Annotated in this window: 53 protein-coding genes, 1 tRNA gene and 1 pseudogene (1 of these 55 running past the window's edge); 26 read left to right on the top strand and 29 right to left on the bottom strand. The window is 68.2% G+C overall.

What is annotated here, in order from left to right:
* Together A5780_RS07550 and metG are read right to left on the bottom strand one after the other, a co-directional pair.
* A protein-coding gene (locus A5780_RS07550; RefSeq protein ID WP_064908098.1) for a TetR/AcrR family transcriptional regulator crosses the window boundary here: on the bottom strand, nt 1-180 show its start. 468 nt of this gene lie to the left of the window's left edge; 180 of the gene's 648 nt are visible here — the first part of the coding sequence; it begins with the start codon at nt 178-180; its stop codon lies off the left edge, out of view.
* Between the two features lie 16 nt (nt 181-196).
* A complete protein-coding gene (gene metG / locus A5780_RS07545; RefSeq protein WP_030515200.1) occupies nt 197-1,759 on the bottom strand; it encodes a methionine--tRNA ligase in 1,563 nt (520 codons plus the stop codon).
* A 113-nt stretch (nt 1,760-1,872) separates the two neighbouring features.
* Between metG and A5780_RS07540 the strand changes: the two genes are divergently transcribed.
* Together A5780_RS07540 and A5780_RS07535 are read left to right on the top strand one after the other, a co-directional pair.
* Nucleotides 1,873-2,709: a TatD family hydrolase gene (locus tag A5780_RS07540; RefSeq protein WP_063009304.1), complete on the top strand. Its 837-nt coding sequence runs from the start codon at nt 1,873-1,875 to the stop codon at nt 2,707-2,709.
* 196 nt (nt 2,710-2,905) lie between these two features.
* Entirely contained in the window at nt 2,906-4,033 is a 1,128-nt protein-coding gene (locus A5780_RS07535; protein WP_063009457.1) for a resuscitation-promoting factor, read from the top strand.
* On the opposite strand, the gene A5780_RS07530 is transcribed toward A5780_RS07535, so the two are convergent.
* Nucleotides 4,034-4,744, bottom strand: a complete 711-nt coding sequence (locus A5780_RS07530; protein WP_231982884.1) for an SDR family NAD(P)-dependent oxidoreductase — start codon at nt 4,742-4,744, stop codon at nt 4,034-4,036.
* On the opposite strand from A5780_RS07530, the gene A5780_RS42465 reads away from it, so the two are divergent.
* From A5780_RS42465 to A5780_RS07515, 4 genes are all read left to right on the top strand, one after another.
* Nucleotides 4,707-4,841, top strand: a complete 135-nt coding sequence (locus A5780_RS42465; RefSeq protein WP_255407239.1) for a hypothetical protein — start codon at nt 4,707-4,709, stop codon at nt 4,839-4,841. The genes A5780_RS07530 and A5780_RS42465 overlap by 38 nt on opposite strands.
* A 173-nt stretch (nt 4,842-5,014) precedes the next feature.
* Entirely contained in the window at nt 5,015-6,172 is a 1,158-nt protein-coding gene (locus A5780_RS07525; protein ID WP_156769405.1) for an alpha/beta fold hydrolase, read from the top strand.
* A gap of 22 nt (nt 6,173-6,194) precedes the next feature.
* Nucleotides 6,195-7,076, top strand: coding sequence for a 16S rRNA (adenine(1518)-N(6)/adenine(1519)-N(6))-dimethyltransferase RsmA (gene rsmA, locus A5780_RS07520; RefSeq protein WP_063009309.1), 882 nt, complete (start codon nt 6,195-6,197; stop codon nt 7,074-7,076).
* A gap of 183 nt (nt 7,077-7,259) precedes the next feature.
* Nucleotides 7,260-7,607, top strand: coding sequence for a hypothetical protein (locus tag A5780_RS07515; protein ID WP_146102304.1), 348 nt, complete (start codon nt 7,260-7,262; stop codon nt 7,605-7,607).
* On the opposite strand, the gene A5780_RS07510 is transcribed toward A5780_RS07515, so the two are convergent.
* The 5 genes from A5780_RS07510 to A5780_RS07490 all read right to left on the bottom strand — a co-directional run bounded on the left by A5780_RS07510 (nt 7,574) and on the right by A5780_RS07490 (nt 12,243).
* A complete protein-coding gene (locus A5780_RS07510) occupies nt 7,574-8,275 on the bottom strand; it encodes a VOC family protein (RefSeq protein ID WP_064908096.1) in 702 nt (233 codons plus the stop codon). The genes A5780_RS07515 and A5780_RS07510 overlap by 34 nt on opposite strands.
* A 99-nt stretch (nt 8,276-8,374) precedes the next feature.
* Nucleotides 8,375-8,770, bottom strand: coding sequence for a hypothetical protein (locus tag A5780_RS07505; protein ID WP_064908095.1), 396 nt, complete (start codon nt 8,768-8,770; stop codon nt 8,375-8,377).
* A gap of 150 nt (nt 8,771-8,920) precedes the next feature.
* Complete coding sequence (locus A5780_RS07500) at nt 8,921-11,158, bottom strand: cation-translocating P-type ATPase (RefSeq protein WP_064908094.1); 2,238 nt, start codon at nt 11,156-11,158, stop codon at nt 8,921-8,923.
* Entirely contained in the window at nt 11,155-12,036 is an 882-nt protein-coding gene (locus tag A5780_RS07495) for a hypothetical protein (protein WP_064908093.1), read from the bottom strand. The genes A5780_RS07500 and A5780_RS07495 overlap by 4 nt, the downstream gene beginning before the upstream one ends.
* Nucleotides 12,037-12,243 carry a heavy-metal-associated domain-containing protein gene (locus A5780_RS07490; protein ID WP_030515214.1) on the bottom strand — a complete coding sequence of 69 codons (207 nt, stop codon included), beginning with the start codon at nt 12,241-12,243 and terminating at the stop codon, nt 12,037-12,039.
* Between the two features lie 285 nt (nt 12,244-12,528).
* Here A5780_RS07490 and A5780_RS07485 point away from each other — a divergent pair, with 285 nt between their 5' ends.
* Nucleotides 12,529-13,455 (top strand): 4-(cytidine 5'-diphospho)-2-C-methyl-D-erythritol kinase, encoded by a 927-nt coding sequence (locus tag A5780_RS07485; protein ID WP_064908092.1) that lies wholly within the window; start codon nt 12,529-12,531, stop codon nt 13,453-13,455.
* Nucleotides 13,456-13,524: 69 nt separating this feature from the next.
* Here the strand turns inward: A5780_RS07485 and A5780_RS07480 are convergent, their stop codons facing one another.
* On the bottom strand, nt 13,525-14,469 hold the full coding sequence (locus A5780_RS07480; protein ID WP_231982882.1) for an LLM class flavin-dependent oxidoreductase: 945 nt from the start codon (nt 14,467-14,469) through the stop codon (nt 13,525-13,527).
* A 484-nt stretch (nt 14,470-14,953) separates the two neighbouring features.
* Between A5780_RS07480 and A5780_RS07475 the strand changes: the two genes are divergently transcribed.
* Nucleotides 14,954-16,756 carry an ABC-F family ATP-binding cassette domain-containing protein gene (locus tag A5780_RS07475; protein ID WP_064908091.1) on the top strand — a complete coding sequence of 601 codons (1,803 nt, stop codon included), beginning with the start codon at nt 14,954-14,956 and terminating at the stop codon, nt 16,754-16,756.
* 38 nt (nt 16,757-16,794) lie between these two features.
* Here A5780_RS07475 and A5780_RS07470 read toward each other — a convergent pair whose 3' ends face one another.
* From A5780_RS07470 to A5780_RS07460, 3 genes are all read right to left on the bottom strand, one after another.
* Nucleotides 16,795-17,127: a hypothetical protein gene (locus A5780_RS07470; RefSeq protein ID WP_063009323.1), complete on the bottom strand. Its 333-nt coding sequence runs from the start codon at nt 17,125-17,127 to the stop codon at nt 16,795-16,797.
* Nucleotides 17,128-17,195: 68 nt separating this feature from the next.
* Nucleotides 17,196-18,134 carry an Abi-alpha family protein gene (locus tag A5780_RS07465; RefSeq protein WP_227463029.1) on the bottom strand — a complete coding sequence of 313 codons (939 nt, stop codon included), beginning with the start codon at nt 18,132-18,134 and terminating at the stop codon, nt 17,196-17,198.
* A complete protein-coding gene (locus tag A5780_RS07460; RefSeq protein ID WP_082856617.1) occupies nt 18,131-19,453 on the bottom strand; it encodes a hypothetical protein in 1,323 nt (440 codons plus the stop codon). Before A5780_RS07460 ends, A5780_RS07465 begins: the two co-directional genes overlap by 4 nt.
* A 494-nt stretch (nt 19,454-19,947) precedes the next feature.
* Between A5780_RS07460 and A5780_RS41750 the strand changes: the two genes are divergently transcribed.
* Nucleotides 19,948-20,820: a DUF4393 domain-containing protein gene (locus A5780_RS41750; protein ID WP_030515219.1), complete on the top strand. Its 873-nt coding sequence runs from the start codon at nt 19,948-19,950 to the stop codon at nt 20,818-20,820.
* An 89-nt stretch (nt 20,821-20,909) separates the two neighbouring features.
* Nucleotides 20,910-21,470: a nuclear transport factor 2 family protein gene (locus A5780_RS07450; RefSeq protein ID WP_036524295.1), complete on the top strand. Its 561-nt coding sequence runs from the start codon at nt 20,910-20,912 to the stop codon at nt 21,468-21,470.
* 209 nt (nt 21,471-21,679) lie between these two features.
* Here A5780_RS07450 and A5780_RS07445 read toward each other — a convergent pair whose 3' ends face one another.
* A complete protein-coding gene (locus tag A5780_RS07445; RefSeq protein ID WP_064908090.1) occupies nt 21,680-23,299 on the bottom strand; it encodes a peptide chain release factor 3 in 1,620 nt (539 codons plus the stop codon).
* Between A5780_RS07445 and A5780_RS43010 the strand changes: the two genes are divergently transcribed.
* From A5780_RS43010 to A5780_RS07430, 4 genes are all read left to right on the top strand, one after another.
* The gene (locus A5780_RS43010; RefSeq protein WP_369817466.1) at nt 23,187-23,654 is read left to right on the top strand and encodes a 1-acyl-sn-glycerol-3-phosphate acyltransferase; all 468 of its coding nucleotides are present in this window, start codon (nt 23,187-23,189) and stop codon (nt 23,652-23,654) included. The two genes, A5780_RS07445 and A5780_RS43010, sit on opposite strands and share 113 nt — an antisense overlap.
* A 278-nt stretch (nt 23,655-23,932) precedes the next feature.
* On the top strand, nt 23,933-24,541 hold the full coding sequence (locus A5780_RS07440) for a 50S ribosomal protein L25/general stress protein Ctc (RefSeq protein WP_063009327.1): 609 nt from the start codon (nt 23,933-23,935) through the stop codon (nt 24,539-24,541).
* Between the two features lie 35 nt (nt 24,542-24,576).
* Complete coding sequence (pth, locus tag A5780_RS07435; protein WP_063009329.1) at nt 24,577-25,155, top strand: aminoacyl-tRNA hydrolase; 579 nt, start codon at nt 24,577-24,579, stop codon at nt 25,153-25,155.
* A 25-nt stretch (nt 25,156-25,180) separates the two neighbouring features.
* Nucleotides 25,181-26,287 (top strand): ADP-ribosylglycohydrolase family protein, encoded by a 1,107-nt coding sequence (locus tag A5780_RS07430; RefSeq protein ID WP_064908089.1) that lies wholly within the window; start codon nt 25,181-25,183, stop codon nt 26,285-26,287.
* A 3-nt stretch (nt 26,288-26,290) separates the two neighbouring features.
* Here A5780_RS07430 and A5780_RS07425 read toward each other — a convergent pair whose 3' ends face one another.
* The 3 genes from A5780_RS07425 to A5780_RS07415 form a co-directional block, all read right to left on the bottom strand.
* Nucleotides 26,291-27,937, bottom strand: coding sequence for a fatty acyl-AMP ligase (locus A5780_RS07425; protein WP_063009333.1), 1,647 nt, complete (start codon nt 27,935-27,937; stop codon nt 26,291-26,293).
* A gap of 148 nt (nt 27,938-28,085) precedes the next feature.
* Nucleotides 28,086-29,273 carry an aminotransferase class V-fold PLP-dependent enzyme gene (locus A5780_RS07420; RefSeq protein WP_064908088.1) on the bottom strand — a complete coding sequence of 396 codons (1,188 nt, stop codon included), beginning with the start codon at nt 29,271-29,273 and terminating at the stop codon, nt 28,086-28,088.
* 18 nt (nt 29,274-29,291) lie between these two features.
* Nucleotides 29,292-29,843, bottom strand: coding sequence for a TetR/AcrR family transcriptional regulator (locus tag A5780_RS07415; protein ID WP_030515229.1), 552 nt, complete (start codon nt 29,841-29,843; stop codon nt 29,292-29,294).
* Nucleotides 29,844-29,985: 142 nt separating this feature from the next.
* Between A5780_RS07415 and A5780_RS07410 the strand changes: the two genes are divergently transcribed.
* The 5 genes from A5780_RS07410 to egtD all read left to right on the top strand — a co-directional run bounded on the left by A5780_RS07410 (nt 29,986) and on the right by egtD (nt 35,670).
* Nucleotides 29,986-30,960: a zinc-binding dehydrogenase gene (locus A5780_RS07410; RefSeq protein WP_063009337.1), complete on the top strand. Its 975-nt coding sequence runs from the start codon at nt 29,986-29,988 to the stop codon at nt 30,958-30,960.
* 202 nt (nt 30,961-31,162) lie between these two features.
* Nucleotides 31,163-32,449 carry an ergothioneine biosynthesis glutamate--cysteine ligase EgtA gene (gene egtA, locus A5780_RS07405; RefSeq protein WP_063009339.1) on the top strand — a complete coding sequence of 429 codons (1,287 nt, stop codon included), beginning with the start codon at nt 31,163-31,165 and terminating at the stop codon, nt 32,447-32,449.
* Nucleotides 32,450-32,519: 70 nt separating this feature from the next.
* Nucleotides 32,520-33,857, top strand: a complete 1,338-nt coding sequence (gene egtB / locus A5780_RS07400; RefSeq protein WP_063009341.1) for an ergothioneine biosynthesis protein EgtB — start codon at nt 32,520-32,522, stop codon at nt 33,855-33,857.
* Entirely contained in the window at nt 33,857-34,702 is an 846-nt protein-coding gene (gene egtC / locus A5780_RS07395) for an ergothioneine biosynthesis protein EgtC (RefSeq protein ID WP_063009343.1), read from the top strand. Before egtB ends, egtC begins: the two co-directional genes overlap by 1 nt.
* Nucleotides 34,699-35,670 carry an L-histidine N(alpha)-methyltransferase gene (gene egtD, locus A5780_RS07390; RefSeq protein ID WP_064901795.1) on the top strand — a complete coding sequence of 324 codons (972 nt, stop codon included), beginning with the start codon at nt 34,699-34,701 and terminating at the stop codon, nt 35,668-35,670. Before egtC ends, egtD begins: the two co-directional genes overlap by 4 nt.
* A gap of 27 nt (nt 35,671-35,697) precedes the next feature.
* Here the strand turns inward: egtD and A5780_RS07385 are convergent, their stop codons facing one another.
* From A5780_RS07385 to A5780_RS07365, 5 genes are all read right to left on the bottom strand, one after another.
* A complete protein-coding gene (locus A5780_RS07385) occupies nt 35,698-36,333 on the bottom strand; it encodes a DUF2461 domain-containing protein (RefSeq protein ID WP_064901794.1) in 636 nt (211 codons plus the stop codon).
* A 61-nt stretch (nt 36,334-36,394) separates the two neighbouring features.
* On the bottom strand, nt 36,395-36,709 hold the full coding sequence (locus A5780_RS07380; protein ID WP_051043132.1) for a hypothetical protein: 315 nt from the start codon (nt 36,707-36,709) through the stop codon (nt 36,395-36,397).
* A 288-nt stretch (nt 36,710-36,997) separates the two neighbouring features.
* Nucleotides 36,998-37,978 (bottom strand): ribose-phosphate diphosphokinase, encoded by a 981-nt coding sequence (locus A5780_RS07375; protein WP_030515237.1) that lies wholly within the window; start codon nt 37,976-37,978, stop codon nt 36,998-37,000.
* Complete coding sequence (gene glmU, locus A5780_RS07370; protein ID WP_063009349.1) at nt 37,975-39,465, bottom strand: bifunctional UDP-N-acetylglucosamine diphosphorylase/glucosamine-1-phosphate N-acetyltransferase GlmU; 1,491 nt, start codon at nt 39,463-39,465, stop codon at nt 37,975-37,977. The genes A5780_RS07375 and glmU overlap by 4 nt, the downstream gene beginning before the upstream one ends.
* 201 nt (nt 39,466-39,666) lie before the next feature.
* Nucleotides 39,667-39,737: transfer RNA gene (locus tag A5780_RS07365), tRNA-Gln, on the bottom strand.
* Between the two features lie 351 nt (nt 39,738-40,088).
* Here A5780_RS07365 and A5780_RS07360 point away from each other — a divergent pair.
* The 4 genes from A5780_RS07360 to A5780_RS07345 all read left to right on the top strand — a co-directional run bounded on the left by A5780_RS07360 (nt 40,089) and on the right by A5780_RS07345 (nt 46,191).
* A complete protein-coding gene (locus A5780_RS07360) occupies nt 40,089-40,703 on the top strand; it encodes a TetR/AcrR family transcriptional regulator (protein WP_063009351.1) in 615 nt (204 codons plus the stop codon).
* A gap of 216 nt (nt 40,704-40,919) precedes the next feature.
* Nucleotides 40,920-41,567, top strand: coding sequence for a TetR/AcrR family transcriptional regulator (locus A5780_RS07355; protein ID WP_040721767.1), 648 nt, complete (start codon nt 40,920-40,922; stop codon nt 41,565-41,567).
* Nucleotides 41,568-41,812: 245 nt separating this feature from the next.
* On the top strand, nt 41,813-45,427 hold the full coding sequence (gene mfd / locus A5780_RS07350) for a transcription-repair coupling factor (RefSeq protein WP_063009353.1): 3,615 nt from the start codon (nt 41,813-41,815) through the stop codon (nt 45,425-45,427).
* A 95-nt stretch (nt 45,428-45,522) separates the two neighbouring features.
* Nucleotides 45,523-46,191, top strand: a complete 669-nt coding sequence (locus A5780_RS07345) for a MazG family protein (protein ID WP_081879464.1) — start codon at nt 45,523-45,525, stop codon at nt 46,189-46,191.
* Between the two features lie 34 nt (nt 46,192-46,225).
* Here the strand turns inward: A5780_RS07345 and A5780_RS07340 are convergent, their stop codons facing one another.
* From A5780_RS07340 to A5780_RS07310, 7 genes are all read right to left on the bottom strand, one after another.
* The gene (locus A5780_RS07340; RefSeq protein ID WP_030515242.1) at nt 46,226-46,525 is read right to left on the bottom strand and encodes an MTH1187 family thiamine-binding protein; all 300 of its coding nucleotides are present in this window, start codon (nt 46,523-46,525) and stop codon (nt 46,226-46,228) included.
* 4 nt (nt 46,526-46,529) lie between these two features.
* Entirely contained in the window at nt 46,530-47,006 is a 477-nt protein-coding gene (locus tag A5780_RS07335; protein WP_030515243.1) for a pyridoxamine 5'-phosphate oxidase family protein, read from the bottom strand.
* Nucleotides 47,007-47,139: 133 nt separating this feature from the next.
* A complete protein-coding gene (locus tag A5780_RS07330) occupies nt 47,140-48,534 on the bottom strand; it encodes an MATE family efflux transporter (protein ID WP_064908087.1) in 1,395 nt (464 codons plus the stop codon).
* A gap of 28 nt (nt 48,535-48,562) precedes the next feature.
* On the bottom strand, nt 48,563-49,609 hold the full coding sequence (locus tag A5780_RS07325) for a PLP-dependent cysteine synthase family protein (protein WP_064908086.1): 1,047 nt from the start codon (nt 49,607-49,609) through the stop codon (nt 48,563-48,565).
* Nucleotides 49,610-49,644: 35 nt separating this feature from the next.
* Complete coding sequence (locus tag A5780_RS07320; protein ID WP_197521686.1) at nt 49,645-51,021, bottom strand: Y4yA family PLP-dependent enzyme; 1,377 nt, start codon at nt 51,019-51,021, stop codon at nt 49,645-49,647.
* Nucleotides 51,022-51,208: 187 nt separating this feature from the next.
* Nucleotides 51,209-52,198, bottom strand: a complete 990-nt coding sequence (locus tag A5780_RS07315; RefSeq protein WP_231982881.1) for an ornithine cyclodeaminase family protein — start codon at nt 52,196-52,198, stop codon at nt 51,209-51,211.
* Nucleotides 52,199-52,223: 25 nt separating this feature from the next.
* Entirely contained in the window at nt 52,224-53,321 is a 1,098-nt protein-coding gene (locus A5780_RS07310; RefSeq protein WP_064908085.1) for a TauD/TfdA family dioxygenase, read from the bottom strand.
* 156 nt (nt 53,322-53,477) lie between these two features.
* On the opposite strand from A5780_RS07310, the gene A5780_RS07305 reads away from it, so the two are divergent.
* The 3 genes from A5780_RS07305 to A5780_RS07295 all read left to right on the top strand — a co-directional run bounded on the left by A5780_RS07305 (nt 53,478) and on the right by A5780_RS07295 (nt 56,431).
* Nucleotides 53,478-54,284: a lytic transglycosylase domain-containing protein gene (locus A5780_RS07305; RefSeq protein WP_082976328.1), complete on the top strand. Its 807-nt coding sequence runs from the start codon at nt 53,478-53,480 to the stop codon at nt 54,282-54,284.
* A gap of 164 nt (nt 54,285-54,448) precedes the next feature.
* Nucleotides 54,449-55,738 (top strand): phosphopyruvate hydratase, encoded by a 1,290-nt coding sequence (gene eno, locus A5780_RS07300; RefSeq protein WP_063009361.1) that lies wholly within the window; start codon nt 54,449-54,451, stop codon nt 55,736-55,738.
* Nucleotides 55,739-55,864: 126 nt separating this feature from the next.
* Nucleotides 55,865-56,431, top strand: a complete 567-nt coding sequence (locus A5780_RS07295; RefSeq protein WP_082976327.1) for a septum formation initiator family protein — start codon at nt 55,865-55,867, stop codon at nt 56,429-56,431.
* Here A5780_RS07295 and A5780_RS41745 read toward each other — a convergent pair.
* Nucleotides 56,368-56,562 (bottom strand): annotated as a pseudogene (locus A5780_RS41745) (DUF501 domain-containing protein); the annotation flags it as partial. The gene A5780_RS07295 and the pseudogene A5780_RS41745 overlap by 64 nt on opposite strands.
* Between the last annotated feature and the right edge of the window lie 98 nt (nt 56,563-56,660).

The raw sequence follows: 56,660 nt of genomic DNA, 5'->3' as shown, positions 1-56,660 counted from the left end.
GAAGTGTTCGTAGAAGGTGCTTCGCGATACGTGGGCACGGGCGACGATATCGGTGAGTGTCGTCGCGGAAAAGCCACGGGCGCCGACACATTCGACCATCGCGCCGATGAGACGGCCCCGAGGGGTGCCGAGCGCCTGTGCGCGAACGCTGCGGTGGCGCTCGGCGAATTCCGCATCCATAACCGGCTCCGGTCGCCTACTTGGGTTCGATGTACTTCGGGAACACCGGCTCCGGCGCGGGTAGGGCCAGTCCGGCCTCGATCGGTGTGGCGATGTCGGCGAAGGTGCGCGCGGTCTGGCCGAGTTGGTCCAGAATCCGCCCGGCCGAACCCGGAATCACCGGCTGCACCAGGATCGACACGATCCGCAGCACCTCGAGGGTTACGTACAGCACGGTCGCCTCGCGGGCCACGTCCTCGGGCGTGCCCGATTTGGCCAGCGCCCACGGCTGCTGTGCGGAGAAGTACTTGTTCGTCTCGCCGAGGGTCAGCCAGATCGCCTCGAGCGCCAGATGTAGTTGCTGGCCGTCGAATTCGGTGCGGCAGCGCTCCAGCAAGCCGTTCGCGCGATCGAGCAGCTCCCGGTCGGCCTCGGTGAATTCGCCGGGAGTCGGGACGGTCGAATCGAAGTCGCGCGCCACCATCTTCAGGCTGCGCTGCACCAGATTGCCGTATTCGTTGGCCAGGTCGGTGTTGATCCGCCCGACGATGGCGTCGTGGCTGTAGGAACCGTCCTGGCCGTAGGAGATTTCGCGCAGCAGGAAGAACCGCACGGCGTCGAGGCCGTACTGGTCGACCAGCGCCAGCGGGTCCACCACATTGCCGACCGATTTCGACATCTTCTCGCCCTTGTTGAACAAGAAGCCGTGCACGAAAACGCGTTTCGGCAATTCGATACCCGCCGACATCAGGAAGGCCGGCCAGTAGACGGTGTGGAACCGGGTGATGTCCTTGCCGATGATGTGCACATTCGCCGGCCAGAACCGTTGGAAGGCGGCCGAATCGGTATTCGGGAATCCGACACCGGTCAGATAGTTGGTGAGCGCGTCCACCCACACGTACATCACGTGCGCCGGATCACCGGGCACCGGCACACCCCAGTCGAAGGTGGTGCGCGAAATCGACAGATCCTTCAGGCCGGCCTTCACGTAGCTGACGATTTCGTTGCGCCGGGTGGCGGGCAGAATGAAATCCGGTGTGTTCTCGTACAGTTCGAGCAGCCGGTCCTGATATTTCGACAACCGGAAGAAGTAGTTCGACTCCTCGGTCCATTCCACCGGGGTCCGGGTTTCGGTCGCCAGTCGCGTCCCGTCCTCGGTGACGGTGGTCTCCTCCTCGGTGTAGAAGGCCTCGTCGCGCACCGAGTACCAGCCCGAATAGGTGTCGAGGTAGATATCGCCGTTGGCCTGCATACGCTCCCAGATCGCGATGCTGGCGGCGAGATGATCCTCGTCGGTGGTGCGGATGAATCGGTCGTAGGAAATGTCGAGCGCCTTGTCCATGCGTTCGAACACATCCGAATTGCGCGCGGCGTATTCCTCCACGGAGACGCCGGCGGCGCGCGCGGCCTGCTGCACCTTCTGGCCGTGCTCGTCGGTGCCGGTCATGAAGAACACGTCGTAGCCGTCGAGTCGCTTGAACCGGGCCAGCGTATCGGTGGAGATGTACTCGTAGGCATGGCCGATATGCGGCGCGCCGTTGGGGTAGGCGATCGCCGTGGTGATGTAGAAGGCCGGTGACGTGCGTTCGGGTGCGCTCATGGTGTGTCCACTCTAATCCGCCGCCGATAATCCCTCGCGTCGATATCCCGTCGTCCACTCCTCGCTCCCGCCGGGTTCACCTGCCGTCGGTGCGGTGTGTCTAATCTGGTCCGATGCCCGGTAAACGACCCGCACCCGAGCCGCCCGAACCGCTGTCGCCGTTGATCGACGCGCACACCCATCTCGATGCCTGCGGCGCCGAGGACGCGGAATCGGTTGCCGCCATGGTGGATCGGGCCGCCGCGGTCGGTGTCGGCCGGGTGGTGACCATCGCCGACGACCTGGATGCCGCCCGCTTCGCCGTCGACGCCGCGCACTGGGATCCGCGTGTGTACGCCGCGGTCGCACTGCATCCGACCCGGGCGAACGCCCTGGACGATGCCGCCCGCGCCGAACTGGAGAAGCTGGCCGCCGACCCCCGCGTGGTCGCCGTCGGCGAGACCGGGCTCGACTACTACTGGCCCGGCAAACTCGACGGCTGTGCCGATATCGAGGATCAGGTGGAGGGCTTCCGCTGGCATATCGACCTCGCGAAACGGCTGGGGAAGCCGTTGATGATCCACAACCGCGAGGCAGATCACGACGTGCTGGCGGTCCTGCTGGACGAGGGTGCGCCGGACACGGTGATCTTCCACTGCTTCTCCTCCGACGCCAATATGGCGCTGGCCTGTGTGGCCGAGGGGTATCTGCTCAGCTTCTCCGGGACGGTGAGCTTCAGGAACGCGCACGAATTGCGCGAGGCCGCGAAGCTGGTGCCGGACGAGCAGATCCTGGTGGAGACCGATGCGCCGTTCCTGACGCCGCACCCGTTCCGGGGCGCGCCGAACGAGCCGTACTGCCTGCCCTACACCGTGCGCGCCCTGGCCGAACTGCGCGAACAGGATCCCGCGGCACTGGCCGAGATCACGACCGCCAATGCAGAGCGGGTCTACCGGTTGCAGCGGGGCTGAGGCCGCACGCGTGCGGTGCGTCACATAACTCGCGACCGGAATGCGAGGTGTGCTCCAGTTCACTTACGATTGCGCGGTCGTGATATTTCCGGATCGTCGATATCGAATCGTGATGTGGAAATCCCCTGTTCCACGGCATGTAGTTGCCAGGGACTGACCCCCTCGTTATCGTATTGTGACCATGCCGGAGTTTCGGATATCCGCTCTCCAGCGGATCAACACGTCGCGCTCGCCGCTGCTCTACGCGGCGATCGCCGCGATGCTGATCACCCTGATCATCGGGGCGAGTCTGGCGATCGTCAGCCGCAAGACCGTCATCCTGGTCGTCGACGGTCAGCGCACGACCGTCACCACGATGGCCGCGAGTGTGAAGGGTGTGCTCAAGGCCGGCGGCTACAAGCTGGCCGGTAAGGACTCGGTGTCGCCGTCCGGGGATGCCGACGTCGTCAACGGTGCGACCATCACGCTCAATCGCGCCCGGCAGCTCTCGCTGACCTTCGACGGCAAGACCAAACAGGTGTGGACCACCGCGTACACCGTCGCCGACGCACTGTCTCAACTGCAGCTGCCCGGCGACGTTTTCGTCTCGCCCTCGCGTCCCACCCCGCTGCCGTTGCAGGGCGCCGTGCTGGCCGTCACCAGCCCGCGCACGGTGCAGCTGTCCGACAACGGTGAACCGATGAGCTACGTGCGGCTGGCGGCACCGACGGTCGGGGAGCTGCTGCAGGTACAGGGCGTGCCGCTGACCGGCGAGGACACCGTGGAGCCGGTGGCCGTCACCCCGCTGCACGACGGTATGAAGATCACCGTCACCCGCAAGCACACCGAGAAGGTCACCGAACGCGAACCTCTCGACCCGACCGAGAACGTCATCGAGGACACCGACCTCAACATGAGCCGGACCGTCGTCGAGAATCCCGGCAAGGCCGGGGTGCAGGACGTCACCTACGCCGTCTCGATCGTCAACGGCAAGGAAACCTCGCGTGAGGCCGTCGGGCATACCGTCGTCGTCCCCGCCCAGCCCAAGACCGTCCGCAAGGGCGCCAAGCCCGGTACCGAAGTTCCGCCCGTGCGCGACGGCGCGGTCTGGGACGCGCTGGCCAAGTGTGAATCCGGTGGCAACTGGGCGATCAATACCGGCAACGGGTATTTCGGCGGTATCCAGTTCGACCAGAGCACCTGGTCCCGGCAGGGCGGACTGAAGTACGCCGAGCGGCCGGATCTCGCCACCCGGGAAGAGCAGATCGCCATCGCCGAGGTGACGCGGGCCCGGCAGGGCTGGGGTGCCTGGCCCGCGTGCACGAGTCGCTTGGGAATCAGCTAGTCACATCAGGGCGCCGCCGTCGACGCGGATCTCCGAGCCGGTGATGTAGCGGCCGTCCTCGGAGGCGACCATGGCGACCACGCCGGCGACGTCGGCGGGTTCGCCCAGGGCGCCGCCGTTGAGCCAGCCGGTCAGGCGGGAGAAGAGGTTCCAGTCGGCGTCTTCGGGGGTTTGCAGATTGTTGGTGATTCCGCTGGTGATTCCGCCCGGGACGATGTTCACCGCGCGCAGGCCCTTCTGTGAATACTCCAGCGCGACCGCATGGGTCATCGCGTTCACCCCGCCCTTGGAGGCGGCATAGGCGGCCATATACGGATTCGCGCCGAGTGCCGCGGTGGAGGAGAAGTTCACGATCACCGGATGTTCGGACTGCAGCAGCGTCGGGATGGCCGCCTGCATCATCAGGAAGGTGCCGGTGAGGTTGATGCCGATCACCTGATTCCAGCTCTCGAACGCCATCTCGTGGGTGTGCGCGGTACGCATGATTCCGGCCGCGTTGACCAGCACGTCCAATCCGCCGAGATGGTCGACGGCCGCGGCGACGGCCGGGCGCACCGATTCCGGATCGGCCACGTCGACGGTGACCGTATGGAGCCGCTCGCGATCCGCGCCCACCTCCGCCACGGTCTCCTTCAGTCCGGGCTCGGGCATCGGGCGGGGCATCGTGGTGCGCATGCTCGCCGAGGGAGCGCATGTGGTGGGCGCCGACATCTCCGAGCCCGCCCCGGTCACCACCACCCGTCGTCCCTCGTGCCTGCGCATCATTGCGGCCGTCCTCTCGTGCTGCTTCGGGTGCGGTGAGACCTGATGTGCCACCGCCTGTTCCGCGAGTACACCGAAACTAGAACGTGTATCAATTGACGTCAACGCTCCGCGACGCCCCGGCCTGGGGATTTCCGGACCGTGCGGTGTGTGCACCGTAAAATCAGCAGATCCCAGATGATGTGAGGTGCCATGCGGTTGTCGAAATGTTCGGCTCGAATGCGGTGGCCGCTCGTGGTCGCGGCCCTGTTCACCGCGTTGGCGCTCGGCTCGGTCGTCGCGGTGCCGGACGCCATTGCCGAGCCGGCCGGAACGACGGTGTCGGTCACCGCGCAGCCGGACGGCTGGCACGGTATGACCGGGGCGGCGCTACTCGACTATCGGACGACGACCTCGCGCGGTGAGCCCGTCCCCGCCAGCGGTGCGGTGTTCCTTCCGCCGGGCGAACCGCCCGCGGGTGGCTGGCCGGTGGTGGCCTACGACCACGGCACGAGCGGGCTCGGCATGGGATGCAGCGGCATCTCGAATCCGGGTACCGCGCCCTACCCGTCCGGCCGCGCCAAGGAAGACCGCATCCTGCAGTACTTCCAGTCCAAGGGATTCGCGGTGGTCGCGCCGGACTATCTCGGGCTGGGTGCGTTCGACACCGGTCCGCATCCGTATCTGGAACGGCAGTCCGAGGCGACCGCGACCATCGACCTGCTGCGGGCAGCGCGTGCGACCTATCCGCAGCTGTCGCGCACCTGGATCGCTGTCGGTGCGTCGCAGGGTGGTCAGGCCGCTCTGGGTACGGGTCATCTCCAGCAGAGCTATGCGCCCGACCTGGACTTCCGCGGGACCATCGCGGTCGACCCCGAATCGGATCTGGAGCACGTTCTGCCCATCGCCGGGCCGTGGGTGCCGAATATTCCGGAGATCGGCGACGGCAGCACCGCCTTCATCGCCGGAGTGCTCGTCGGAATGCGGGAAACCCGGCCCGATATCGACGTCGACAGCTATCTGAGCCCGCGTGGGCGCCAACTGCTCGACAGCATCGGCAGCCTGTGCCTGGACGGGATGATCGCGCAGGTCAACGGCGCATCGCTGGGCGATCTGCTGTCGCGGCCGCTGGGCGACCCGCGGTTCACGGCCGTGCTCACCGACTATCTGGCCGTGCCCACGAGCGGCTACGACGCTCCGATCCTGTTGCTGCTCAACGCCACCGACCGCACCGTGCCCTCGCCGCTGCACGCCGCGCTGGCCGCCCAGCTTGCCGCGAACGGCGTGGACTCGCAATCGGTGGTCGGCACCGGGCAGCACTGCGACCTGAATCCGCAGATGTGGGCGGCGATCGACGCGTTCGTCGCGCGGGTGCAGTCCACGCCGTACCGGCCCTAGCCGCACTGATACCTTGTCGGGCGTGTCCGAACCTGTGAGCGAAGCCCGTGGCCTGGCCGAACTGCTCGGTCCCGCCGAAGTGCGGGTGCTGGCGGAACGGTTCGGCGTGCGCCCGACCAAACAGCTCGGACAGAACTTCGTGCACGACGCCAACACCGTGCGGCGAATCGTCGCCACGGCCGGCGTCGGACGCGACGACGTGGTGCTCGAGGTCGGCCCCGGACTCGGCTCGCTGACCCTGGCACTGCTCGACGTCGTGGATCGGGTCGTCGCGGTGGAACTGGATCCGGTTCTCGCACAGCATCTTCCGGAAACCGTGTCCGACCGCGCCACCGGGCTCGCCGACCGGCTGACCGTGGTGCCCGGCGATGCGCTGCGCGTGTCGGCCACCGATATCCCCGGTGAGCCGACGGCGCTGGTCGCGAACCTGCCCTACAACGTAGCGGTACCCGTGCTCCTGCACCTGCTCGCCGAATTGCCCAGCATCCGAACGGCTTTGGTGATGGTTCAGGCCGAGGTGGCCGACCGGCTCTCCGCCGAACCCGGCTCCCGCATCTACGGCGTCCCGAGCGTGAAAGCCGGATTCTTCGGCGCCGTCCGCCGCGCGGGAGCCGTCGGCCGCCAGGTGTTCTGGCCGGTTCCGCAGGTGGAGTCGGGACTGGTCCGCATCGAGCGCTACACCGACCCACCGTGGTCGCTCGACACCGCCCACCGCGAGCGCGTGTTCGCCGTAATCGACGCAGCTTTCGCGCAGCGCCGCAAGACATTACGCGCCGCCCTGGCGGGGTGGGCGGGATCACCCGCCGAGGCGGAACGGCGATTGGTCGCGGCGGGAATCGCGCCTACCGCGCGGGGGGAAACCCTCGACACAGCAGCCTTCGTACGCCTCGCCGAGCAGGGGTGACCAGATCAGGTCACGTCCTGGGATATCGAAGGCCTTCAGACCGTCGCCGCCAACGCTGCCGCTATTGCTGATTCGATCAAGACGGCATCGGACACCGGTCAGCAGCAGGGCGATTGGACGTCGTTCCCGGTCAAATATCACATGATCAAAGTCAACTATCCCGGAGACTGAAGGCGAATCGGTATGCGTCGGAAATTGGTGTTTGCTGTCTGCGTGGCCGCCGTCGTCGTCCTCGGTGCGGTGGACTTCTATTACTCCACGGTCCGATACGAGGCGTGGACATGGATGTTCACGCCTCCGCCTCGTATCGACGGCACCGACTACGGTCGCGTTGCCGCGCCGGCCGACAGCGCCGAGCTCGACAAACTGCAGAACAGGTACGGAAAGCCGCACGACAGCGGACGCCGGTGGCCGCTTCCGTTCCGGATCGAGGAATCGTCGCGGCGTTGTGATTCCGAACCGTGGGTGTTGTACGTGCACGGATTCGACGGCAAGGTCTATCCGTACGTATTGAATTCAGGGTGTGTCTGAACGCACTGGACGACGGCTTCGTCGGTCAGAGCGATCTTTTCGCTGTGGCCGGCGGATTCGATGCGGACCGATACCGGTCCGGTGGCGGGGACGTCTTCCTCGGTGGGGAACCAGATTCGGCCCGACCGTGCCAGGATGAGCAGCCCGTCGTGGCTGCCGATCGGGGCGAATTCGGATAGTTGTGGCGGGAAGGGTGGGAGTTCGAAGGCCTCGGCGAGGTGGCGTACGGCCCGGCGCACGTCGGGCACGCCGATGCCGACCTCGCTGATCGACAACAGGTGCGGGGTTTCGCCCGGGCTGCCCGGGGTCGCTCGATCGGCCTGGCGCGCAATCAGTTCCAGCAGACTTCCGTCCGGCCCCCGGAGATACAGCGATCGAGAATCCCATCCTTCCGGGCCGTCGATGATGTCGGAACCGCCGACCGTGAGCAATTCGGTCCGCTGCCGCAACCAACGGCGGGCCAGGTCGAAGTCGTGTGGCGAGATGCCGAACGCGAGATGGTGCACGCCGTCGAAGGCGGCGCCCGCGGTCACCCTCAATCTGCTGGAGCCGATCTCGACGACAACACCGTCAGGCTGCGCGATCACCGGAAGCTCGAGCACGTCGCGGTAGAACTCCGCCGTGGCGTCGAGATGTGTTGTGGTGAGCTCGACTTCGAGGATCTTCATCGCGGCGCCCTTCGGTGGGAAACGGTCGCCTCCGACGCTAAAACCTGAACCGCGGTTAACGTCAAGATCAGGCAGCGGACCCGGGCAAAGGTGTGATGATCACATGCGACTCGGATCGTGTGGGCGGGAGTCCGCGGTCGGCAAGTCTTGTGACCGGGGTGCCGGCGCGGCGGTGGCGGCGGGGTTGTCGCTCGGCGGGGTCAACGGGATCGGCAGCGGTATCGGGGGAGTGGCGGGGCGGTGGCGGGTGATCAGGACCGAGTAGGCGCAGAGGGACGCCATCACGGTGAATCCGCCGCTGACCAGTATGTTCTTATTCATCGAATTGCCGCTGACGAAGGGCGTGCCGATGGCGAGGAGTATCGAGCCCACCGCGCACAGTGCCAGGCTCGCCCGGAAGACCTGCTGTCTGTGGTCGTCGAGGGCGCGTGCGAGAAACATCGCGGCGATGCTGACGAACCAGATCACCAAACCGATCCCGAACAGGATGCTCATGTGGTCCCTGCCTTGTCCTCGTGCGCGGCCGGTCGCTGGGAAACAGGCCGACGCGACAGCGCATTCTTCTCTTCGGACGGAAAGTATGGCGGACCGGGGCGGGAACGCCGAATGTCCCGTCCGATCGGACGGGACATTCGGCGGATTCGTTCAGCGGAAGCGCCGCAGGCGCAGGCTGTTGCTCACCACGAACACACTCGACAGGGCCATGGCCGCACCCGCGAGCATCGGGTTGAGCAGTCCGGCCGCCGCCAGCGGAATCGCCGCCACGTTGTAGCCGAACGCCCAGAACAGGTTGCCCTTGATGGTGCGCAGGGTGGCCCGGGAGAGCCGGATCGCCGTGCCGACCGTCCGCAGATCGCCGCGGACGAGCGTGATGTCGCCGGCCTCGATCGCCACGTCGGTGCCGGTGCCCATCGCCAGGCCCAGGTCGGCCTGGGCGAGAGCGGCCGCGTCGTTGACGCCGTCGCCGACCATCGCGACGACCTTGCCCTGATCCTGCAGGCGCTTCACCACGTCGAGTTTGTCGGCGGGCAGCACCTCGGCGATCACCTCGTCGATGCCGACCTGATCGGCCACCGTGCGCGCGGTCGCGGCATTGTCACCGGTCAAGAGCACCGGCGTCAGTCCCAGCGACCGCATGTCCGCGATGGCCTCGGCGCTCGAGCCCTTGATCGCATCGGCGATGACCAGCACACCGCGCGCCTGCCCGTCCCAGGCCACAACGATCGCCGTACGCCCGGCGGTCTCGGCTTCGGACTTGGCCTGCGCCAACGACTCCGGCAGCGGGATCGACCAATCCGCGAGCAGTTCGGTGCGGCCGATCACGACCGCGCGCTCCCCGACCAGACCCTGCACGCCCTTACCGCCGTGGCTCACGAACTGCTGCACCGGCTCCTCGGCCAGACCCTGTTCGGCGGCGCCCCGCACCACCGCCCGGGCCACCGGGTGTTCGGATCTGTGTTCCACCGCCGCGGCGACGGCCAGCAGCTCGTCGCGATCCTGGCCCTCGGCCGGGATGACCTCGGCCAGCGACATGGTGCCGGTCGTGACCGTTCCGGTCTTGTCCAGCACGACGGTGTCGATGCGCCGGGTCGATTCCAGCACCTGCGGACCCTTGATCAGGACGCCGAGCTGGGCGCCCCGGCCGGTGCCGACCAGCAGTGCGGTAGGTGTGGCCAGGCCGAGCGCGCACGGGCAGGCGATGATCAGCACCGCGACCGCCGCGCCGAAGGCCACCGCCACCGCGGCGCCGCTGCCGAGCCAGAAGCCCAGTGTGGCAACCGAAATCGCGATCACGATCGGGACGAACACGCCGGCGACCCGGTCGGCCAGCCGCTGCACGGGCGCCTTGCCGTTCTGCGCCTCTTCCACCAGTGCGGCCATCTGCGCCAGCTGGGTGTCGGCGCCGATCCGGGTGGCCCGCACGGTCAGCACCCCGCCGGCGTTGACGGTCGCGCCGATCACCGGATCGCCCGGGCCCACCTCGACCGGCACCGATTCACCGGTCAGCATGCTCATGTCGATAGCCGAATTACCGTCGGTGACCACACCGTCGGTGGCGACCTTCTCACCCGGACGCACCAGGAACACATCGTCGACGCGCAACTCCGACACCGGAATTCGGTGTTCGACGCCGTCGCGCAGTACCGCCACATCCTTGGCGCCGAGTTCCAGCAGCGCCCGCAGTGCCGAACCGGCCCGCTCCTTGGCACGGGTCTCGAAATACCGCCCGGCCAGGATGAAGACGATCACACCGGCCGCGACCTCGAAGTAGATGTTCGACGCCGACGCGGAGCGCTCGACCGCGAAGCTGAAGCCGTGCTTCATACCCGGCATTCCGGCATCGCCGAAGAACAGCGCGTACACCGACCACGAGTAGGCCGCCAGGGTGCCCAGCGAGATCAGGGTGTCCATGGTGGCGGTGGCGTGCCGGGCGTTGATCCACGCGGCGCGATGGAAGGCGGCGCCGCCCCAGAACACGACCGGCGTGGCCAGCGTCAGCGAAAGCCATTGCCAGTTCCGGAATTGCAGCGCCGGAATCATCGCCAGGGCGATGACCGGAAGCGCCAGCGCGAGGCTCACCAGCAGCCGATGCCGCAGTTGCCGTAGCGGCGAATCGGTGGAAACCTCTTCGGCCGCAGCGGTGTGCGCGGGACGCGTGTCGTGGACGGTGGCGGTGTAGCCGGTGTCGACGACACGTTCGATGAGTTGATCCGGCGTCACCGTTTCGGGGAAGCTGACCTTCGCCTTCTCGGTGGCGTAGTTGACCGTGGCGGTGACGCCCTCGATCCGGTTCAGTTTCTTCTCGATGCGTGCGGCGCAGGAGGCGCAGGTCATGCCACCGATATCCAGCTCGACGGAGCGCTCTGTCGTGGGCGCGCTCATTGGTGACCTCCTCCGTGCTCTCCGTTGTTGTGCTCGTTGTCGTGGTGCCCGCTCTGCTGCCCGGTTACCGCCTCGGCGGTGAATTCCGCCGTGTGAACCGCGCCGCCGTGGGCGAAGTCCAGGTAGAGCCGGAAGGCGCCGGTACTGGGCGCTTGGGCATGGAAGGCGACCCGCGGCCCGGCGGGTGTCGAGCCGACCTCTCCTTCGGGATGAACATGAAGGTAGGACAGATCGTTCCCGCGCAGTGCGACCAGATGCCCGTAGGCACCCAGATAGGGTTGCAGATCGGTGACCGGCCGCCCGTCGCGGGTGACGGTGAATCCCACCTCGCCGCCGGAGGTCGAGAGATCGCCGTCCATGCGAACCTGGTAGCCGTCGACGGTGGTGGTGCGCGAGACCGGCGGCAGGGGCCGATCGGCGGTCGCGCCGGTCACGGTGACGGTGCGGCTGAGCACCAGTTCATCCGGCGCCGCCGTGGGCCGGGAATCGGCGAAGATGCGATAGGTGCCCGGCTGGGCCCACGTCCAATCGATCGACCAGGTGCCGGTGTCGTCGCGGACCGGGTGCACGTGCCGGTATTCGGTGGTATCGGAGCGGACGGCGATCAGATGCAGGTCCCGCTCGTGCAGATCGGTGTACTGGGTGACCGGTGCGCCGTCGGGGCCGGTGATCCGGAATCGGAGGGTGCCGGGGGTCCGAGGTTCGGTAGGTGCGCTCACCTCGGAGAGGGTGTATCCCTCCTGGGTGGCCTGAAGTCCGGTGCCGTGGCCGGGGGCCGGCTCGGCCGGATCGCCCACCAGGGCGCCGATGCCGAGCGCGGCCCCGAACAACACGACCAGTCCGCCGCCGAATGCCGCGAACTTCAGTCTGTCGTTCATTCAGCTCGCCACCTGATATCCCGCCTCGTCGACGGCGGCGACGACCTCGGCGTCCGTCAGCGGTGCGGCGGATTCGACCTGGACGCGGCCGGAGGCGAGGTCTACGTCGACGCTGGTGACGCCGTCGATCTTGCCGATCTCCTTCTGCACCGACGCCACGCAGTGGCCGCAGGTCATCCCGGTGACGGTGTAGGTGCTGGTAGCCATGATCGCTTCCTTCGCTCGCTCTTATACGGTGAGGGGGTATCCCCTGACATCAATGAACATACCCCCCATGGGTACCCGGCGCAAGGGGGACGACGGGGAATTTCGCCCGCGGTGGCGCGCATCTCCGGCGACACCCGTCCGCGCAGGTAATCGGCCTGGCGTCGGCCGGCAATTCGGCGTCGGCTGCCTGGCGCGGCGGCCGGTGTCCGGCGAGTCCCCAGCTGCGGGAGCCCCGCGTCGCGCGGCAAACCGACCGTTTGCCGCGCGGACGGATAACCTAGCCCCGTGCTGTCTGTAGTACCCAGTTCCGTGGTCGTCCGCGCCCCCTCCAAGGTGAACCTTCATCTGGGGGTCGATGACCTGCGTAGCGACGGATACCACGAACTGACCACGGTCTTCCAGGCGTTGTCGCTGGCCGACGATGTGCGGATCGCTCCGGCCGGATCGCTGGCCGTGACCGTGCACGGGGAGGGCGCCGCCCAGGTGCCCACCGATCGCACGAACCTGGTGTGGCAGGCCGCCGTCCGGCTCGGGCATCTGGCCGGCCGCGCTCCGCTGGTGGAGATCGAGATCGAGAAGGGTATCCCGGTGGCCGGGGGGATGGCCGGCGGCAGCGCGGATGCCGCCGCGACGCTGGTGGGGCTCAACGAATTGTGGGGGCTGGAGATGTCGCGCGACCAGTTGGCCGAGGTCGCGGCCGAACTCGGCAGCGATGTGCCCTTCGCGCTGCACGGCGGCACCGCACTGGGCCGCGGCCGTGGTGAGAAACTGCTTCCGGTGTTGTCGCGCAACACTTTTCACTGGGTGCTGGCATTGGCGAAGGAGGGGCTGTCGACGCCGAAGGTGTTCGGCGAACTGGACCGGTTGCGCGAGAACGGCGATCCGCCGCGCCTCGGCGACCCGCAGGAATTGCTGCAGGCGTTGGCCTCCGGCGACCCCGCCCAGCTCGCGCCCCTGCTCGGCAACGATCTGCAGGCCGCCGCCCTGTCGCTGAATCCGGCCCTGCGCCGCACCCTGCGTGCCGGCGTCGAGGCGGGCGCCCTCGCCGGAATCGTCTCCGGTTCGGGGCCCACCTGTGCCTTCCTGTGCGGTAGTGAGGACGATGCGGTGGAGGTCTCGGCCGAACTCTCCGGCGCCGGGGTGTGCCGCAGCGTCCGCACCGCGACCGGTCCGGTGCCCGGTGCGCGTGTGCTGGCCGACGGGCGTCACTGACCGGACGTGACGAGCCGGCGCCGATCGTCGCGTGCGGGTCGGCGCCGGCCGGTAGCTACGTACGACCGTTCAGCTGAGAGTGTCGGCGAGGCGGTCGACCTGTTCCGGGTCTCGCCCGTAGCAGTAGAAGATCACTTCGTCGGCGCCCAGATCGGCGAATTGCTTTGTGACCGTGCGGATCTGCTCCGGGGTGGTGAGCATGCCCTCGACCATGTTCGCGCCGTAGTCGCTGAAGGCGTAGTACGCCGACATGGCGGCGCGGGCGTCGTCGATGACGTGCCGCGGACCCAGGGCCACGTTGACCTGCGCGACGATGCGCGGTGAACCCGGGCGATCGTAGTCGCGCCAGAACCGCCGCACGGTGTCGAACAGGCCCGGCGCCCACGAGGGTGCGGCCGCGGCGAGGAATCCGCCGCCCCAGCGTGCGACGCGTTCCAGCGCGGCGGGCTGGAATCCGCCGAACAGCAGTTCCGGACCGCCGGAGGTGTGCGGCAGCGGGCCGATCGCGGCGCAATTCTCGCTGTAGGGTTCACCGGACCAGAGTCTGCGCATCGTCGCGATCTGCTCGTCCAATCGCTTTCCGCGCGTGCGCAATTGCGTCCCGGACGCTTCATGGTCGTCGGCGCGGCCGCCGACACCGAGCCCCAGGGTGAATCGGCCGCCCGAGAGCCGGTCGAGGGTGGCGACCTGTTTCGCGAGCAGCGCGGTCTCCCGCAGTGGCGCGAGGAGCACTTCGGTCTGCAATCGGATCCGCTGCGTCGCACCGGCCAGATGCGCAAGTGTCACAAGGGGTTCCGGATTGTCGTAGACCAGTCGATCGAGCAGTCCGAGGGTGGAGAACGGGCCCGATTCGGCCCGCTCGGCCCATGCGACGAGTGACTGTGGGGCGGCGATCGGCAGCCCGATGCCGACCTTCACGCCGTGGGCTGTGCGCAGTGCGTCCGGCTGCCCGGAACTGTCGCCTGCACGGTCGCCGGGTGACGAGGTGGCAATGGCGGATGACGAGTCGGTCATGAGAATCCTCCGAATGTGGGGTCGGCAAGTCAGCGCCGCCCACTCCGCGCCCTCACGAGGCGGGGCTCCCGCACTACGGCCATACTTCTGGAGAGCCCATTTGGATTGCCCGCAGAGTACCTATGCCTCAACCTTTTTCGCAACCGCGATCCATGTGGAGCCACGCGGTACCGCTGCGGTTCGGTCCGCCGCAGAGGAGGGAAACGGCCGCAGTGGGACGGTTACGGTAAGCGCGGAGCCGAGAACCGTGTGCATGTGTGGCCGCGCCGCCATCCGCGTGCGTTTGGTGTGATCCGCGAGAGGCGGACTCGCGCCCGGCTCACCCGCGCCGGAAGTGCGCACCCTCGTGCCGTAACCTTCAGGGTGAAGCCGACGGGCGTGGTCCCGCCGCTGCGGGAGCGCAGCCGGCGCGCTCGACGCGGCCGGATCCGCCGAGCTCGTGGCACACCCGGAGGCCCCGCCATACTCGGAGAGGACTGACCCCTTGGCGAATCTGATCAATCTGGAGCAGGTCCACAAAAGCTTCGGAATCACCCCGCTGCTGGACAACGTGTCCCTCGGCGTGCAGGAGGGTGAGCGGATCGGGGTCGTCGGTCTCAACGGCGGGGGGAAGACCACACTGCTCGAGGTGCTGACCGGGCTCGAGCAGCCCGACAGCGGGCGGGTGAGCCGGATCAACGGCCTGCGCATGGCGGCGGTGACTCAGCGCGGTGTGCTGCCGGAAGGGGCCACCGTCGGCGAGGTGGTGCTGGCCGGGCTCGCCGAGGACGCGCGCACGGACGGCGTCGCCGAACACGAGTGGGCCGCCAATCCGCGCATCCGCAGCGTGCTCGACGGTATCGGCATCGCGGATCTGGGCATGGACACCTCGGTCGCGAATCTGTCCGGTGGCGAGCGCCGCCGTGTGGCGCTGGCCGCCGCGCTGGTGCGCGAACTTGATCTGCTGGTCCTCGACGAGCCCACCAACCACCTCGACGTCGAGGGTGTGCAGTGGCTGGCCGAACATCTGCTGGCGCGCCGCAGCGCACTCGTGGTGGTCACCCACGATCGCTGGTTCCTCGACACCGTCGCCACCCGCACCTGGGAAGTGGTGGGCGGCAAGGTCGAAAGCTATGAGGGCGGCTACAACGACTGGATCTTCGCCCGCGCCGAGCGGGCCCGCCAGGCCGATGCCACCGAGGCGCGCCGCCGCAATCTGGCCCGCAAGGAATTGGCCTGGCTGCGTCGCGGACCGCAGGCCCGTACCTCGAAGCCACGCTACCGAGTCGAGGCCGCCGAGGCCCTGATCGCCGATGTGCCGCCGCCGCGCGACACCGTGCAGCTGGCCTCCTTCGCACGGAAACGCCTGGGCCGCGTGGTGATCGAACTCGAGGACGCCACCCTCACCACCCCCGACGGCCGCGAATTGGTGCGCGATCTGACCTGGCGGTTGGCGCCGGGAGAGCGGGTCGGCCTGGTCGGGGTGAACGGATCGGGCAAGACCACCCTGTTGCGCGCTCTCGCCGGTGACGCGGAACCGGCGGCCGGTAAGCGGATTCAGGGCCAGACCGTCCGGATCGGCTGGCTGCGGCAGGAACTCGACGATCTGCCCACCGACATGCGGGTGCTGGAAGCGGTGTCCGATGTCGCCGAGCGAACCTGGCTGGGAGACAAGGAGATCAGCGCCGGGCAGCTCGCCGAACGGCTCGGATTCACACCGGCCAAACAGCGCACTCCGGTCGGTGACCTGTCCGGCGGTGAGCGCCGCCGCCTGCAACTGACCCGCATCCTGATGAGTGAGCCGAACGTCCTGCTGCTCGACGAGCCCACCAACGACCTCGACATCGACACCCTGCAGCAACTCGAGGACCTGCTCGACGGCTGGCCCGGCACCCTGGTCGTGATCAGCCACGACCGGTATCTGATCGAGCGCATCAGCGACTCCACCTGGGCGCTGTTCGGCGACGGCAAGCTCACCAACCTGCCCGGCGGGATCGAGGAGTACCTGCGTCGCCGCGCGGCCCTCGCCGACACCGCGCGCCGCCCCACCGGAACCTCCACGCCGACCGAAACTTCCGCTCCCGCAACCGATTCCGCCGCCTACCGCGCCGCGCGCAAGGAGTTCGGCCGGCTGGAGCGGACCCTGGAGAAACTCGGCGAGCGGGAGGAACGCCTGCACACCGCACTGGCCGAAGCCGCCACCGATCCGGAGAAGCTGGTGAGCCTCGGCGCGGAACTGAAGCAGGTGCAGGCCGAGAAGGAATCAACCGAGATGCGCTGGTTGGAACTCGCCGAAGAGGTGGGGTAGGCAGTTACGACCGTCGGCGGCGGCCGGGGCCTCCGGCCTCACCACAGGTGCAGGAAGTCCCGAACGTCGTCGTATCCGTCGAGAGCCCGGCCGTCGACATCCGAAGGGTCCGCTTCGGCCCGGGCCGCAAGGGATTTCACCAGCGCCACGGCGTCGACACCGAGGTGGCCGAATCGTCGCGCGGTGTGCCCCAGGCACAGTACGGCCAGCCCGAGCAGTGGACTTCCCGAGACTGCGCGCGTCCCGACCTGCATACACCAGTGTTCGACGAAATCTCGGTCCTCGTCGTTCAACGCGCTTCCGACCAGGACGTCCGCGGCCTCCCCTTCGGCGGTGCGATCGCGCAGGGCCCGCTCCAATGTCTCGACCACGACCGCATGCGGTAGCGCGGGCGGGTTGTGGAATGTCCGATGAGTGTGCGCGGTGGTTCTATCGCGTTTCAGAGCGCGTGGCCCAGTGGCGGCACCGGCAGGCACGCACAGGTGAAATCCGTGCCGAACGAGGTGAGCGCGATGCTGCGGTAGGCGACCTTGGTGCCGAATCCGCGCTTGAGCAACCGCCGCACCTCGGGCTGTGATTCGAGCAACTGATAGCGGGCCGGGTTGTCCAGCTGATCGCCCTCGACGGTGATGAGGCCGAGGCGGCGCAGATTGGTCAGATAGGTGATCGCCCGGTCGGGGAAGCGCAGCGCCGCGGTCTCGCCGATCAGCGACATGCCGACCTCGATGCGCTGGGTGCCCGAACTCAACGGCCGCCCGGTGCGGATGTCGAGCGCCGGCTGCGGCCCGTCGAGGTAGAGGAAGCGCAGGATCCGGGCCTCGTCGGGAGCCAGTTCGGCGAGGATGCGCGCGAAGGCCGGATGGTCGCTGTCCTCGCAGTGCACATCGGCCGAGCGGCGCAGCAGTTCGGCGCCGCGATCGCGCAGGCTCGGCGCCGAGCCGGTGGGGGCGCCCGCGGGTGCGGCATCGATACCGAGCGCCCGCCGCACCGAGTCGCGAACCTGCTCGCCGGCCTCGGAGAGCACATGCCGCGGCGGCTGCCCGGACATGCTGCCGCGCACCACCGTGGCCGTCACCCCCACTGCGGTGCCCAGGCCCCAGGCCGCGGCCTCGGTCACCGCGGAGAGCGCCACCCGCACCACACCGGTCGTGGTGCGCACGGGACCCGCCCAGCCCGGGCGGGCATCCTCGGACAGCATCAATTCGGCCGACCGGCGCGCGACGAGGTCGGTGGAGCGTGCGTCCGGGTCGGGGAAGACCGTCTCGATTTCGGTCGCACCGGTACCGGCCGCCGCGTCGGCGCCGGATTCGGCCACCACCTCGGCGTATTCGATCGAAAACTCGGCGCCGTCACCGGTTTCCGGCGCGGATCCGCTCACAGCCATACGTTCGCTACTTCCGTTCCGAAGATCAGAAGATGAGCGTAACCGGCGATGAGCCCCAGCACACCGCCATGGACGAACAAAAGCCACTCGTCCTGTTTGATCGCCGCGCGCAGCATGTCGACGAAGTCCGGCGGTTTCAGCGCCGCCATCTGCTTGGCGATGTACTGGCTGACCTGCCGGCTCTGCTGGGCGTTGAATCCGGGATCGGCGAAGGCGGCCGGTGCCAGCGATTTGGCCTCGTCGGTGAAGCGGTTCTGCAGGGTCGCGTAGTCGCGACTGCCGATCACGAACTTCAGCGCCCCGCGCATCGGCCCGAGCGCGCGGTCGGTGGCCGGGCGCAGGGTGTCCTCGAGAACCTGCATGGTGCGGTCCGAGCGCGGGCCGTTCAGCAGTTCGTCACCGACATTGGCGATCGTGATGATCTGGGTGGCCACCAATTCGGCATAGCCCTCGGTGATTTCGGGCTGCCGCTTGATCAGCAGACCCTGCCGCCACGGGCACCACCACTTCGGATAGGCGGGTTCGAAGATCATGTTGAGCCCGATCCAGTTGACCACCCAGCCGATGATCACACCGCCGACCGGCAGCACCACCAGCGGCGACCAATGCGTCAGATGCAGCACCGCGACGAGCACCAGACCCATCGGCGCGCCGAAATAGAAGCCGAAGTTCTGCATGAACCGCAACTCCTTGGCGCCCAGCACCTGAAATACGGTGTTGAGCAACTGCGGCCGCGATTGGAAATATCGGATCACCATCTGTTTGACATCGAGCAGTTGTTCGATGTTCGACCCGAGTTCGTCGGTCAGTTCCTTGAGGATATCCGGAAGTTGTTCCCGGACCCGCTCGTGTACCAACTCCCGGACCTGCGCGGGCAGGTTGTACCAGAGCTGCGGATGTTCCCGGCGGGCAATCTCCTCGACGATGTCGCGGATCTGCGACTGCGCCATATCGGTCAGATGCGCGGCCAGTTCATCGGGCTCCAGTTCGCGATAGAAGTCGGCGACGCTGCCGAGTTTCGAGAGCCCTTTGTCGACCGCGATCGAGGCCATCTTGTCCGCGCGCGAGGGCACGATTCCCTGCCAGCCCATGCGGCCGTCGTACTGCAGCAGCGGCAGCACCTGAATGCGCTTGGGAAGATAGGGGAACAACCATTTCAGACCCGGTACCCGAAACCCGTGAAAGCGTAGCGGCTTGAACAGCATCAGGATGCCGGTCCAGTTGGTGATATAGCCGATGACACCCGTGAAGAGGGGGATCGTGATCAGTTCCAGCAAAATCGTCGGGTGAAAACCCAGCAAACTATCCAGCACGACACCCTCCTGCCGACCCCTTACCGGTGACCGCCGTCACACCGGCACTACAACGTACCCCGTCGGCCAGGCGAACCTTACTGTGAATTCCGGAAACGGGTCCAATTGCGACCGGAGCGACGCGGCCGGAGGCGGCAGCGAGCGTAACCACGGAGGCCGCCGCGGAAGTCGCCATGCAATTCCGCGGCTGTAGCGACGCGGCCGGAGGCGGCAGCGAGCGTAACCACGGAGGCCGCCGCGGAAGTCGCCATCCAATTCGGGTTGGAAGCCGCTACACGGTAGCGTATCGGCGGAGACTTCGATCACATCGTGCGATCGGAATGTCGCACCGGACAGCGGCAGCCGCAAGAATGACCGGAACCACATTCATGCCGCTATCGCTGTGCGGGTGTCGGTGCTCATGGCCGAGAGCCGCCGAACATGGCCGGTGGCCTTCGGGGTGCGGTAAGAATATGTGAGCGGATTCGTTCACCTGGCGATATTCGGAGAATGACGTGACAGACGACAGGACCGGACAGGATGTGGTCCGACCCGGTTCCCGCGCTGTGGAACGCAGCTCGGACGTGGAGAAGCGGCAGATCAGCAACGAAGCCCGCATGATCCGCGGCGTCTTCCGGGCTGCCGGCCTGGCAGCCGGGACCGCGGTCCGCGGCGGCCAGTGGGCCGTCGGCACCGGTCTCGAGGTCACCAAGCAGATCGCCCAGGCCGCGCTGGACGGCGAATCCTCCACCGAGATCGCCGAACGCACCGGAGCCGCACTGCAGTCCGTCGCCCGCAGCGTCCTCGGCGTCACCGAGGGTTCGGTGCGCGAGATCGTCAGCTACGTCCCCACCAACGGCCAGGCGCCCGGCCCGTCGACCGGCGGGCTGGTCCGCTCCTCGACCCTGGTCGATCTGCGCCGCCGCGGCGACAATCTGCTCGCGCGCTCGGCCGATGTGTACTTCACCGAGGAAGTCCATCCGGCCTACGACCGCATTCTCGATCAGCTGTCCTCGGACGAGGCGCGGATTCTGCGGTTCATGGCCATCAACGGCCCGCAGCCCTCGGTCGACGTGCGCACCAACCGGCCGCTGGGGATCGGTTCCGAGCTGGTCGCGGGAGATCTGACCTCGGTGCCGGAGCAGGCCGGCGTGCGGTATCCGGACCGGTCGCGGCTGTATTTGATCAACCTGAACCGGCTCGGTCTGCTGACCACTTCCGACGATCCGGTGGTGTTGAGCCGTTATATGGTGCTCGAGGTCCAGCCGATCGTGGAATCGGCGCTCAAGCAGGCCGGCCGGGTGCCCAAGATCGTGCGAAAGAGCTTGCGCCTCACCGAATTCGGCGAGGACTTCTGCAAGACCTGCTTCACCATCAACGGGTCCTGACCCGCGGCCGCCGGTCAACGCTGTGTAGCGATACGATACAGATTTTCCGATCTGCGCAGATTCGCCGGATCCGGTGGGATTGTTGAGGTATGGATTCCGATGCCGTCTCCGCGATCAGCCGGCTGAAGTTCCGGTACCTGAGAGCACTCGACACCAAATCGTGGGAAGACTTCGCCGACACGATGATCCCGGAGGCGACGGCGACCTACAGCGAGTACCTGCAGTTCGAGTCGCGTGATGCGTTCCTGGCGTTCATGCGCAATACCCTCGGGCCCCACGTCATCACCGAACATCGGTGCGACCATCCCGAGATCGATATCGACGGCGATTCGGCGACCGGCACCTGGTACCTGGCCGACACCGTGCTCATTCCCGGTCACAACATGCTGCTGCGCGGGGCGGCGTTCTACAACGACCGGTATGTGCGCTGCGACGACGGCCAGTGGCGTATCGCCCACACCGGATACGAGCGGACCTACGAGGTGGTGCTGTCGCTGTCGGACCTGCCGAGTCTGCGCCTGACCGCCAGCCGGTGGGGCGTGATCACCGGTGAACCGGGTTCGGTGCCCGATATCCCGGCCGTGGTGTCGAATATCGAGGACACTCCGGGCGGGTCGGTCGAGGAAGAACCGGACGAGGCGATCGGCTGAGTTTTCGGCGACGGCTTCGCCGACGCGGGTTTTCGGCCCCCTGGGCCTCGATTTTTCCCTCCTCCGCTCAGTCGCTGCGCTCCCTCGCTCCGTCAGTCCAAAATCGAGGCGGGCCGAAAACCACCAAGGTCTACGATGCGCCAATGGTGAACCGGCCAGTACCGGTTTATCGGCGATCTGGCGGGGCCCTGCGTGATCCGGCCACGCAGTCAGTCCGCGGTCGCGACGAGGGGTTCCAGGGTCAGGCCCGACATTTCCTTCTCGATGTACTGCAGCCGCCACTTGTCGCTGAACAGGGCCAGGATCACGCCGTCGGTGCGGGTGAAGACCTCGACGCCGCGCTGGCGGTCCAGCTCCGGCGAGGAGGCGGCGTCGGTGCGCCGGGCCAGCTGATAGGGCAGGAAGTCCAGCTGCGTTTCGACGTTGAATTCGGCCTGCATGCGGGCGGTGACCACCTCGAACTGCATCGGGCCGACCGCCGCCAGCACCGGAGAGGCGTCGCCGCGCAGATCGTTGCGCAGCACCTGCACCACGCCCTCGGAGTCGAGCTGATCGATGGCCTTGCGGAACTGCTTGTACTTGCCCGCGCTACGCGCGCGCAGGGTGGCGAAATGTTCCGGCGCGAAGGACGGAATCGGCGGGAACTCCACCTTTTTGTCCACGAACAGCGTGTGCCCGGGGGCGAGGGCGGTCGCGTTGACCAGACCGACCACATCGCCGGGGTAGGCGGTGTCGACGGTGGCGCGTTCGCGGCCGAAGACGGTGAGCGCGTATTTGGTCGCGAACGGGCGTCCGGTCTGGGCGTGCGTGACGACCATGCCGCGCTCGAATTCTCCGGAGACGATGCGCATGAACGCCAGCCGGTCGCGATGCGCGGCGTCCATACCGGCCTGCACCTTGAAGACGACCGCGCTGAACGGGTCGGCCGGCTGTCGCGGTGCGCCGTCGACGTCGGCGCGCGGGCCGGGCGGCGGGGCCAGCGCCACCAGGGTGTCGAGCAGTTGGCGCACGCCGAAGTTCAGCACCGCCGAGGCGTAGATGACCGGTGAGGTCTGCCCGGCGAGGAACAGTTCCTGATCGTGGTCCTGGCCGGTGGCCGAGAGCAGTTCGCTCTCCTCGGCCGCGGTCTCCCACGGTTCGCCCTCGCGAGCGGCGGCTTGCTCGGGCGAATACGACTCCTCCGGCGCGATGGTCGCGCCACCCGCGGTGCGGGTGAAGTGGATGTATTCGGTGGCGGCGCCCTCGGGACCGCGGCGCAGCAGGCCGCGGAAATCACCCGCGATGCCGACCGGCAGGAACAGCGGCGTGGGGGTCAGGCCGATTCGCTCGCTGATCTCGTCGAGCAGTTCCAGCGGCGCCCGTCCCGGGCGGTCCCACTTGTTGATCACGGTGATCACCGGGATGCCGCGGTGGCGGCAGACCTGGAACAGTTTGAGGGTCTGCGGCTCCAGGCCCTTGGCGGCATCGATGAGCATGACCGCGGCGTCGACGGCCGTCAGCACCCGGTAGGTGTCCTCGGAGAAATCGGAGTGGCCGGGCGTGTCGACCAGATTGATCACGCACTCGCCGTACTCGAACTGCAGCGCCGTCGAGCTGACGGAAATACCGCGTGCCTTCTCCATTTCCATCCAGTCGGAAACGGTGGATCTCCGGCCGGATTTTCCGTGGATGGCGCCGGCCTCGGAAATCATCTTCGCGTGCAGGGCCAGGGCCTCGGTGAGCGTCGATTTACCCGCGTCGGGATGGGAGATCACCGCGAAGGTGCGCCGCCGTTCCGCCTCCTGCGCCACCCGCCCGGATGTGGTCGTGCTGGCTGAGGGGGAATTCACCGATCGGCTCCTCTTCGCGGGACAGGGCAAAGCATCAGAATACGGGAACAGGCCCGTCCGGCCCGCGCCGGGCGGCCAGTGCCGTGGGGAAAGCCGCCGGTCAGGGCCGGTGTGCTGGGCATCCGGTAGGTGCCAGGTCAGTCGGCCGGGTGTCGGGCGACCGTTCGCAGCACCAGCCGGCGCGGCGGTCGAGATTCTGGAATCCGGCGGGGTGTGGGGCATTCATCCGGAAGGGACCCGCTCGCCGGACGGCCGGGTCTATCGCGGCCGCACCGGGGTGATCCGGGTGGCGATGCGTTCCGGCCGCCGCTACGTGGATTGCCATGCCGCGCACTTCCGCGCCGAATCCGCCTGAACCGGCCGGGGCCGACGATGGACCGGTGTCCGTTCGGCGTGCAATACCGCATCGGGGTGCGGCGCGGAAGCGGTTTCCGCTACATGCTATTGTTCTCAGGTTGTCTCGGCGAGGGTGTCGCACCCAGTGCACACCGTGATCGACGCGGCTCGGCTTCCGGCCGTTGTCGTGCGGTCATCGCCCGACGAGCAGACCCTTTCGCCAGGGCCGTCCGAATCAGGACAGTACCTGGCCAGCACACCGTCCGCCCCGGAAAGCCGTAGGAGAGTATTTCAGTCATGTCCGACGTCAGCGTCCTCGCAGCTCAGACCCGCACCGAATTCGGCAAGGGCGCCGCGCGCCGCACCCGTCGCGACGGCAACGTTCCCGCCGTCCTGTACGGCCACGGTGAGGCGCCGAAGCACCTGGCGGTCAACGCCCAGGCCTTCGCCGCGATCCTGCGCGAGCACGGCACCAACGCCGTGCTGGAGCTGGAGATCGACGGCAAGAAGGAGGTGGCGATGACCAAGTCGGTGGTCGTGCACCCCATCCGCCGCTACATCGAGCACGCCGACCTGCTGATCGTCAAGCGCGGCGAGAAGGTCGTCGTCGACGTGCCGGTCGTCCTCACCGGCGATGCCGCCGCGGGAACCCTGGTCACCCAGGAGGCTACCGTGCTGTCGGTCGAGGCCGAGGCCATGAAGCTGCCCGAGTCCATCGAAATCTCGATCGAGGGCGTCGAGGCCGGCACCCAGATCACCGCCGGCGAGATCGAACTGCCGAAGGGCACCACCCTGGCCGGTGACCCGGAGGCCCTGATCGTCAACATCATCGTCGCTCCGGCCGCCGAGGCCGTCGAGGGCGAGGGTGCGGGCGAGGCCGAGGGTGAGGCCGAGAGCGCCGAATAATTCGGTCGCTCAACGGATTTCGATGACGGAATCTGATGACGGAATCTACTGCCCCCGCGCTCGTGGTGGGCTTGGGTAATCCCGGGCCCGAATACGAGCGCACCAGGCACAATGCCGGTTTCCTGGTCGCCGATGTGCTCGCCGAGCGCATCGGCGGCCGGTTCACCGTGCACAAGAAGTCGGGCGCCGATCTGCTCGAGGCCCGGCTCGACGGGCGCAAGATACTGCTGGCCAAGCCGCGTACCTACATGAATCTGTCCGGCCGCCCCGTCGCGGCGCTGGCCCGGTTCTTCTCGGTTCCGCCCACCGAGGTCATCGTCGTGCACGACGAACTGGATCTGCCCTTCGGCAGCATCCGGCTCAAACGTGGTGGCGGCGAAGGCGGTCACAACGGGCTGCGTTCGATCTCGAATGCCCTGTCCACCAAGGACTATCTGCGGGTCCGGTTCGGCGTGGGCCGCCCGCCCGGCCGGCAGGATCCGGCCGATTTCGTACTCAAACCGTTCTCCGCGCCCGAGCGCAAGGAGGTTCCGGTGCTGGTCGAACAGACCGCCGACGCGGTGGAGTTGCTGTTGCGGGTGGGGCTGGAAACCGCCCAGAACCAACTGCATTGAGTGATCTCTGCGAAGATCGGTGGCCGTGCAGGACTACACGACGATTTTCGATCGGTATCGGGGCACGCTACTGGGCGGGGCGGTCGGTGATGCCCTGGGCTGGCCGATCGAATTCCTGAAGCTGGAACAGATCCGGGATCGGTTCGGTCCCGACGGGCTCACCGGATTCGCCCCAGCGGCAGACGAATCCGCGCCCCGGCAGATCACCGACGACACCCAGATGACGCTGTTCACCGCCGAGGGGCTGTTGCGGTGCGTGCCGGGCGCGGATCCGGCACCCGCTCTGCGTGGTGCCTATCTGCGCTGGCTGCGGACCCAACGCGAACACGCGCCCGACGCACGCCCCGACGGCTGGCTGGCGAGTCTGCCGTATCTGTACGCGGTGCGCGCACCGGGCAACGCGTGCATGGGCGGGCTGAATCGGCAGGCGCGGAGCTATCGCGAACCCCATCCCTTCGGCGTCCCGGGTCCGGTGAACGAGAACTCCAAGGGTTGCGGGACGGTCATGCGGTCCGCCCCGTTCGGATTGGCCGCCCTCGGACCCGAGGCCGCCTTCCAGGCGTCGGCCCGGTGTGCCCAGCTCACCCACGGCCATCCCACCGGATATCTGGCCGCCGGCGCCTTCGCCGCGCTGATCGACCGGCTCGTCAACGGCGCCGATCTGCGAACCGCGGTGCAGGACACCACGAGTCAGGTGGAGGCGGTCGCCGGTGGTGCGGAAACCGCCGCCGCCCTGCACAAGGCCGTGGCCACCGCGGACGCGGGGCCCGCCACCTCCGAAGGGGTCGAACAGGTCGGTGCGGGCTGGGTGGCCGAGGAATGCCTGGCCATCGGCGTCTACTGCGCGTTGGACGCCGAGCGGACGGGGGACCTGCGCCGCGCATTCCTGTTGTCGGTCAACCACTCCGGCGATTCCGATTCCACCGGTTCCGTGGCCGGCAACATCCTCGGCGCCCGTCACGGCCTCGACGCGCTACCGCTGGATTGGTGCGGTGCGGTCGAGGGCCGCGACGATCTGGCCCGCGTCGCCGACGATCTGGTCGCCGCCTTCGTGTACCGCGACCGGACCCCGCTCGGCGACCGCTATCCGCTGGACGCCTCGGAAGATCCGGTACCGCAGCAACTCTCGTGACGATCAGTTCAGGTGCGCCGCGGTGGCCGAGCGGCGCAGCTTCCCCGAGGACGTCTTCGGCAGCGCTCCCGGGCCCAGGACGGTGACGCTGCGCGGGCGGGCGCCGACCGCGCTGAAGACCTCGTGGACGACCTCGTGCTCGATCCGGCGCACCACCTCGGGATCCTGGAAGTCGTTGCTCTCCACCACGACCGCGAAACTCTCGCGCTTCTGCCCGGCGTCCAGGCGCACCGCGACCGCGTTGCCCGGCCGCACGCCGGCGACGCGCAGCGCGGCGCGTTCGATATCTGTCGGGAAGATGTTGCGCCCGCCCATGATGATCACGTCCTTGATCCGGCCGCAGACCACCACCGAACCGTCCTCGGTCACATAGCCGATATCGCCGGTGTCGAGCCAGCCCTCGGCGTCGCGCGCGGGCCGGAAACCCTCGACGGTCACATAGCCCGCGGTGACCGCGGGTCCGCGCACCTCGAGCACACCCACGGTTCGGGTCGGCAACGGCCGGTGCTCGTCGTCGACCACCCGGATCTCCAGATTGTCCACCGGTCGGCCGAGCAGAGGCAGGCGGCGCAGATTGCCGTGGTGGGCCGGCGCATCCGTCACCGGAACCGCCTTGCCGAGCGCTTCGAGCAGATCCGCGTCGACGAGGTCGACGACCTGCCCGACGCCCGGATCCGGAATCGACACCGCCAGTGTCGTTTCGGCCATGCCGTACACCGGCGTGAGCGCGGACGCGCTGAGCCCGAAGCGTTTTCCGGCCGCGGCCAGGGCCTCCATGGTGTCGGGATCGACCGGTTCGGCGCCGTTCCACATGTATCGCACACTGCTCAGATCCACGCTCCCGTCCTCGGCGCGCGCCAAGCGGCGGGTCAGCAGCGAATAGGCGAAATTGGGTGCGGCGGTGACCGTTCCGCGGTACTTCGAGATCAGTTCGGCCCACAGGATCGGCCGCCGCAGGAAGTCCATCGGCGTCACACAGACCACCTCGGCGCCCAATTGCATCGGGACGCTGAGGAATCCGACCATGCCCATATCGTGGAACAGCGGCAGCCAGCTGACCATCACGTCCTGATCGAGCTGGAACTTGACCCGGTCGAACATGGCGTAGGCGTTGACATAGAAGTTCTCGTGCGTGATCCGCACCGCCTTCGGCGATCCGGTGGAACCGGATGTCAACTGCTGCAGGGCGATATCGGAGTCCTCGGTCGGCACCGGATCGGTATCGGATCCGGTGGCCAGGTCGTCGGTCAGGACCACGGTGATACCGCGTTCGGCCAGCAGCGGCGCCGCCACCTCGAACGGCGCGCCCAGCACCACCGCGCGGGCGTCGATCATCCGCAACACCGTCTCGGTGTCGCGGGCCCACAACTGCAGATCCGTGCGCGGCGTCGGCTGATGCAGCATGGTGATCGACGCCCCGCGCATCCAGATCGCCTGGCAGGCCGGCGCGATATCGGCGGGCATACCCGCCAGCACGCCGACGGCGTCGCCGTGCTCGATCCCGGCCGCCGCGAGCCCGCCCGCCATCCGTCGCGCGAGGCGGTGGATCTCGTCCCACCCCCGGCGTAGCGGCGCCTCCGGCTCCCCGGTGATCAGCCCCCGGCGGGAACGTTGTGCGGTCGCGAACATTTCCTCGGTGAACCGGCTCACCCTCGAACTCCCGTCTCCACCCGACCGGCGGTCGGCACATCTGCACTATCTCGGTGCGCGGGCGCGGCGTTAGCCGGCGCCGGAGCGTGATCGTTTCAGCGTCGCACTACGAATAACACGATGAAAATCGGAACTCGGTTCGGCCGCCTCAGCCCGCGAGGCGGTCGACGGCCTCGAGGAAGCGATCGAGCTCCTCGACGGTGACGAAGCAATGCGGCGAGGCACGCACGACGGACTCGAGCCGCCGCGCGGACATGTCGAGCAGCGTCGAGCTACGGTAGCTGACGGTCACCGTGATGTCTGCGGCACGCAGGCTCTCGCGCACCTCGTTCGGATCGACTCCGTCGACGGTGAACGAGACGATGCCGGAATGTTCGGTTCCCAGGTCCCGCACCGTGACTCCCCGGATCGACGGCAGATTCTCGCGCAGATGCCGCGCCTTGACGGCCACGTCGGCGAAGACGTTCTCCGGCCCCAGATCCAGCAGATACCGCACCGCCGCGCCGAGGCCCAGTCGCGCCGCCACGTCGCACTCCCAGAATTCGAAGCGGCTCGCGTCGGGAGCCACGCGGTAATCCTGGGGTCCGGTCCACGCGGCGCTGTGCAGATCGAGGCGGCTGGGTTCGAGTTCGCGGCAGACGTCGGGGTGGACGTAGAGGAAGCCGGTGCCGCGCGGGCCGCGCAACCACTTGCGGCCGGTGGCCGACATCGCGTCGACGCCCAGCTCCGCGACATCGATATCGATCTGACCGGCGGATTGGCAGGCATCCAGCAGTACCAGCGCGCCGACGCGATGGGCGATGCGGGTGGCCTCGGCAACCGGGTTGACCAGGCCGCCGTTGGTGGGAGCGTGCAGCAGCGAGACGATCTTCACACGGTCGTCCAGCATGGCGTCGAGGGCCACCAGGTCGATCTGCCCGGTCTCGTCGCTGGGAATCGTCTCGACCGTCGCCCCCGCCGCCCGCGCCCGCTGCAGGGCCGCGATCACATTGCTGGCGTAGTCCGAACCCGAGACCAGAATGCGATCGTCCGGCCGCAGCGGTACGGCGTAGAAGAAATCCGACCAGGAACGCGAGGCACTGTCGCTCAGGGCGATCGCCGCGGCGTCGGTGTTGATCAACGACGCGATCGCGGTCTTGACCGCCGCCAGATCGTCGAGCCGTTCCGAGGCGGCGCGATATCCGCCGATCTCGGCCTCCCGCCGCAGATGCGCGACGACGGTATCGACGACGACGCGCGGGGGTAGTGAGGACCCCGCGCTGTCGAGGAAGACCGGCGGCGGTCCGGCGGTGTCGTAGGCGGGGATATCGGCGCGCAGGCGGTCGCTATCGAGCACCCTGTCGACGGTAGGCCATCACCAACCACCGCCGCCGGACGCCGTCCCGAGAACGGCCCGGATCAGCCGCGCGGACTCGGCGGCCATCTGTTCCGGCGGACACGGCCGGCCGTTGTCGAGCCACCACACGATCGACTGGACGAACATCGCCCCGACGATGCCGGGCACGAAATCCGTCGCGGACTGTCCCGGGAGATGTGCACTGGACATGGCCGCGAGGGTGGTGCGCATGCGGTCGGTGAACCACGGACTTCCCTTGCGGCCCAGCAATGCCGCGTACAGGCGGTGATAGCGGTCGATATGGGCGAAGAAGCCGGCCCAGCGCTGTTCGGGCGAGCGCTCGGCGTCCGGATCGCCGGCGGTCATCTCCGTCATCGCCTCGTCGAAGATCTGCTCGACGAGTTCGTATTTGTCGCGATAGTTGCGGTAGAACGCGGCCCTGCTGACCATCGCTCGCGTGGTGAGTTCTCCGACCGTGATCCGGTCGAAGCCTCGCTCTTCGATCGCCTCGATCAACGCCTGCCGCAGAAGGGTGCGAGTGCGGACGACGCGCACGTTCTGCTGAGACATTTTCGGCTCCTTGTCTGTTTCGGGACAGATCCGCCGAGATGAATCTTGTCGTGGCACAGGAAGTTTCGGAGGCTGGACAGTGCGTTCGGAACGAGACAGGTTGTCTCGCGGAAACCCTACCTGCGAAACGAGAGAAGATGCCATGCGTGCTGTACGGGTGACGGAGTTCGGCGATCCCGAGGTGCTGGTTCCGGCGGAAGTCGCGGAACCGGAACCCGCTGCCGGGCAGGTCCTGGTGGAGGTCGAGCGGGCCGGTGTGGCCTTCGGCGACGTGATCGTGCGATCCGGCCGGTATCCGCTACCGCTGCCGTGGATCCCAGGGCTGGAGGTCGGCGGGCGGGTCGTCGGCCTCGGTGCCGGCGTCGATCCGGCGCTGCTCGGCCGGGCGGTGGTGGCGACGACGGTCGGCCAGGCCGGTGGATACGCCGAACTGGCCCTGGCCCCGGCGGCATATACCTTCCCGGTACCGGACGGTCTGCATCCGGAGGTCGCGCTCACCGTGTTCCAATCCGGCGCGGTGGCGCGCGGTCTGCTCGCGGCGATGGCGGTGCGGCCCGCGGAGACGGTGCTGGTCACCGCGGCCGCGGGCCGGATCGGTTCGATGCTGGTGCAGACCGCGAAGGCCGCGGGCGCGCGGGTGATCGGCGTGTCGAGTGCGGCGAAGACGGCCGCCGTCGCGGAATTCGGTGCCGATCACGCCCTGGATTACGGGTCCGGGGACTGGGCCGAGCGGGTTCGCGCGCTCACCGGCGGCCGGGGCGTGGACGTCGTGCTCGACGCCGTCGGCGGCGCGGTCGCCGGGCAGGCCCTCGCGGCGGCCGCCGACGGTGCTGGCCGGATCGGCCTGTACGGCTTCGCCTCCGGCGACTGGGCGGCCCTCGACGCCCTCGGCGTGGCTCGGCGGGGACTGACGGTGACCGGTGCGCTCGGCGTCGTCATCCGCAAGTCCGATGCCGAACAGCGGGCGGACGCCGAGCAGGCCCTCGCCGCGGCGGTGCGCGGTGAACTGGTGCCCCGGATCCACGCCCGGCTGCCGCTCGCGGCGGCCGCGGCCGCCCATCGGGAAGTGGAACAGCGGCGTTCGGTGGGGGCGGTGGTGCTGGTGGTACGGCCGTGACCGGCATGTTCACCATTTCGACGGATTTTGTGTCGGTGCGCGCGGCTACCCTGGTTCGAGCGACGGAAGAACCGGGCGCGGTCTCTCGTTGCACTGCTACACGCAATACCGGCACTCGGTCGATGCGGCACTGTCGCTGGCATGGGCTCAGGGTGAGCGGAACGCGGTGGGTGATCCCCCGCAGGCTCGAGCGGAGGTTGGCATGGCGGTAACGGTGGACAAGGCGCCGGCCGGGTTGGGTGCCGGTTTGTCTTCGCGCGCCGCGGCGGAGGCATATGTGGGAGGTGTCTGTTTCAAACAGGGCCCACCGGCGTTGATCGGTGCCGAACTGGAGTGGCTCACCGCTCGCGGGGAGCTGTCGGCGCCGGATTCGCGTCCGCGCTTGTCGATGCTCGCGGATGCGCTGGGTCCTTATGCTCCGCAGTCTATTTCGCCCGATTCGCCCGCCAAAGTACTTCCCGGTGGCAGCCGGATCACCATCGAACCCGGTGGTCAGATCGAACTGTCCAGCGCCCCCTTCGCCGATGCCGCGCAACTCTGCGCCCGGCTGCTCGAGGATTCTCGCTTTCTCTCCGGTCTACTCGAAACCCGATCCATCCGAACGTATTCCGCCGCCGCCGATGCCGGCCGGCGGGCCCGCCGGGTGCTTCGCCTACCGCGTTATCGCGCGATGGAACGGGCCTTCGCGGGGGTGGGCCCGTACGGCAAGCTGATGATGTGCAATACCGCCGCCACGCAGGTCAGCGTGGACGCGGGTGCCGATCCCGCGGAGATCGCGGCCCGCTGGAACGCGCTGTACGCGGTCGGCCCGGCCCTGGTGGCGGCGTTCGCCTGTTCGCCGAGTCTGCACGGGGCTCCCACCGGCGCCTGGGCGTCGCAGCGGATGCGCACCTGGCTGCGGCTCGATCACACCCGCACCCGGCCACCGGTTCGGAGCTGGGCCGATCCGCTCACCGAGTACGGCCGCTGGGCGCTGGACACCCCGTTGCTCTGCGTGCGGCGTGGCCCGGCCGAGGCGGATTGGACGGCGCCGCCGGGCGCGACCTTCGCCGATTGGCTGTGCGGTGCGCTCGACGACGAGATCGGCCGCCGCCCGGAGGTCGAGGATCTCGACTACCACCTGACCACGGTCTTTCCCCCGGTGCGGGCGGCCGGACATCTCGAGGTCCGCTATCTGGACGCACAGCCGGGTGATCAGTGGTCGGTGCCGATCCACGTCGTGGACGCGCTGATGTCGGCGCCGGCGGTCGTCGCGGAGGCCACCGCGCTGGCCGAGCCGGTCGCCGACGAATGGGCCTCGGCCGCCCGCTGCGGCCTGGCCGATCCCGAGATCCGTTCCGTCGCAGTCGAATTGCTGACTCTCGCCGCCGAACACGCCCGCAGCGACGAGGCGGCCGAGCAGATGTGGGCCGCGGTGCGGCGATGTCGCCGCGGGCGCATTCCGGACGGGGAGGTCGCCCGCTGCGCACCCGCCGAGACGGCCGAATGAGTACGACCGGCGGCGCGCACCTCGCTGCGGTGCGACGAGGCCGCCGGGCACGACCCTTGGGAGAGCACTGATGACCGTTCACATCGGAACCGATCACGCCGCGGCCGAGCGATTACGCACACAGATCGCGGAGGTCCTGACCCGCGCCCGCGCCCGCACGACGGTGCTGACCGAGGCGGTCGACGAGGCCGAGCTGGTTGCCCAGCATTCGCCGCTGATGAGCCCGCTGGTGTGGGATCTGGCGCATATCGGCAACCAGGAGGAACTGTGGCTGGTCCGCGATGTCGGCGGGCGTGAGCCGGTGCGGGCCGATATCGACCACCTCTACGACGCCTTCCGGCATGCCCGCGCCGACCGTCCGGCGCTGCCGCTGCTGGATCCGGTGCAGGCACGCGGGTACGTGCGCACCGTGCGTGACAAGGTGCTCGATGTCCTGAATTCCAGTCCGCTGCGGGGAAACCGTCTGGTGGACAGGGGTTTCGCCTTCGGCATGATCGCCCAGCACGAGCAACAGCACGACGAGACCATGCTGGCCACCCATCAGCTGCGCGCGGGCGTCGCGGTGCTGACAGCCGCGCCCGCACCGGCCGCGCGCGTCGCGGTCGGCGACGAAGTCGTCATTCCCGCAGGCGAATTCACCATGGGCACCTCGTCTGACCCGTGGGCACTCGACAACGAGCGCCCCGAACATCGCGTCCAGCTGCCCGGCTTCGCGATCGACGCGGCGCCGGTGACGAATGCGCAGTATCTGGCGTTCATCGACGACGGTGGCTATCACCGGCCCGGGCTGTGGTCGGAGCGTGGCTGGGCCTATCGTGTGGAGGCCGATCTGACCGCACCCCAGTTCTGGGAGCGAGACAGCGACAACCGCTGGTGGCGACGGGTTTTCGGCACCCTGGCGCCGGTGCGCCCGCAGCAGCCGGTGGTGCATGTGTGCTGGTTCGAGGCCGAGGCCTACGCCAACTGGGCCGGGAAGCGTTTGCCCACCGAGGCCGAATGGGAGAAGGCCGCGCGGTTCGATCCGGCCACCGGGCGGTCGCGGCGATATCCGTGGGGCGACGCCGAACCCGACGAGACCACCGCCAATCTGGGGCAGCGCCATCTGGAACCGGCCGATGTCGGCGCGTACCCTGCCGGTGCGTCACCGTCCGGGGTGCATCAGTTGATCGGCGACGTCTGGGAATGGACCGCATCGGGTTTCGAGCCGTATCCCGGATTCGCCGCGTTCCCGTACCGCGAATACTCCGAGGTGTTCTTCGGCGGTGACTACCGCGTCCTGCGCGGCGGATCCTTCGGCACCGACCCGGTCGCCTGCCGCAGCACCTTCCGCAACTGGGACCACCCGATCCGCCGTCAGATCTTCTCCGGCTTCCGCCTCGCCCGCGACCTGCGACCGGACGAGCGCTGATGTGCCGACATCTCGGCTATCTGGGACCGCCGGCTCCGGTCGGCGAACTGCTCACCCGTGGCACGCATTCGCTGCGCACCCAGTCGTGGGCGCCCGACGATATGCGCCACGGGGGAACCGTCAACGCCGACGGTTTCGGAGTCGCGTGGTGGACCGGGGCAGGAACCGCGAGCCGCTATCGCAACCCCGCGCCGATCTGGACCGACCCCGCGGTCGAAGAGGTGCTGCCGCAGCTGTCCTCGCCCGCGGTGCTGGCCGCGGTGCGTTCGGCCACGGTCGGTATGCCGGTGGAGCGAACGGCCTGTGCTCCGTTCACCGACGGCGGATGGGCGTTCAGCCACAACGGCGTGATCCAGAACTGGCGCACGGTATTGCCCGCGGTGGCAACGCGATTCGGGTCGCCGGATCTGCTGGATGCCGAATCCGCGACCGATTCGGCCGCGCTTTGGGTGGTGCTGCGTGCCGCGTTGAACGGAATCGGCGCGATGTCTTCGACCTTCGCAGGCCGCAGCGAGTCCGACGCCCGGCTCCGGGCGGTCGCCGCCGCGGTGTCGGCGACGGTTCGCGCCGTACTGGCGCAGGCGCCGAGTGCCCGGCTGAACCTGTTGCTCGGGGACGGCGAAACACTCTGGGCCACAACCGTTCACCATTCGCTGTCGGTGCTCGTCGCCGACGATTTCGCGGTGGTGTCCTCCGAACCGTACGACGACGACCCGCGCTGGCAGGCGATTACCGACCGGCAGCTGCTGACGGTGCGGCCCGGCCTTCTCGTGGTCGAGCCGCTGGACGCGGCACAACCTGTTCTCTCCGCAGGACCTGATGAATCCGAAAGGGCCCGTACATGATCGAACCGACGCTGGACATCCACCTCACCGACGACGATCTCGACGCAGCCCTGCGATCGGACGCTCGGATCGGACTCACCGCGAATCCGAAAACGCTGCCGCCGAAGTGGTTCTACGACGCGCGCGGCAGCGAACTGTTCGAAGCGATCACCGAACTGCCGGAGTACTACCCGACTCGCACGGAGCGCGCGTTACTGGAGCGGGTGGTCGGCGAGATCGCGCGCACCGCCCAGGCCGAGGTACTGGTGGAGCTGGGCGCCGGCTCGGCCGCCAAGACACGCCTGCTGCTCTCGGCGCTGTTGTCCGAGGGGCCGCTGAAGACCTATGTGCCGCAGGATGTGTCGGTGTCGGCGCTGCGCGGTGCCGCCGAGCAGATCAGCACCGAATTCCCGAATCTCGCGGTGCACGGGGTGGTCAGCGATTTCACCCGAACCCTGCACAATCTCCCGCGCGGCGGTCGCCGCATGATCGCCTTCCTGGGCGGCACCATCGGCAATCTGGTCCCGCAGGAGCGGGCCGAATTCCTGGCCGGCATTCAGCAGGTGCTCGAGCCGGGTGAGCAACTGCTGCTGGGGGCCGGACTGGTTACCGATCCGGCCGTGCTGGTGCCCGCCTACGACGACGCCGCGGGAGTGACGGCCGAATTCAACCGAAACGTCCTGCACGTGTTGAACTCTCGATTGCATGCCGACTTCGACCCGGACGCCTTCGCCCATATCGCCCACTGGGACGCGGAGAACGAATGGATCGAGATGCGGTTGGCGGCAACCCGGGATATGAGGGTCACGGTCGCCGACCTCGACCTGGTCGTGGACTTCGCCCAGGGTGAGCAGATGCGCACCGAGATCTCGGCCAAGTTCCGCGTCGACGGACTCGGCCGGGAACTGGACAGCGCCGGATTCGCCACCGAACAGGTGTGGACCGATCCGGACGACCGCTTCGCCCTGGTCCTCGCCGAACGACGCTGATCGCCCGGCGCGGGTTCTGCGCCGAGGTCAGTTGCCGATGACCGCGGCCAGCCACTCGACGGCCGGCCGCAGGTCTTCCCAGGCGGCTCGGACTTCGGTCGCGGCGCGCGGTGTTTCCAGCCAGGGCGGTGCGCCGAAGTCCTTGTGGATCACGAGAGATTTGTGGCGCAGCAGGTCGATGCGCGGATGGTCGGCGGGGAAACCCTTGGGACGGGTCTTCAGTTGCTCCCCGCCGATCACATAGCCGACTGCCGCCAAACCGTCCAGCAGCGCCTGCAATTCGTAGCCGCGCACCTCGTCGTCGATGGTGGTGCGCAGCCGCGCGAGCTGCTCGGGCGTGGGCGCGTACACCCCACCGGCCACATACAGCCCGGGCGCGCCGATCTGGACGTACCACCCCGCTCCCGGGGCGGTACGGACCACCGCGCCCTGATGGTCCTTGTAGGGCGCCTTGTTCTTGGAGAACCGCACGTCGCGATACGGCCGGAAGATCTTCGCCGGTCCGAAGTCGTTCTCCAGTTCCGTGGTGAGCGCGATCATCGGCGCCCGCACGGACTGTTCGTAGACGTGTTTGTTGGCGGTCCAGAAAGCCTTCGAGTTGTCGGCTTCCAAATCCTCGTAGAAGTCGAGCCCGGCGAACGGGAACCCCGCGAATCCGCTCATACCGCCAACTTAGCGACCGCCGCGGACATGTTCCGCGGCGCCCGCTCCGACCGGCCGCCGCTCAGTCGCCCGGCTCGTCGACCACCTCGATGGCGGCGACTTCGGCGGGCCGCTCGTCCTCGTCGCGCAATTCCTGACGATGCCGGCGGCGGGTCCATTCCTGGTCGAGTTCGCTGCGAATCCCCAGGCGGCCGTCGTCGTCGTTCTCGTGATACCTGATCTCCAGGTCGTCGGGCGGATCGTCGATGTAGCGCTGATATTCGCGGATCTCGTCGGCCTGTTCATCGTCACCGAGGTCGTAATCCAGGTCTTCGCGCTCGTCATCGCCCATTTCGAACACCTCGTCCATCAACGGGTAAGTGTCGTCGTCGGCCATCCGTGCCCACCTCTCTCGTAGGCCCGGCACACCCTCAACATTCGCGGTGCACCCTACAACCAACGCTACCGCTGATCACGAAAGAAGAGGAGAGAACAAAGACCAATACAAAATCAGCCGCCCCCCCGGATAGACACCCGAAGGAACGACTGATTTCGCAAGCACATGGGTAACTCCCCGGGCACCCCCGAAAGCCGACACGGCCTCGAGGCGAGACCGACTGCCAACCCACCGCCCACCCGACGACACGCTGAATACGCGGAGAGGCGGGGAGCGAGGCGGAACGGCTTAAGCGGAGCCGTTGAACAGGCCGGTGACCGACCCGTTCTCGAAGACCTCGCGAATCGTCCGCGCCAGCAGCGGGGCGATCGACAGCACGGTCAGCGAGGGGAACTTCTTGTCCTCGGTGATCGGCAGGGTGTTGGTGACGATGACCTCCTTGGCGCCGCAGGAGGCCAGGCGCTCCGCCGCGGGGGAGGACAGCACGCCGTGGGTGGCGGCGATGACCACATCGCCGGCCCCGGCCTCACGCAGCACGCGCACGGCCTCGGCGATGGTGCCACCGGTGTCGATCATGTCGTCGATCAGGATGCAGGTGCGGCCCGCGACGTCACCGACGGGACGATGCGACTTGACCTGGTTCGGCACCAGCGGGTCGCGGGTCTTGTGGATGAACGCCACCGGCGCGCCACCGAGCGCGTCGGCCCACTTCTCGGCCACCTTCACGCGACCGGCGTCGGGGGAGACGATGGTGACGTTCTCGGTGCTGTAGTGGTTGCGCACGTACTCCGACAGCTGGACCAGCGCGTGCATGTGGTCGACCGGGCCGTCGAAGAAGCCCTGGATCTGATCGGTGTGCAGGTCGACGGTGATGATGCGGTCCGCGCCGGCGGTCTTGAGCAGATCGGCGACCAGGCGAGCGGAGATGGGCTCGCGGCCGCGGTGCTTCTTGTCCTGGCGGGCGTAGGGGTAGAACGGCAGGACGGCGGTGATCCGCTTGGCCGAACCGCGCTTGAGCGCATCGATCATGATGAGCTGTTCCATCAGCCACTGGTTCAGCGGAGCCGGAAAGCTCTGCAGCACAAAGGCATCCGAGCCGCGCACCGATTCTTCGAAGCGAACGAAGATCTCGCCGTTGGCGAACTCGCGGGCGGTTTGCGGCGTGATCGCGACGTCGAGTTCCTTCGCGACCTGCTCGGCCAGCTCGGGGTGAGCGCGCCCCGAGAACAGCATCAGGTTCTTCTGGTTATCGGTGGAGAACGCGGTCACTCTGTGTTGCCATCCTTTTGCTCGGTTGCCTGACTCGCTCTGTCATCGGCCGCGATCGCCTCCGCCGCCGCCTGCGCCGCGGCCGTCCCGGGACGATACCGCTGCACCCAGCCCTCAATGTTCTTCTGCGCTCCGCCGGACACCGCCAGCGCTCCCGGCGGAACGTTTCTACGCAGCACAGTACCCGCTGCCGAATATGCGCCATCGCCCACGGTCACCGGCGCCACGAACATCGTGTCGCTGCCCGTGCGCACATGCGAACCCACGACGGTGTGGTGTTTCTTCACCCCGTCGTAGTTGACGAACACGCTCGATGCGCCGATGTTGCTGTATTCGCCGATCGTGGCGTCGCCGACGTAGGTCAGATGCGGGACCTTCGAATGCGCGCCGATCGAGGCGTTCTTGGTCTCCACGAATGCGCCGATCTTGCCGGATTCGCCGACGATGGTCCCCGGTCTCAAATAGGCAAACGGCCCGATTGTGGCGGCGGCCGCGATGGTCGCGCCCTCGCCGTGGGTCCGGACCACCTTCGCGCCCTCGCCGACGAGCACATCGGTCAGGGTGGAATCGGGGCCGACCTCGGCATCCTCGCCGATCACGGTATTGCCGAGCAGTTGCACGCCGGGGCGCAGCACCGCGTCGCGGCCGATGCGCACACTCGCATCCACCCAGGTGGTGGCCGGATCGATGACCGTGACTCCGGCGCGCATATGGCGCTCGAGGATGTAGCGGTTCAGCGTGCGGGCGGCCTGGGCCATCTGCACCCGGTCGTTGACGCCGGTGACCTTGGCGGCGTCGACCAGACGCGCGCCGTGGACCGGATTACCGGCCTCGCGCGCCAGCTTCAGGACATCGGTCAGATACAGCTCGTGCTGGGCGTTGGCGGTCGTCAGGCGGCTGATCATCGTCCGCAGCACGGCGACGTCGAAAACGTAGACGCCGGAATTGACTTCGTTGATCGCCGCTTGCTCCGGCGTGGCATCGGCGTGTTCGACGATCTCGAGCACACCGCCGTCGGCGTCGCGCACGATCCGGCCGTACCCGTTCGGATCCTCCGGAACGAAGGTCAAAACCGTGACCGCGGAACGCGGTTGATAACTGCGATGCTCGTCCAGCAGGGCCGAAAGGGTGTGCCCGTCCAGCAGCGGCACATCGGCGGAGGTCACCAGCAGGTCGCCGGCGAAGTCCGCGGGCAGCGCCGTCAGGGCGCACTGCACCGCGTGCCCGGTGCCCAGCTGCTGTTCCTGCACTGCGGAGGTGATCTCGCGACCCAGTTCTGCCGCAACGGAATTCACCGCGGCGCCGACCTGTTCGCGGTCGTGACCGATCACCGTGATCAGGGCGGTGGGGTCGATCTCGTTCGCCGCGTGCAGGGCGTGCTCGAGCATGCTGCGCCCGGCGAGCGAATGCAGCACTTTCGGTGTCTTGGACCGCATTCGAGTTCCGGCACCGGCGGCGAGAACGACGACGGCGGTCTGCTGTGGCATGGATCTCCCTCGGCTGCCTGTCATCGTGCTGGTACGCGCTGTCTTTGGCCTGCGGCTGTCGCTGCCTGCGCCGGACCTTCGCAGATCCGGCCTGCGGCGGGCCCGGCGGCTGGCCGTCCGCCCACACCCTAGTCCACTCGGGCCCGGGCCCCGGCTCGGGGCTTCACTCGATATTCACGCAGGTCACAGCCCCATCGCCAGCTCCGCCGCCAGGACTCGAACCTGAACTAACTGAACCAAAATCAGTGGTGCTGCCATTACACTACGGCGGATCGTCGCACCGATGAACCCTACGGGTCCACCACTACGCACGGCATGCGCGCAATATCCTCGCACGTTTCCCCGCATCTCCGCGAATTGCGGGCAGATTTTCCCACGCGTGGTCGCGGGTCTGCGAGATGGCCCGGTCGCGGTCGGGTAAATTTGCACAACGCAACATCTGATTTCGAAAGCACATGGGTAACTCGTCGGGCACGCCCTGACCGCGGGTGCGCTGCCGACCGCCGGCCCGGCCGAGAAATCTCCAGGTACCTACGACCGGCAAGATTCCCGGAGAGGCGGGGGAGAGAGGCGGGGGAGCAGCGATGACTTCGGGTGATGCGGCGCGGGTGCCGCGCCCGCGGATGACCGGAACGCAGCGGCGCCAGCAGTTGATCGAGATCGGACGGGCGCTGTTCGCCGAACGCGGATACGACGCCACCTCCATCGAGGAGATCGCCCAGCGCGCTCAGGTCTCCAAACCCGTTGTGTACGAACACTTCGGCGGTAAGGAAGGGCTCTACGCGGTGGTCGTCGACCGCGAGATGTCGACGCTGCTGGACATGATCACCTCGTCGCTGACCCGGAACCGCTCCCGCGTCCGGCTGGAACAGGTCGCCCTGGCGCTGCTGACCTATATCGAGGAGCGCACCGACGGTTTCCGGATCCTGATGCGCGATCAGCCCGCCTCGGCCGCCGCCGGCACCTATTCCAGCCTGCTGAACGAGGCGGTCAACCAGGTCGCGCACATCCTCGCCGGCGATTTCGAACGCCGCGGCTTCGACACCAGTCTCGCCACTCTCTACGCGCAAGCACTGGTCGGCATGGTCGCCACCGCGGCCACCTGGTGGCTCGACGAGCGGCAGCCCTCCAAAGAGGTGGTCGCCGCGCATCTGGTCAACCTGTGCTGGAACGGACTCACCCACCTCGAGGCCGATCCGCAGCTGGCCTCCGAATGGCCGAGCGCGACACCCGGCTGACCGGCGGTGGCGATGCCGGGGGGTAATAGGGGACCGAACTGGACGGTTAGCCCATTGTTTGCGAAGGAGACTGGTCTTAATGCTCGATTCCGCTGGCGACGGCCGGTCGGATGGTACGGTTCACCCATCCTTCAAGTGCTGTTCGAGCTGTGATGTCGGTCAACTTCGGGATATCGGTCTACTTCAGGATGGCTGGTTTGAGGACAGGCGGATCTGATGGCTAGGCAAGCGCGTGCGGAAATCACCCGCGATTCGGTGCTGGCAGGCGCGGCCGACGTCTTTCTGCGACTCGGTTACGCGAATGCGAGCCTCAGCGAGATCATCTCGCAATCCAACGTCACCAAGGGCGCACTGTACTTCCACTTCGGATCCAAGGAAGAACTCGCGCGCGCCGTAGTCGACCAGGGCAACGAACGACTGCGCGGCGCCTGCCAGGGCTTCTTCGACCCGCGCGTGCCCGCCCTCGAAGCCGCCATCGGCATCACCTACGTCGTCGCCGACCTCACCATGAACGATCCGATGGTGGGCGCGATGCTCAAACTCACGCACCAGATCGGTGACTATCGCGGCGCCTCGGGCGAGAACATCACCAAGACCTGGGGCGAAACCCAGATACTGCTCGCCGAGCGGGCCATCGCCCAGGGCGATCTCAAGCCCGACCTCGACCCCGAAACCATCGGCCTTCTCCTGCAGGAGATGACCGCCGGAGTCCACATCACCGCCGTCGGCACCGAATCCATCGACCAGATGGCGGTGCGCATGGAACGCATGTGGTACTTCCTGCTGCCCTCGATCGTGCCGGACGAGAAGGTGGCGTACTTCCGGGAATTCGCGGCCCGGCGGCTGCGCAGGTACGTGCCGTAATCGGTCGCGACGTCAGACGACGGTACCTGTGAACGCCGGAGCCCGCATTTGCGAGACGTGCGCCTGAGTGGTTCTCGGCCGCCTCGATTGTGGACTGACGGAGCGAGGGAGCGCAGCGACTGAGCGGAGGAGGGAAAAATCGAGGCCTGAGGGCCGAGAACCCCGCCGGAGCGAAGCGGAGGCCGAAAACATAGACTCGATTGGTCGCTCTGATTCGCCGATCTGTGCAGCCGGGAGTTTCTTTCATGCCGAGCCATCGCCCACCTCTTGCGGGACTGGCCGAGGTGGCCGGTGCCGATGCCGCGCTGAGTCAGGTTCGGGAATTGATCGGGCGCTCCTCGGTGCAACTGGTCGCGCCCTCGGCGATCCGGCCGTTCGTGGCGGCGACCGTCGCGGCCGCGCGGCCGCTGGTGGTGGTGACCGCTACCGGGCGGGAGGCCGACGATCTGACCGTCGAGCTGAGCGAGATCATCGGCGATCGGGTCGCGCTGTTCCCGTCCTGGGAGACGCTGCCGCACGAACGATTGTCGCCCAGCGCCGACACCGTGGGCCGGCGGTTGCAGGTGCTGCGGCGGCTGGCGCATCCGGAGGATCCGGGCCATCCGGAACCGCTGCAGGTGGTGGTCACCACGGTCCGGTCGCTCATGCAGCCGATGGCCCCCGGACTGGGCGAGATCGAACCCATCGTGCTGCGCGTCGGCGCCGAATTCGATTTCGACGAATTGACCACGCGGCTGGTCGAATTCGCCTACGAGCGCGCCGATATGGTCGGCAAGCGTGGCGAATTCGCGGTCCGCGGCGGCATTCTCGACATTTTCCCGCCCACCGCCGATCACCCGGTGCGTGTGGAATTCTGGGGCGACGAGATCAGTGAACTGCGCGCGTTCTCGGTCGCCGATCAGCGTTCGCTCACCGAGGTCGAGGTGGATCTCGTTGTGGCGCAGCCCTGCCGGGAACTGTTGCTGACCGAGGACCTGCGCGAATCCGCGGCGAAGGTGGCCGCGGACAACCCGGCCGACGCGGCGCTGGTCGAAATGCTGGAGAAGCTGGCGCAGGGCATCCCCGTGGAGGGTATGGAGGCGCTGCTGCCGGTGCTGCGGCCGGGCGAGCTCCAGTTGCTCACCGATGTGGTGCCGACGCAGTCGCATGTGCTGCTGTGCGATCCGGAGAAGATCCGCACCCGCGCCGCCGATCTGGTCCGCACCGGACAGGAATTCCTCGAGGCGTCGTGGACGGCAGCCTCCTTCGGCGGTTCGGCCCCGTTGGGCGCGCACGGTCTGGATCTGGCGTCCTCGGCGTATCGCGGCCTGGATGTCGTGCGGGCCGGTGTCGAGTCGCGCGGATTGCCGTGGTGGACGCTGAGCCCGCTGGCCGCCGACGACCCCGCGGAGATCGTGCTGCCGGTGCTGTCGGCCCCGGCGGCCCGCGGTTCGGAGGAACTGGTCGCGACCGTCTTCGCCTCGCTGCGCGCGCACGTGACCACCGGTGGGCGCGCGGTGATCGTGGTCGCGGGACACGGTACGGCGCAACGCATTCAGGAACGCCTCGCCGATGCCGAGGTGCCGGCCGCGGCGCTCGAGCCGGGCGCCGAACCGGTGCGCGGGCTGGTCGGTGTGCTGTGCGGTTCACTGCACGACGGCATCGTGTTCGACGACGCGAAACTGGTCGTCATCGCCGAATCCGATCTGACCGGCAACCGCGTCACCGCGCCCGGCGAGGGGAAGAAGCTCCCCGCCCGCCGGCGCAATCAGGTCGATCCGCTGGCTTTGAGCTCGGGCGATATGGTCGTGCACGATCAGCACGGCATCGGCCGGTTCGTGGAGATGATCGAACGCACCGTCGGCGGCGCTCGGCGCGAATACCTGGTGATCGAATACGCGCCCAGCAAGCGCGGCCAGCCCGGCGACCGGTTGTACGTGCCGATGGACTCGCTGGATCAGCTCTCCCGCTACGTGGGCGGGGAGATGCCGAGTCTGTCCAAACTCGGAGGATCCGACTGGGCGAATACGAAACGCAAGGCGCGCAAGGCCGTTCGCGAGATCGCCACCGAACTCGTGCAGTTGTACGCCGCGCGGCAGGCCGCGCCCGGCCACGCGTTCGCCCCCGATACGCCGTGGCAGCAGGAGATGGAGGACGCGTTCGCGTTCACCGAGACCCACGACCAGCTCACCGCTATCGCCGAGGTGAAGGCCGATATGGAGCGCCCGGTCCCGATGGACCGGGTGATCTGCGGCGACGTCGGCTACGGCAAGACCGAGATCGCGGTGCGCGCGGCGTTCAAGGCCGTTCAGGACGGTAAGCAGGTCGCCGTACTGGTGCCGACAACGCTGCTGGCACAGCAACATCTGCAGACCTTCGCCGAACGCGTCGCCGGATTCCCGGTCACGGTGAAGGGTCTGTCCCGCTTCACCGATCCGGCGGAATCGCGCGAGGTGATCGACGGTATGGCCACCGGTGAGGTCGACATCGTGGTCGGCACGCACCGGCTGCTGCAGACCGGTCTGCGGTGGAAGGAACTCGGCCTCGTGATCATCGACGAGGAGCAGCGGTTCGGCGTCGAGCACAAGGAACACATCAAGGCGCTGCGCACCCACGTCGACGTGCTGACCATGTCGGCCACGCCGATTCCGCGCACCCTGGAGATGAGTCTGGCCGGGATCCGCGAGATGTCGACCATTCTCACCCCGCCCGAGGAGCGCCACCCCGTCCTCACCTACGTCGGCGGCTACAACGACAAGCAGGTGGCCGCTGCCGTGCGCCGCGAACTGCTGCGCGACGGCCAGGTCTTCTACGTGCACAACCGCGTCTCCTCGATCGACAAGGCCGCCAAGCGAATTCGCGATCTGGTGCCCGAGGCGCGGGTGGCGGTGGCGCACGGCCAGATGAACGAGGACACGCTGGAGAAGACCGTGCAGGGCTTCTGGGAGCGCGAGTTCGACGTGCTGGTGTGCACCACGATCATCGAGACCGGTCTGGACATCTCCAACGCCAATACACTGATCGTCGAACGGGCCGACGCTCTGGGACTTTCGCAGCTGCACCAGCTGCGCGGCCGGGTCGGGCGCAGCCGGGAACGCGGATACGCCTACTTCCTGTACCCGGGCGAGAAGCCGCTCACCGAAACGGCCTACGACCGCCTCGCCACCATCTCGCAGAACTCCGATCTCGGCGCGGGTATGGCCGTGGCGATGAAGGACCTCGAAATCCGCGGCGCCGGAAACGTTCTCGGCGCCGAACAGTCCGGACATGTCGCCGGCGTCGGCTTCGATCTCTACGTGCGCCTGGTCGGTGAGGCGGTGGAGGCCTATCGCGCCGCCGCCGACGGCCGGCCGATCACGACCGAGGAAGAGGTCAAGGAGGTGCGGATCGACCTGCCGGTGGATGCGCACATTCCGCCCGACTACATCGCCAGCGACCGGCTGCGGCTGGAGGCCTACCGCAAACTGGCTGCGGCACAGGATGATTCGGCGCTCGCGGCCGTGGTGGAGGAGCTCGTCGACCGGTACGGCCCGCTGCCGGTGGAGGTCGGCCGGTTGGTGTCGGTCGCCAAGTTGCGACTGCTGTGCCGCGAGTACGGCATCCAGGAGGTCGGTGTCACGGGCACCACGCTGAAGGTGTCGCCGCTGCAGCTGCCCGATTCGAAGCAGATGCGGCTCAAGCGGCTGTATCCGAGTGCGAACTACCGGCCCACCACGGGCATCGTGCAGCTGCCGCTGCCGCGGGTGGAGGACAGCGTCGGCGCGGCGCGGGTGCGCGATGTGCAGTTGTTGCAGTTCGTCGCCGATCTGCTGCTGGCGCTCGACGGCAAGCCGAAGGGCATGGTCGACCTCGCGATGGGCGCGGAGGTCGCGGTCGGGTGAGCGAGGACCGGGGCGAGCGCCCGTCGGGCGGAACCGACGACGCCGCGGCTGATTCCGCACGGGTCGCGCACGGCCTGACCGAGGCCGTCGAGGTCATGGACCGGCTGTGGGATTTCGGTGGCTGGGAGGTCACCCAGACCCACGACTCGCTGCGGCCGTATCTGCTGGAGGAGACCTACGAACTCCTCGACGCCATCCAGCACGGCGATGCGGAGACGATCAAGGAGGAACTCGGCGATCTGCTGCTGCAGGTGCTGTTCCATTCCCGGATCGCGCAGGCCGCAGGCGAATTCACGGTCGACGATGTGGCCGCGGCGTTGGTCGCGAAACTGGTGCACCGCAGTCCGCATCTGTCGGATCCGGTCGTGGACGCCGGTGCGGATGTGGCCGCGAAGGTCGCCGCCCAGGAAAGGGCCTGGGAGGAACGCAAACTCACCGAGAAGGCGCGCCGCTCCTGCCTGGACGGGATCGCGATGGCGCAACCCGCGCTGGCGCTGGCGGAGAAAGTTCGCTCCCGTAGCGCGAAGGCGGGATTGCCCGAGGATCTGGTCCCGGAGGAGCTGCGGGTGATTCACCTGGGCGGACCCGAAAGTGCCGAGGAGCGGCTCCGCAAGGCCACGCTGGACTTCGCGGCGCGAATCCGGGCCGCCGAGGACGCGGCCGAGCGGACCCGCGGCGTACGCGGACCGCTGGGTCCCGACGAGTGGCGCGCCCATTGGGAAACCTTCGCCGACTCGCTGGGGGACCGGCAGCGCCGGCCGTGAGGTCGCGCCCGGTCGGCTCGCCCGTGTCGGGTGGTCAGGAGCCTTCCGCGAGATAGCGTTCGACGGTCTCGACCTTCGACGTGAGGGCGCCGGTGACTCCCGGACGAATATCGGCCTTGATCACGAGGCTGCAGCGCGGCGCGACCGCGAGGACGGCGTCGGAGGCCTGCTTGATGACCGCCATCACCTCGTCCCATTCCCCCTCGAGCGTGGTGAACATGGCGTTGGTCTCGTTCGGCAGCCCGCTGGCGCGGACGATGCGGACGGCTTCGGCGACGGCACGGCCCACATCGGCGCCGGTGCCGAGCGGGGTGACCGAGAAGGCGGCGATCATGCTGTCAATTCTTCGCGTCGACCATCTGCTGCAGGGTGGCGACACGCGAGCGGAGGTATTCGAGTTCCGGTTCGTCGAGAACCGTGCGCTGGATGCCCGCCTCGACCTCGAACGCGCCCTGGCGGTGGTCGTCGATCACCTCGACATCGATGGCGACGGCCACATAGTCCTCGGCGCCGGGCATCGGATCGGCGATCACCCGCGCGCGACCGCGGGCGCACAGGGCCACATTGCCGCCGCCGAGGATCAGCAGCGCGACGTCGGGACGTTTGCGCAGCCGGGCCAGCGACCCGCGATCGAACTTGAGGCTCAACAGGATTCGCCGATCGTCGGCGCGCACCGGCCAGCTCACGGGAATCGCGTGCGGCGACGGATCGGTGGTCACCAGGACGGCGATGGTGTCCAGCGGCCAGGTGGGCAGGATGTCCAGTTCGGGATGCTCGGTCGCGGGCTGCTGACGTTCTCCGGCACTGGCTACCATCTCGTCACCTCACGGTCGGCTCACGCGGCGGCATCGGCCGCGACTGGCACCCCAGTGTAAACCGTTGTGCCGCTTACTTGCTGGGGTGCGAGCCGCCGAGCTGAACCGCACTGGTGGTAGGGGTGCGTACGGATCAGTTGAGGCTGTCGGCCAATTGGCGGGGTTCGGCGATCTCGCGGTGATGCAGCAGCGAGAAATATCGCCGCAGCATCAGCACGGCCGTCGCGGCCAGGCCCGCGGTCAGCCCCCACCACACGCCGCTCGCGCCCAGACCCAGCGGGAAGGCGAGCAGCAACGCCGTCGGCAGTCCGACGATCCAATAACCCACCAGCGACAACCGGAATCCGGCCCGGGTGTCCTTGATCCCGCGCAGCAGGCCGTTGCCGATGTTCTGCGCGGCGTCGAAGAACTGCAGGACGACGGCGATCAGCAGCAGGCTGTGCGCGAGCTCGATGGTGGCCCCGTCGCGGCCGGTGAGGAACGGACGCAGCACCAGATCGGGCGCCGCGACGTACAGGACGCCGACCACGGCGGCCACCACGGCCGCCTGCCGCAACACCAGCCAGGCCAGATTCTGGGCGCGGCGGAACTCGTCGCGGGCCACGGCCCGGCTGACCAGGATCGAGACCCCGTGCGAGAGCCCCACCGCGACCTGGAACACGATGTAGACGAGCTGATACACCACGTTGTGCGCGGCCAGCGCCGCCGGGCCGAGCGTGCCCATCGCCAAGGCCAGTACCGAGAACATGCCGGCCTCGGAGCCGTAGGTGAGGGCGATCGGCGCGCCGAGCCGCAGTTCCGCCGTGACCGTTCGCCGGCGTACCGGCCACATCCGCATCGGCAGCGTCGGCGCCAGCGCGGCGTCGCGGCGCACCATCACCCAGAACACCGCGAAGGTGACGAGGAAGACGACCGAGGACGCCACGCCGACGCCGGTCAGTCCCAGGGCGGGCAGTCCGGCCCAGCCGTGGATCAGCGCCAGCGCGACCACCGCGTTCAAGGCCACCGAGCCGAGCGTCACCACCAGCAGTGCCTGCGGCTTTTGCATGCCGACGGTGTACTGGCGCAATACCTGGAACCACAGGCACGGCAGCAGGCCGGGGGCGAGCGCCACCATCATCGGCCGGGCCGCGGCCAGCACCGCCGCGTCTTGGCCCAGCCACTGCAGCGACCAGCCCAGGCCGACCAGGATGAGACCGCCGAGCAACCCCGCCGCGGTCGCGATGAGGAAGCTCGATCGGACCACATCGCGGATCTCGGGCTCGGGGCTGCGGTGCTGCTTCTCGGCCCGGCTCACCACGGTTGCCACCTGATTGCCACTGGCGGTGATCAACCCGACGCACATGGTGCGGATCTGGTTGAACAACACCAGTGCCAGCCCGCCGGCCGCCACCTGGTCGACGCCGAGGCTGCCCATCAACGCGATATTGGTGGTCGAGATCGCGACCTGGGCCAGTTGGGTCAGCGCGATGGGCGTCGCGAGTGCCGTCAGCCGACGTCCGTCGCCGCGGGGTGTGGCGGCGGTCATGCCCGGACCTCCCGGGCATCGCCCGGATTCATCGAGCCCCCACGAGATTTCGTGCCTCGGACGCGGCCGGGGCTCCGGGGGCGTAGCGGTCCAGCAGGTCGGTGACCGTGTGCTCGGCGGTGCGATCGAGCAGATCGCGATCGCTCATCCATTCGTCGTCGAAGACCGTGTCGAGATACTTCTCGCCGCCGTCGCAGACGATGGTGACGATCGTCGAGCCCGGTTCGAATTCCTCGAGCCGCTGCAGTGCCACGTACACCGAGCCGCCCGCCGATCCGCCGATGAGCAGACCGGAACGCTGCGCGACCGCGCGGGCGGTGGCGAAGGCGTCCACGTCCGAGACGGTGACTCCCTCGTCCAGCAGCGAATAGTCCACGGCCGTACCGACGGTCGCGCCGGGCGGGGTGCCGGTGCCGGACTGCCAGTACGGTCCGCCCGGCCCGCCGAAGGCGATCGATCCGACCGGTTCCACCCCGATCACCCGCGCGGGATGGCCCAGGTCGCGCAGCCGTCGCGCGGTGCCGAACAACGATCCGCCGGTGCCGACCGCCGACAGCAGGATGTCGACATGTCCGAGGTCGGCCAGCAACTCTTCGGCGACGGCGTAGTAGCCGACCGGATTGGCCTCGTTATTGTGCTGTTCGGTGAAGTAGGCGTCCGGCCGCGCGGCCGCCATCGCCTCGGCCAGATCCTCCCGGGCGGAGGTGGCCAGGCTGTCGTCGCCCTCGGCGGCGACGTAGACGAGGTCGGCACCCATGGCTCGCATCGCGCGCAGTTTGTCCTTACAGGCGTGGTGGTCCACGACTGCGGTGAATCGATAGCCGCGTTCGGCCGCGACCACCGCCAGTCCCAGTCCGGTATTTCCGGATGTGGACTCGATAATATGTCCGCCATCTCTCAGCAAACCCCGGCGTTCGGCATCGAGCACCATTTCGCGGGCCATCCGGATCTTCGCCGCGCCGGTCGGATTGCACTGTTCGAGTTTCAGTAGCAGCCGAGTGCCGCCGTCGGTGACGGCCAGCTCGAACAGGGGAGTGTTTCCGATCAGGTCCGTCACGCGCGTGACGATCGGCATGCGAGTCTCCTCGGGGTTGTGGTGGGGAAACGGGGCTATCGTTCGAGCGCCCAGCGCAGCCGCGGCGGCTGCGCGGGATCCGTGTCCGGGCTGCTCGACAGCAGCACCTTCGGCGGGATGGGGAGATCGTGGAACGACGATTCGTTCGAATCCATCTGATACCCGGCGGTATTCGGGTAGACGAGCAGATCGCCGACCACGGCCGGACGTGGCAGCGGAATGCGCCGCCAGCTCAGCATGTCCGATTCCAGGCAGGTCGCGGCGCCGACGCAGGCCGGAGTCACCGCACCCGGCCGCATCGGCCACAGCACCGGGTCGGGCAGATATTCGCTGTCGAACCATTGCTCGGACAGGCTCAGGCTGGTGCCGTCGACGGTGAGCAGCTGGTAGGGAATCGACTGTGCCGTCCGCGTTTTCACGCCCTGAACGCGGAACACGGTGCTGCCCGCGCGGTCCAGCAGTGCGCGCCCCGGCTCGACGGCGAGCCGAATAGCATGAGCGCGCAGAACTTTCGCCAGATCGCCGTGGTCGAGGATGGCGGCCAGCGCGGCCGATCCGGCCGGACGCTGGTGGTAGGGGTAATAGGAATCGAACGTCTTGTCCGCGTGGAACCAGTGCGGACCGTGTGCCTCGGTGAAGGCGCGCCAGGCCGTGTCCGACAGGTACTCGACGCCGAATCCGCCGCCGATGGAGATGGTGGTGACCGGATGTCCGAGGGCGCGGGCGTGCCGGCAGCGGTCTACCAGTGCGGCCGCCAATTCCGAACGGGCGATCGGGTCGTAGCCGGAGAGGTGAAAGCTGAACCCCTCCAATCGGATCGGGGCCGGATCGGCGCGGTGCAGCACCGTGTCGAGCTCGATGTCGGTCATGCCGAATCGGCTGGTCGAATCCGGCGGGAGTACCCGCAGCAGCACGCGGGCGGTGGCGCCGAGGCCGGTGAGCCGGGCGAGTTCGCCGGGGTCGTCGACGGCGATCAGGGCGCCGTGCCGGGTGGCCAGCCACAGCAGATCATCGGATTTGGCCGGTCCGGTCACCACCAGATCGTGACCCCGGATGCCGTTGGCCAGAGCCGAACTCAGCTCGCCGACGCTGGCGACATCGACGCCGGCGCCGTGTTCGGCGCACACCCGCACCACGGCCGCGGACTTGTTGGCCTTCTTGCCGTAGTAGATCGCGCCGTCCACCCCGTGGCGCCGGAACTGCTCGCGGAAGCCGTCGATGTTGACTCCCACCCGCTCCGGGTACAGCACGTGGAACGGGCCGCCGACCGCGTAGGCGATGTCGTCGAGCAGATGGGCGTCGGCCAGCAGTAGGCGCTCCCACTCGTCCCGGTGAGCGGGGAGGGGCGGCGCTGTGATCGAAGGAGAGGTCAACGTATCGTCGGGCGCCTGCGTACTCCGGCTCGCGGTCACCGCGTCGTCTCCGAGGCCGACGACCGCTTCGAGTCACCGAAAGTTGTTTGCGCAGTGGGCATACCGCATGGGCGCGCTCGCCGCGCTGTCGCCGGGCGGCCCGCGCGTGGTGTAGCGGGCGGCTGGATCGTCGTCCGGTTCGCGGCCGGCCGGGACGAACGCGTAGCGCCAGGGGTGTGCGCCCCGGTCAGTCCCACAGCGGCACCTCCGTGCCCCGGCCCTCGGCGATGGCGCGTTCGGCCAGCGCGTGCGCGACGGCGATATCGGTGAGGACCAGGCCGCTGTTGTAGACGAACAGACGTTCGTCGGGCCTCGTGCGCGCCGTCGCCCGACGTCCGAGAATCGCGGGCAGTTCCGCGTCCACCGACCGCAGCCGACCGTCCGGCCCGGTCATATCGGTGCCGGTCAGCGCCATCTGTTCGGCACTGGTCGCGACCACCCGATCGGCATCGGTCAAAGTCGACGGCGCCAGTCCGTAACCGACCAGCACGGCCACCGAACCCGGTGCCAGATCATCGGATTCGAGGGCGACCTGCGTGCCGGGCCCGGCGGTCGCGAGCACCACATCGGCCGTCGCCGCCGCGGCGCGCGGATCGTCGACCACGTCGAGATCCAGGTGCGGCGCGTGCGCGCGCAGGTGGGTGCCCACCGCTTCCAGCCCCTCGGGGTGGGTGCCGAACACCATCAGCCGGTTCAACTGCGGATTCGCGGCGAGCAAGTGCGGCAGGGCGTTTCGGCCCTGGGTGCCGGTGCCGATCAGCAGCACGCTGCGCGCACCCGGCCGCACCGTCTCGCGAACCAGCAGCGCCGACACCGCCGGTGTGCGCAGCGCGCCGACCCGCGCGCAGTCCATCATCGCGATCGGGGTGCCGGTCGCGTCGTCGTAGAGGGTGATGGTGGTGTAGTAGCGCTTGGTGCTGCGGTCGTGGCTCGGATCGAATTTGTACGAGGTCTTCATCGCGACCACCCGGCGGCGGCCGTCGCGCCCGAGCATCGCGTACGCCACCGACCAGCCGTCCGGATGCGCCACGCTGAGCTTGCGGGGGTTGTCCGAATCGCCCTGTGCCAGGGCCAGATAGGCGTCCTCGACAGCGCGCACCACCTCGTTGGGCGCGATCGGGACATCGGCGAGATCGCTGCGGCTGAGTACGCGCAACGGGGTGGGGCGGCTGCTCACTGCGGTCCTCGGTTCACTGGTCGGTTCATCGGGGCGAGATATTCGGTGCCGCATAGCGATTCGGCGTGAACGGCCGCACCGTCCGCTGTCCGTATCCGCTTTCACCGGACTCGGCCGGTGCGCGGCGGCGTGCCAGCCGGATGTTGACCCGCTTGAGCCAGCGGTCGGTCCCGTCGTATCGGGGCGTGAAGGGAACCCGGCCGTGCACGACGACATCATTGTCCATCAGCAGCAACTCCCCCGGCTCCAACACCGCACGGTGACAGACTCGTTCCAATTCGGCGCCGAGATGGGAGTAGGCGCAACGGTATTCGGCCCCCGCGTCGTCGAGTGGAGTGTAGGCGGGGTCGTAGCGCAGGGTCGGCCCGCCGTCACCGGCGCCGACGGTGGCCACCGGGGCGGGGTGGTGCTCGCCGAAATCCTCGCCGTAGGAGACGTCGGGCAGGATCGGCAGTGTCGGTTCGGCGAGCAGCCGGCGCCCGTCCGCATCCAGGTTCACCTGGCGGACCGAGGAGATGGTGGTACCCACCCGGTCGGGATTGCGCAGACAGCCGAGCAACAGCAGATGTGCGCGCTCGGGATGGAAGGCGTCCTCGGTGTGCGGGCTCAGCAGCGTGGTGCTGCTGGCGCCGGACTGTTCGTGTTCGTGGCCGGGTGTGGGCAGGATGTTGTTGACCAGCCGCCCACCCTGCTGGCCCTGCCAGCCGAAGGGTTCGCCGGCGCAGCGGGCGAGCAGCAACAGGGCGATATCCAGGCGAAACGACTCCGGGCACGCCGGTTCGGCGGCATGGTTCCAGTCGGGCGGCGTGGGGCCGAGCTCGTCGTCGCGCACCGGCAGGCGGCCGATGATCGTCGCACCGGCGGGGGTGTCGGGCGGTCGCAGGGCGGTGCGCACCGCGGCCGGAAGTTCGGCGGCGTAGGCGTTCACGAGCCGGATCAGCGCCGGATCGGCGAGGGTGCGGCGGATCGGCGCGGAACCACCGGGGGTGCGGTCGAGTGTGATCGCGATCTCTTCGGCCGAACAGAACACGGCCGCCGCGGCTTCGGGGGCGAGCGTACGGCGGTCAATCGGTTCGATTTCTTCGTGCTGGGGTGTCTTACGTTCGCGGAGAACGTTTTTCACCAGGAGTTCCCTTCCTCGCAATGGGGATGAAGCAGGTGGTGAAGACTCGGACTGCGAAGTTAGTCGCTCCGTTGATCTTAAGCAAGGCTTACCTAAAGTACGCCGCTGGACATAGCGTTTCGGTATGGAACGGATGCGGGAAAGGTAGCTGCTCGTATGCCGGAGTCGGGTGGAGTGCGCCGTCACGGTGCGTGCCATCCGCGCGCGAATCTGGATGATGGAAACGTGCGTTCGACCATCCCCGGATTCCGGCCCCTCGCGTTCGCCGCCGTCGCGGCGGTCGCGCTGCTGTCCGGATGTGCGGGAACCGACAACCTGCCCCCGATTCCGGACGGCATTCCGCCCGGTGCGGGGGCACCGGTTCCGCCGATCGACCTCGATGCGCCCGGTCGCAGTGCCGAACAGTTGCGTGACTGGGCGCAAGCGCAGTCGGACGCGCTCGGCATCCCCACGGTCGCGCTCGAGGCCTACGGATACGCGGCCGAGGTCATGGCCCGGTCGCGTCCCGACTGCGGCATCGGCTGGACCACGATCGCGGGTATCGCGAGGGTGGAGAGCAAGCACGGCCGCCACGGCGGTTCCGCGCTGGATGCCGACGGCGAGGTCCGCCCGCCGATCCGCGGCATCCCCTTGGACGGATCACCCGGTGTCGCAAGGATTCTCGACGACGAGGCCACCGCACGCGCCGGCGCCCCGGTCTACGTGCGCGCCGAGGGGCCGTTCCAATTCCTGCCCGAAACCTGGCAGCACTGGGGTGTGGACGCCAACGGGGACGGTCGCGCGGATCCGGACAGCATCGACGACGCCTCGCTGACCGCCGCGCGCTACCTGTGCGCCAGCGGCGGCGATCTGCGCACCGCGGAGGGCTGGCAGAAGGCGGTGCTGACCTACAACCAGTCCACTACCTATATGGCGACCGTGCGGACGAAGGCGGCGGCATACAGCGTCGGCCGCCGCGCCTGACGACCGCGCGCCGGGCGACCGGGACCGCGTGCCCACCTGTGTCGTGCGGTCCGGACCGTACCCATTAGGCTCGCAGGCGCACGGGCCCGCCGTGCGACCTGCTCGTGGACGGCGGTGGGCAGGGCCCCCGAATTGATTGCCAGCAGCCGAAGGAGTGTCGTTTCGTGGCCATCATCGAACAGGTCGGAGCTCGCGAGATCCTGGATTCACGCGGTAACCCCACCGTCGAGGTCGAGATCGCTCTCGACGACGGCACGCTGACCCGCGCGGCGGTGCCGTCCGGCGCTTCCACCGGCGAGCACGAGGCCGTGGAGCTGCGCGACGGCGGCGACCGCTACGGCGGCAAGGGCGTTCGCAAGGCCGTCGAGGGTGTGCTGGACGAGATCGCACCGGCCGTGATCGGCCTGGACGCGGTCGAGCAGCGCACCGTCGACCAGGTGCTGCTGGATCTGGACGGCACCCCGGACAAGTCCCGCCTGGGCGCCAACGCCCTGCTGGGTGTATCGCTGGCGGTGGCCCGCGCGGCCGCCGAGTCCTCGGGCCTGGAACTGTTCCGCTACCTGGGCGGGCCGAACGCGCATGTGCTGCCGGTGCCCATGATGAACATCCTCAACGGTGGCGCCCACGCCGACACCAGTGTCGACGTGCAGGAATTCATGATCGCCCCGATCGGTGCGCCCACCTTCCGCGAGGCGCTGCGCTGGGGTGCCGAGGTCTACCACGCCCTCAAGGCCGAGCTGAAGTCCAAGGGCCTGTCCACCGGCCTCGGCGACGAGGGCGGTTTCGCCCCGGATCTGGCCGGCGGCACCCGCGAGGCGCTGGACCTGATCGCCTCGGCGATCGGCAAGGCCGGCTACAACCTCGGCAGCGATGTCGCGCTGGCTCTCGACGTGGCCGCGACCGAGTTCTACACCGCCGGAACGGGCTACAAGTTCGAGGGCACAGAGCGCACCGCCGAGCAGATGGCCGAGTTCTACAATGACCTGCTGGGCGCGTACCCGCTCGTCTCGATCGAGGACCCGCTGTCGGAGGACGACTGGGACGGCTGGGTCGCGCTGACCGACCTGATCGGCGACAAGATTCAGCTCGTCGGCGACGACCTGTTCGTCACCAACCCGGAGCGGCTCGAGGACGGCATCGCCAAGGGCGCCGCCAACGCGCTGCTGGTGAAGGTCAACCAGATCGGCACCCTCACCGAGACGCTGGACGCGGTCGAGCTGGCCCACCGCAACGGCTACAAGTCCATGATGAGCCACCGCTCGGGCGAGACCGAGGACACCACCATCGCCGATCTGGCGGTCGCGGTCGGCAGCGGTCAGATCAAGACCGGCGCCCCGGCCCGCAGCGAACGCGTCGCCAAGTACAACCAGCTGCTGCGCATCGAGGACGCGCTCGGTGATTCGGCTCGCTACGCCGGTGACGTCGCATTCCCCCGGTTCGTCTTCGAGGGGTAGTAGCCTCGTCAACGGTTGTGGCGTGCGGGGCCGGTCGATACAGCGGCCGGTCACCGCGCGGAACCGTTGCGCTGTGCGGTCGAATCGCAGCGCCGCTATGGAGGCAGGCGATTTCGAGGTGTGGGGATGACGGAGCGACGGGCGCGCGGTACCAGTCCGGCAGGACGCGGTGACCGCCGCTCGACGCGGTCGCCCCGGCCCGAGCGGACCGCGAACGGCTCCGCGCGCACGTCCGCCGGCAAACGGGCCGCGCAACGACGCCCGGCCGGCACGAAATCCGAACCGCGCACCACGCGCGCGAAGTCGAAGAAGTCCGAGGATCGCCACGATCGCCGGATTTTCGGGCTGTCGACCGGGCGGGCCGTCATTCTGGCCGCGGTGCTGTGCGCGCTCGCGCTGACCCTCGCCGTACCGATGCGCACGTATTTCAGTCAGCGTTCCGAATCGGTGCAATTGGCCGAACAGCGCCGCGATCTGGAAAACGATCTGACGCGGCTGCGCGACCGCCGCGCACAACAGGAAGATCCCGCCTACATCCGCTCCGAGGCCCGCGATCGGCTGCGCCTGGTGATGCCCGGCGACACCGCCTACATCGTGCAGGTGCCCGGCATCGAGCAGCCCGCGGTACCGGTGCCGACGAGCAGGCGCGGCGCGGTCTTCACGACCGCCGGTTGGCCGTCGGGCGTGCGATAAGCGATCGCGAGGACCCCGCGTGGCTCACGGCCGAGCTGGCGGGCCACGATCTCGAGATCCGCCTCGGCGGGCGTACCCTGCTCGGCACGCGCCTCGCCGGTCGAGGGCTCGGGCGTAGCGGGGTCGGTCACCGGGGTTCTCCTTCAGGATCGAGCGGTGGCCCAACACGTGGGTTTGTTCGTCGCTGGACATCGGTTGGTAGTGGTGGAGGAATCCGACGCGACTGTAG

The sequence above is a fragment of the Nocardia sp. 852002-20019_SCH5090214 genome (assembly GCF_001665865.1).
GTDB classification, from domain to species: Bacteria; Actinomycetota; Actinomycetes; order Mycobacteriales; family Mycobacteriaceae; genus Nocardia; species Nocardia nova.
The sequence above is the reverse complement of the archived record's forward strand: the minus strand, read 5'-3'. Positions and strand labels throughout refer to the sequence as shown.

What these genes read in the sequence shown, in the direction of transcription:
- metG (WP_030515200.1), bottom strand. Translation starts at nt 1,759, where the DNA reads ATGAGCGCACCCGAACGCACGTCACCGGCCTTCTACATCACCACGGCG.
- A5780_RS07540 (WP_063009304.1), top strand. Translation starts at nt 1,873, where the DNA reads ATGCCCGGTAAACGACCCGCACCCGAGCCGCCCGAACCGCTGTCGCCG.
- A5780_RS42465 (WP_255407239.1), top strand. Translation starts at nt 4,707, where the DNA reads ATGCTCGCCGAGGGAGCGCATGTGGTGGGCGCCGACATCTCCGAGCCC.
- A5780_RS07530 (WP_231982884.1), bottom strand. Translation starts at nt 4,744, where the DNA reads ATGTCGGCGCCCACCACATGCGCTCCCTCGGCGAGCATGCGCACCACG.
- A5780_RS07525 (WP_156769405.1), top strand. Translation starts at nt 5,015, where the DNA reads ATGCGGTGGCCGCTCGTGGTCGCGGCCCTGTTCACCGCGTTGGCGCTC.
- A5780_RS07515 (WP_146102304.1), top strand. Translation starts at nt 7,260, where the DNA reads ATGCGTCGGAAATTGGTGTTTGCTGTCTGCGTGGCCGCCGTCGTCGTC.
- A5780_RS07510 (WP_064908096.1), bottom strand. Translation starts at nt 8,275, where the DNA reads ATGAAGATCCTCGAAGTCGAGCTCACCACAACACATCTCGACGCCACG.
- A5780_RS07505 (WP_064908095.1), bottom strand. Translation starts at nt 8,770, where the DNA reads ATGAGCATCCTGTTCGGGATCGGTTTGGTGATCTGGTTCGTCAGCATC.
- A5780_RS07500 (WP_064908094.1), bottom strand. Translation starts at nt 11,158, where the DNA reads ATGAGCGCGCCCACGACAGAGCGCTCCGTCGAGCTGGATATCGGTGGC.
- A5780_RS07495 (WP_064908093.1), bottom strand. Translation starts at nt 12,036, where the DNA reads ATGAACGACAGACTGAAGTTCGCGGCATTCGGCGGCGGACTGGTCGTG.
- A5780_RS07490 (WP_030515214.1), bottom strand. Translation starts at nt 12,243, where the DNA reads ATGGCTACCAGCACCTACACCGTCACCGGGATGACCTGCGGCCACTGC.
- A5780_RS07480 (WP_231982882.1), bottom strand. Translation starts at nt 14,469, where the DNA reads ATGACCGACTCGTCATCCGCCATTGCCACCTCGTCACCCGGCGACCGT.
- A5780_RS07450 (WP_036524295.1), top strand. Translation starts at nt 20,910, where the DNA reads ATGGATTCCGATGCCGTCTCCGCGATCAGCCGGCTGAAGTTCCGGTAC.
- A5780_RS07440 (WP_063009327.1), top strand. Translation starts at nt 23,933, where the DNA reads ATGTCCGACGTCAGCGTCCTCGCAGCTCAGACCCGCACCGAATTCGGC.
- pth (WP_063009329.1), top strand. Translation starts at nt 24,577, where the DNA reads ATGACGGAATCTACTGCCCCCGCGCTCGTGGTGGGCTTGGGTAATCCC.
- A5780_RS07415 (WP_030515229.1), bottom strand. Translation starts at nt 29,843, where the DNA reads ATGTCTCAGCAGAACGTGCGCGTCGTCCGCACTCGCACCCTTCTGCGG.
- A5780_RS07410 (WP_063009337.1), top strand. Translation starts at nt 29,986, where the DNA reads ATGCGTGCTGTACGGGTGACGGAGTTCGGCGATCCCGAGGTGCTGGTT.
- egtA (WP_063009339.1), top strand. Translation starts at nt 31,163, where the DNA reads ATGGCGGTAACGGTGGACAAGGCGCCGGCCGGGTTGGGTGCCGGTTTG.
- egtB (WP_063009341.1), top strand. Translation starts at nt 32,520, where the DNA reads ATGACCGTTCACATCGGAACCGATCACGCCGCGGCCGAGCGATTACGC.
- egtC (WP_063009343.1), top strand. Translation starts at nt 33,857, where the DNA reads ATGTGCCGACATCTCGGCTATCTGGGACCGCCGGCTCCGGTCGGCGAA.
- egtD (WP_064901795.1), top strand. Translation starts at nt 34,699, where the DNA reads ATGATCGAACCGACGCTGGACATCCACCTCACCGACGACGATCTCGAC.
- A5780_RS07385 (WP_064901794.1), bottom strand. Translation starts at nt 36,333, where the DNA reads ATGAGCGGATTCGCGGGGTTCCCGTTCGCCGGGCTCGACTTCTACGAG.
- A5780_RS07380 (WP_051043132.1), bottom strand. Translation starts at nt 36,709, where the DNA reads ATGGCCGACGACGACACTTACCCGTTGATGGACGAGGTGTTCGAAATG.
- glmU (WP_063009349.1), bottom strand. Translation starts at nt 39,465, where the DNA reads ATGCCACAGCAGACCGCCGTCGTCGTTCTCGCCGCCGGTGCCGGAACT.
- A5780_RS07360 (WP_063009351.1), top strand. Translation starts at nt 40,089, where the DNA reads ATGACCGGAACGCAGCGGCGCCAGCAGTTGATCGAGATCGGACGGGCG.
- A5780_RS07355 (WP_040721767.1), top strand. Translation starts at nt 40,920, where the DNA reads ATGGCTAGGCAAGCGCGTGCGGAAATCACCCGCGATTCGGTGCTGGCA.
- mfd (WP_063009353.1), top strand. Translation starts at nt 41,813, where the DNA reads ATGCCGAGCCATCGCCCACCTCTTGCGGGACTGGCCGAGGTGGCCGGT.
- A5780_RS07345 (WP_081879464.1), top strand. Translation starts at nt 45,523, where the DNA reads ATGGACCGGCTGTGGGATTTCGGTGGCTGGGAGGTCACCCAGACCCAC.
- A5780_RS07340 (WP_030515242.1), bottom strand. Translation starts at nt 46,525, where the DNA reads ATGATCGCCGCCTTCTCGGTCACCCCGCTCGGCACCGGCGCCGATGTG.
- A5780_RS07335 (WP_030515243.1), bottom strand. Translation starts at nt 47,006, where the DNA reads ATGGTAGCCAGTGCCGGAGAACGTCAGCAGCCCGCGACCGAGCATCCC.
- A5780_RS07330 (WP_064908087.1), bottom strand. Translation starts at nt 48,534, where the DNA reads ATGACCGCCGCCACACCCCGCGGCGACGGACGTCGGCTGACGGCACTC.
- A5780_RS07325 (WP_064908086.1), bottom strand. Translation starts at nt 49,609, where the DNA reads ATGCCGATCGTCACGCGCGTGACGGACCTGATCGGAAACACTCCCCTG.
- A5780_RS07305 (WP_082976328.1), top strand. Translation starts at nt 53,478, where the DNA reads ATGCCGGAGTCGGGTGGAGTGCGCCGTCACGGTGCGTGCCATCCGCGC.
- A5780_RS07295 (WP_082976327.1), top strand. Translation starts at nt 55,865, where the DNA reads ATGACGGAGCGACGGGCGCGCGGTACCAGTCCGGCAGGACGCGGTGAC.